Here is a 51,870-nt window from a genome sequence, read left to right on the forward strand (position 1 = left end):
AATCACCAGCATCACGTCCACCGGCGGTTTACCGGGTTCGAGATGGAAGACGAACACCAGGATAACCAGGCCGATGCCGCCCAGAAGGCCTAAGGCGATACCGCCCTTTTTTGCTCCGTATAACAGACAGGCCAGAATAACAGCCAGTTGGATAAAAAAGTCCATACATTCCTCAGAAGAAAGTTAACGATAGGTGTTGACCGCTAATATCGGCCAGTTGATCACACAATTCGTTGCGTCAAATCTAAGATAGGTGCTTTATTGCCATAAAATTGATTAATAAGAGAGGTTAATCACAGGATTTAATACCCTGAGTGATAATTGCATAGTCCTCTAATTGATTGGTATTTATTGTTTTTTTGTTGAATAAGAATAGTCGTTGAGATTATTTGCGTAACATAATATCAACGCTATTCGTAATATTAATCTGATACTCAGGCCGCGCCGAATTGGGCCTGATGCAGCCGGGCATAGGTGCCGTGGCGCAATAACAGCTCCTTGTGGCTGCCCTGTTCAACAATGCCCTGGGTATCCACCACCACGATGCGATCGGCATGCTGGATGGTGGCCAGGCGATGGGCTATGACGAGTGTGGTGCGCCCCATGGACAGCTCGGACAGTGACTGCTGGATGGCCTGCTCGGTGGCGGTATCCAGCGCCGAGGTAGCCTCGTCGAGGATCAGGATGGGCGGATTTTTCAGGAAAATCCGCGCGATGGACAGGCGCTGTTTCTGGCCGCCGGACAGTTTCACCCCACGTTCGCCCACCAGGGTATCCAAGCCATCCGGCAGGGCGGCGATCAGACTGTCCAGGCGCGCGCGCCGGGCCGCCTGCCGGATTTCCTCATCCGTGGCGTCCAGTTTGCCGTAGGCGATATTTTCGCGAATCGATCCGCCGAACAGGAACACGTCCTGCTGCACAATGCCGATATTGCCGCGCAGCGAAGCCTGGGTCAGGTCGCGGATATCGATGCCGTCCACGCTGATTGCGCCGGCGTCCACATCATAAAAACGCGGCAGCAGCGAACACAGCGTGGTTTTACCCGCGCCGGACGGGCCGACGAAGGCCACGGTTTCCCCGGCGCGAATCGTCAGGTTCAGATGGCTGAAAATCGGTTTGTCGGCGCGGTAGCCAAAGGTTACGTCGCGATAGACGATATCGCCGCGCAGGCTGTTCACCACCAGGGCGTCGGGACGGTCGGTGATATCAGCCACGGTATCCATCAGCCCGGTAAAACGCTTAAAGCCGGCAATACCCTTGGGATAACTTTCCAGCACCGCCGAAATCTTGGCCACCGGGCGGAAAAACACTTCCACCAGCAGCAGGAAACCGACAAAACCGCCGTAGCTCAGTTCGCCCTTGATGACATACCAAGTGCCGGCCACCATGACGATCAGCTGCACCAGACGGGTGCTGAGATAACTCAGGGTCAGGCTGGCGGTCATGATGCGGTAGGCGCGCAGCTTGGTGGTGCGGTAGCTGTCGTTATCGCGGGCAAACAGGGCCTCTTCCCGGGGCTCGTTGGCAAATGCCTTGACCACGCGAATGCCGCCGATGCTTTCCTCGATGCGGGCGTTGAAGTTACCCACCTGGCGGAACAGCCTGCGCCAGGTTTCCGTCATTTGCGCGCCCTGGCTGCTGACCAGCCAGGTCATGGCGGGGACGATAATAACCGTCAGCAGCGCCAGCGGCACATGGACGGTGGCCATCAGGATAAACGCGCCGATAAAGGTCATCAGGGCGATAAACAGATCCTCCGGGCCGTGATGGGCGATTTCGCCGACTTCCTCCAGATCCTTGGTGACGTGGGTGATGATATGGCCGGTCTTGGTATTGTCGTAATAACGGAACGACAGCTTTTGCAGGTGATTGAACGCCTCGCGCCGCATATCGGTTTCTATGCCCACGCCCAGGGCGTGGCCCCAATAGTTAACCACCGCCATCAGCCCGGTATTGAGTAAATAGATCAGCAGCAGGCCGACGGCGGAGGCGCCGATCAGCAGCCAGTCCTGGGCGGGCAACAATTTGTCGATAAAGAGTTTGACCGCCATGGGAAAACCCAGTTCCAGCAGGCCGGCGAGGATAGCGCAACCGAAATCGAGCGCAAACAAGCGCTTATAGGGAAGATAGTAGTTAAAAAAACGGCGGAGCATCAATGCGTCCTCTGGCAAAATCGCAAGGCGGGATCACTTTTACGATGATTATCACTATGTTGACCAAATGATAATGCCTCGTAATTATCAATGAGGTCAATGGGCAGGGCGTAGGGATTTACCCGGCGGTGGGGTATTGACACTGGATAGGTACATGGAGTTATTATTTATATATCAACTAATGTGTTGGAATCTATTCCCTATGCCATCGACACCTACCTCCGCTTTAACCGATTCAACGCTACCCGCAGCCTCGCCCAAGCGCCATTTTGCCAACCTGATCGCCCAGACCGCGCGGCAGTGGCGACGGGTCATCGATCGCAAGCTCCAGCCGTACGGCCTGACCGAAGCCACCTGGGTGCCGTTGTTATACCTGGCGCGCGCGGACAAGGCGATGTTGCAAAAGGACCTGGCCGAAGCCATTTACCTGGATGCGTCTTCAGTGGTGCGTCTGCTGGATAACCTGCAAAACCAGGGGTTTATCGAACGGCGCGAAGGCAGCGATCGCCGCGCCAAGGAGATCCACCTGACCGAATCGGGCATGCAGCTTGTGCAGCAGGTGGAGGGAATGGCCCAGCAGGTGCGCGATCGGGCGCTGGCCGGCGTAGACGATAATGATATCGGGCAGATGAACCGTCTGCTGGAACAGGTGCTGGTCAGTCTGGCCGCGGTAGACAAGGAACCGTCATGAACACTGGGGTACGGGAGCGGCGATTTCTGTCGCCCAATCGCTTTGGGCATCTTAACGGCCGACAGAAAACCTGGGTTATCGTCGGCCTGGTGGTGATAATCGCACTGATCGTCTGGTTTATCAGCTGGCTGGACTGGCGCTTTGCCCATGTGGCCGAGAACGATGCCCATATTACCGGCGAGGTGGTGACGCTGGCCAGTCGGGTGGACGGCTGGCTGGTGGCGCGGCCGGTGATGGATGGCGATCGGGTCAAAAAAGGCCAGATCCTGGCGCAGATTGACGATCGCGATGCCCGGCTGCGGCTGGCGGCGGTGCAGGGGGATTTGGCGTCCGCCAACGCGCAGATCCGCTATACCGAGGCTCAGCGCCAGACCGCCGATTCGACCACCCAGGCCGCGCTTGAGCAGGCGCAGGCGCAATTGACCGTGGCGGAGTCGGCGCTTTCCGACGCCGGCCATCAGCTCACCCTGGCGCAGGCCAATTTCCAGCGTGACGACAGTTTGGTTAAAAGCGGTTTGACGCCGCGCAAAACCTGGGATGAAAGCCACACCGCCCTGTTGCAGCGGCAGGATCAGCAACGGGAGGCCGCGGCGCAATTGCTATCGCAACGGGCGGCGTTGGCCAATGCCCTGGCGCAGCGCGGGCAGTTGCAGGTGCTGGATCGGCAAATCGATATGCAACGCCAGCAATTGGTGGCGCTCACGGCGCAGGCGCAGCAGATTACCCAGGAAATCGCCGATCGGACGCTGCGCTCGCCGGTGGACGGCGTGGTGGATCGTACCCTGGGTGATGTGGGGGATTATGTGCAGGCCGGACAGTGGGTGATGATGGTTCACGATCCGAAAAACGTCTGGGTGGAGGCGAATATCAAGGAAACCGCCCTGAATAAAGTGGCGGTGGGCCAGCCGGTGGATATCGGCATCGACGCCTATCCAGACCTGGTTTCCCATGGTCACGTGATCCGGGTCGGCAACACCGCCACCAATCAGTTTGCCCTGCTGCCCAGTCCCAATCCGTCGGGCAACTTTACCAAAATCACCCAACGGGTGCCGGTGCGCATCGCTTTTGACCAGGCCGACGCCCGGCTGAAACCCGGCCTGATGGTCGAGGTGGCCATTAATGTCGCCCATTGAGGCCCAGGCCGAGCGCTTTGGGCCCGCGTACCGCTGGCTGGCTACCGGGACGGTGATGCTCGGCACCATCGCCACCACCGCCACCGCCACCATCGTTAACGTGGCCATGCGCGATATCATGGGGGCGTTCGGGCTGGGGCAGGATCAGGTGCAGTGGCTGTCCACCGCCTTTTTAGCCTCGATGACCGCCACCATGCTAATGACCGCCTGGGTGCTGGACCGGTTCGGCTACCGGCGGGCGTTTGTCGGCGCGCTGGTGGTGTTTATCGTCGGCAGTCTGCTGGGCTTTGCCAGCGCCAGCGGCGCCGAAGTCATTTTGGCGCGGGTGCTCCAGGGCTGCGCGTCGGGCATAATCCAGCCGATGGCGATGGTGGTGCTGTCGCAGGTGTTTCCGCCCGCCCAGCGCGGCCGGGCCATGGGCATCTACGGGGTGGGGGTGGTGCTGGCCCCGGCGCTGGGGCCGACGGTCGGCGGCATGATGGTCGATCAGTACGACTGGCGTTTTGTCTTTCTGGTGGTGGTGCCGTTTTGCATGGCCGGCATGGCGGCGGCGATGGTTATCCTGCCGGGGCTGGATAGCAAAGTCGTCACCGCGCGCCGCAGGTTCGACGCCATCGGGTTTTTGCTGCTGGTCTGCGCGCTGACCACCTTGCTCACCGGTTTATCCAACGGCCAGCGGGAGGGGTGGGATTCATTTTTTACCCTCGGCATGTTCGCCTCAGCCGTGGCCACCGCCGCCGGGTTTATCCTGTGGGAACTGGTGGCGCCGCAGCCGCTGCTCAGCCTGCGGGTGTTTAATAATCTGCGTTTTTCCGCCGGCTGCGTGGTGGCGTTCGCCCTGGGGGCCGGTATTTACGGCTCCACCTATATCGTCCCGCTGTTCGTCCAGACCGTGCAGGGCTATACCCCCACCCGCTCGGGATTGCTGCTGATGCCCTCAGGGCTGGTGCTGGGATTGATATTTCCCATCGCCGGCCAGCTTAGCGACCGTCTGCCGCCGCATCTGCCGGTGATGGCGGGCTTGGCGATTTTCGGCTTTTCCTGCTGGCTGTCCGGCGGCGTCGATGTGGATACCCCGTTCTGGACCATGGCCCTGTGGGTAGTGCTGGGCCGAATAGGGCTGGGCGTAATGCTGCCGGCGCTTAACGCCGGGGCGCTGCGGGCGCTGCCGGCGGATAAGCTGGCCCAGGGATCCGGCAGCCTTAATTTTGTGCGCCAGCTGGGCGGCGCTTTTGGCGTTAATCTGCTGTCGGTGATTATCGACCGGCGCACCATCTTTCACGGCGACGCCCTGGCGCAGGCGCTGACGGCCGCCAACGCCACGGCGGCGGAGTCCATTTCCCGTCTGGCGCTGCTCTATTCCCACTGGGGTAATCCGTTCGGCAGCCGTTTGCCGGAAGGCGTGAACCCAGGCTCGATGGCCTACCTGGAAACCATGCTGGTGCCCAAGGCGCAGCTATACGCCTACCAGGACGGATTTTATATCGTAGCGGTGTTTTTCTTCCTGGCGATTATTCCTGCCTGGTTTATGCGCGGCCGGAACCGGCCGGCGACGCAGCTGCGGGCGGAACCGTCCGCCGCCGCGCCCGCAGCGCATGACTCGTTGGCCAGATAATCTTAAGTCCATCCACGGAGCTTGCCCGGGCAACGCGCCGGATAACCCCCTCTGGCGGACGCTACTGCCTGTCCGCAGTCTAAATATGATCCGGCGCAATATTATGCGCGCCGGATCCTTTTATACTCGCGTTTTATAGACGATCGGTCTATATTTTCCGCATGAATGAAAAAACAGTGACCGCGCGGCGTGGGCGTCCGCCAAAAATCGCCCGGGACCAGCCGGATACCCGCGAAAGCCTGATTCGCTGCGGTACCGCCGTGCTTACCGAACAGGGTTTCAGCGCCTCGGGAATCGACGGTATCCTCAAGCAGGTGGGCGTGCCGAAAGGGTCGTTTTATTATTACTTCCCAAGCAAGGAAGCGTTCGGGCAGGAGATCATTGCGTATTACGGCCGCTATTTTATCCGCAAGCTGGACCGTTGGCTGCTGGACGAAACCTTGCCGCCGCTGGATCGCCTGCGGGCGCTGGTGTCCGACCTGGGCCGGGGCATGGCCAGATATGATTTTAAACGCGGTTGCCTGGTGGGCAATCTGGGGCAGGAAATCAACGTGCTGCCGGTTGGCTATCGCCGTCAGCTCAGCGATATTTTGCAGCAATGGCAACAGCGGGTCGCCTGCTGCCTGCGGCTGGCGCGCGATGCCGGGCAATTGCCGGCCGGGACGGACTGCGAAGGCCTGGCGGAGTTTTTCTGGATTGGCTGGGAAGGGGCGGTAATGCGCGCCCGGCTGGAGGCCAGCGCCCGGCCGTTGCAGCGGTTTGCCGACGGTTTTTTTGCCGGTCTGCCGCGCCTGGCGCCTGCCGGGATATCAAATTCAGTGACCATTTGAGGAAACAGCATGTTTAACGGAATCTTGATTGAGAAAGATGAGCAGGGCTATCGCGCCGGTTATACCCGCCTGGATGAGGCGCAACTGCCCGAGGGCGATGTGTGGGTCGATGTGGCCTACTCGACGCTTAATTATAAAGACGGACTGGCCATTACCGGCAAAGGGCCGGTGGTACGCGCCTTCCCTCTGGTGCCGGGCATTGATTTGGCCGGCATTGTCACCTATAGCAAGCATCCGGCGTTCAACGCCGGCGACAGGGTATTGCTTAACGGCTGGGGAGTGGGCGAAAAATACTGGGGTGGGCTGGCGCAAAAGGCGCGGCTTAACGGCGACTGGCTGATACCGCTGCCCGCGGGGCTTACCGCCCGGCAGGCTATGGCGGTCGGCACCGCCGGTTATACCGCCATGCTGGCGGTGGGGGCGCTTGAGAAAAACGGCGTGACCCCGGCGCGGGGCAAGGTGCTGGTCACCGGCGCCAACGGCGGCGTCGGCAGCTTTGCCGTCGCGCTGTTGGCGCGTTTGGGGTACCAGGTGGTGGCGTCGACCGGGCGCCAGGAAGAGGCGGAGCATCTGCGCCGACTCGGCGCCGCCGAGATTATCGACCGGGCGCAGCTGTCCGCGCCAGGGCGCGCCCTGGGCAAGGAACAGTGGGCCGCCGCCATTGACAGCGTCGGCAGCCATACGCTGGCCAACGTATGCGCCGGTTTGCACTACCAGGGCACCGTGGCCGCCTGCGGCCTGGCCCAGGGCATGGATTTGCCGGCAAGCGTGGCGCCGTTTATCCTGCGCGGCGTGACCCTGGCCGGCGTGGATAGCGTTATGCGCCCGCAGGCCGACCGCGTGGCGGCCTGGGCGCGTATCGCCACACTGGTGGACGGCGAGCTGTTAAACAGCATCAGCCGGGAAATCGGCCTGGGCGAGGTGCTTGAAACCGCGGATGCGCTGATGGACGGCAAAATCCGCGGCCGGGTGATTGTCGACGTTAACCGTTAATCGCCGACGCTAAGTTGTGACGCCGTCACGCCAAAAAGACTGTTTTTCTTTAAGCGTGACAGCGTCACAAGAATATTATCCGACCCGCGGCTGCGCCTGTTACGCAACATCACGATCGTCCAGTCCGTGCCATAGGTTTTTCTTCATTTATATTGACTAATTCCCACGCTATACAGGCCGTTACCTTAACACCTCTTTCGCTCAAACGCCCGTGCCGCCTCGGTTGCTGCCGATAATCGTCCTGATGCATTGTGTAAAAAAATTCATCTTTTATAGCGCCCCGCTGGGTTTTGGTCTATCCGTTAAACAGTCGGATGCAAACCTGTTTGCCCCCATCCACCGGGGCATATACCGGAGGAAATCATGAAAGCAGTCGTATATAACGGCCCACGCGATGTCGTGGTGAAGGATGTGCCGGACGCGAAAATCATCAAACCAACCGATGTACTGGTGCGCATAACCACCACCAATATCTGCGGGTCGGATTTGCACATGTATGAAGGCCGCACCAGTTTTGAAACCGGCCGAATTTTCGGACATGAGAACCTGGGAGAGGTTGTCGAGGTCGGCGCGGCGGTGCAGCGGATCAACGTCGGTGATTATGTTTGCCTGCCGTTTAACGTCGGCTGCGGATTTTGCGAAAACTGCGAGCGCGGTCTTACCGGGTTCTGCCTGACCGCCAATCCCGGCTCGGCGGGGGCCGCGTACGGTTTTGCTGAAATGGGCCCCTATGAGGGCGGCCAGGCGGAACTGTTGCGGGTGCCTTTTGCCGATTTCAACTGCCTGGTGCTGCCGCCGGACGCGCAGGAAAAGGAGGACGATTATGTGATGTTGTCCGATATTTTCCCCACCGGCTGGCATGCCACCGAACTGGCGGGATTGCGCCCCGGCGATAGCGTTGCCATTTACGGCGCCGGTCCCGTGGGGCTGATGGCCGCGCATTCGGCCATTATCAAGGGCGCTTCGCAGGTATTCGTGGTGGATACCCATACAAGCCGTTTGGCGCTGGCGGAGCAGCTTGGCGCCACGGCCATTAACGGCGTCGGCGACGCGGCGGTGGAGGAAATTTTGAACCTGACCGACGGACGCGGCACCGACTGCGGCTGTGAATGCGTAGGTTACCAGTGCTGCGATAAACATGGTCATGAGGATAACTCGGCCACCATGAACAGCCTGGTGGCCTCCACCCGGGCCACCGGCGGCATCGGTGTCGTCGGCGTTTTTGTTCCCCAGGATCCCGGCGCGGCATCGGAGTTGGCCAAAGAGGGCAAAATGCCGTTCGATTTCGGCAGTTTCTGGTTTAAAGGCCAGCAAATCCGCACCGGCCAGGCCAACGTCAAGGCTTATAACCGCCAATTGGCGCGCCTTATACACCAGGGCAAGGCTAAACCGTCACAAATTATTTCCCATCGCCTGCATTTGGCGCAGGCGCCGGAGGCATACCAGCACTTTGACGATCGCGACGCAGGCTGGACCAAGGTCATTCTCAAACCCTAAAGACAATGGCTGTGGGCGCACAGGGAGGTGAGCCATGCCAAAACGGCGGAAGCGCCATGCTTGCGACCCGTGGTTTGATCCCCCATCCCGGCCGCTCTATAGCGGCGCCGCCATCTCACCGTGCTGAAATATTTTTCAACATCTTCCCCTGGGGAAAGCGCTTTTTGCCCAAGCCAAACGTCAAAAACCCGCGTAATGTTATAATGTAGTGCCAAAAATGTTATATCCGGCGCGTTCCAGGCCGCAAAACACGAACAGGAGACGTTCATGGCTCGATCTACACTTTTATCCGCTATGCTGCTGGGTATGCTGACGACGTGCGCCCCGGCGGTCATGGCGGCGGATGCTCCCGCCAAATCGATGGCGGTGCGCGGCACGGTCACGCAATTTCACGGCGACCAACTGCAGTTTACCGATCGCAAAGGCGCGGCGGTTACCGCCACCCTGAACGACAAAACCACCATTTCCGCGGTGGCGCAGGGCAAAATCAGCGATATCAAACCGAACAGCTTTATCGGTACCGCCGCCGCCCCGCAGCCGGACGGCACTTTGAAAGCCCTTGAAGTCCATGTGTTCGATCCGTCCCTGCGCGGTTCGGGGGAAGGGTTCCGACCCTGGCAGGGGTCCGACGGCAAGGTCGGCACCATGACCAACGGCACCGTGGGCACGCTGGTAAATGCCAATGGACGGACCATGACGGTCAAGTATCAGAATGGTGAAAAAAAGGTCGTGGTGCCTGATGACGTGCCAGTTGTGACACTGTCACCTGGCGATCGCTCGTTATTGAAACCCGGCGCGCATATTATCCTGTTCCCGGCGCCGGGCAGCGCGGAACCTGTCGTGGCGGCGCGCATCGTCGCCGGAGTCAACGGCACCGTACCGCCTATGTGATATCAGTTCTGCGTCCCAGGCCGGGCGGCACGGATGCCCGGCTTGTTCCCCCGCCTGATAATGGAGCGCCAGTGAACCCATCCTCCGCGCCTTTAGCCAAGATTCGCCTGCATCGCCTGCCGGTGCGCGTCATGCACTGGCTTAATGTGCCGATACTTTGCGCCATGCTGATGAGCGGCTGGGGCATTTACAACGCCTCGCCCATTTTTCCCGCGTTGACCTTTCCCACCATACTGACCCTGGGCGGCTGGCTGGGCGGCTCCATCGCCTGGCACCTGGCGGTAATGTGGGCGCTGGCGGCAAATGCCCTGCTGTATGTGTGCTGGGGCATCGGCAGCGGTCATTTTCGCCGCGACTTCCTGCCGCTGACGCCGCGCACGCTGGCGCGCGACGTTATGCTGGCGTTGACCTTCCGCCTGAAGCATCGCCTTGGGCGCTATAACGCTATTCAAAAGGCCTTCTACTGGTTTGCTCTGGCCTGCGGGCTGCTGCTGGTCCTTTCCGGCCTGTCCATATGGAAACCCGTACAGCTTTACCGGCTGGTGGCGGTGTTTGGCGGCTTCGACCGGGCGCGGTATGTGCATTTTTTCGCCATGAGCGGCATCGTGCTGTTCGCCGTGGTCCATGTGGCGATGGTCATTACCGTGCCGTCGACGTTCTTGCCCATGATTACCGGATTCCAACGCCGGACACCGCGGGACGCGCAGGATGAATGACAAACCGAGCAACCGCGTTAAACTCGAGCCGGCACAGCAAAAGGCGCTTTTTCGTCTGCAGCGCCGTTTGTTGTTGCGCTCCGGCCTGACGCTCGGCGCGCTGACCCTGCTTACCGGCTGTAATCTGCAGGACGGCGACGAGGTGGATAAGGTGCTGTGGGCCATGTCGCGCTGGAATGACCGGGTACAGGGCTGGCTGTTCAGCGGGCAGCGACTGGCGCAAACCTACCGGGCGGATCAAATAACCAACCCATTTCCGTTCAACGCTTTTTACCCCGAATTCAATGTGCCGGAAATCGATCTTTCCACTTATCAGCTGGAGGTCTCCGGGCGGGTGGCCGATAAGCGCCCCTGGACGCTGGACAAGCTGCAGGCGCTGCCGCGGCAAAGCCAGATTACCCGGCTTATCTGTATCGAGGGATGGAGCGCCATCGGACAGTGGGACGGCGTGCCGTTGCGCACCTTTCTTGAACGGATAGGCGCCGATCTGCGCGCCGGATTTGTCGGTTTCCGCTGCGCCGACCGCTATTACTCCAGCATAGACATGGCCACGGCGCTGCATCCGCAAACCACCCTGGCGTTGGATTTTGCCGGCAAGGCGCTGCCGGACGCCTTTGGTTTTCCGCTCAGGCTGCGGGTGCCGACCAAGCTGGGATTTAAAAATGCCAAGCATATCGTCGCGCTGTCGGTGGGCAACGCCAACCCCGGCGGCTACTGGGAAGATCAGGGTTATAACTGGTTTAGCGGCATTTGACGCGCCTGGCCTCAGGCCAGGCAAATCTGGTTGCGTCCCTGGCGTTTCGCCTGGTAAAGGGCTGAATCCGCCTTGACCACCAGCCGGGTGGGGGTGTCCAGCCCCGCCACCGGCAGTCCGACAAACACGCCCAGGCTTGGCGTCAGGCTACCGGTCGGGCTGCCCTGATGGGGGATGTTCAACGCCACGATCTCCTGCTGAATGCGCCGCGCCACCGCCAGGGTGCCGGCCCGATCGGTGTCGGGCAACAGGACGATGAATTCTTCCCCGCCATAGCGCGCCACCACGTCACGGTGGCGCAGGGGCAGGTTTTTCAGGGTTTGCCCGATGCGCTTCAGACATTCATCACCGGCCACATGACCGTATAAGTCGTTAAATTGCTTGAAATAGTCGACATCCAGCAGGATGATGCCCAGTTCCCGCTGCGCCCGCAGCGCGCGCTGGAATTCATTGTCCAGGGACAGATCGAAATGCCGCCGGTTATAAAGGCCGGTCAGGCCATCCGAACGCGCCAGTTGCTCCAGCGACCGGTTTAACTTACGCAGTTCCTGCTGGGCGTGGATCAACTGCTGCTCGGCGCGCATGCGCGCGCGCGCCTGGCGCATCAAGACCAGGCAGACGGCTGTTATCATTACGACAAAAACCAGCGTCATCACCGCATGGTTAACGGCGTCCTGGCGCCAGTCCGCCATGTTCTGGTCCAGCGACAAGCCGGTGGTGACGATAACCGGATACTGTTTAAGATGGGTGTAGCTATAGAGTTTTTGCCCCGGATCGGCCGACAGGGCGCCGTTGACGATGCCGGAGGTATGTTGGCGGATGTTATCGCGGTACAGCGGCGAACCGGCGATGGTGGTACCGATGATTTTTTCATCATAAGGTTGGCGGTACAGCACGGTGCCGTTGTCGAGCAGCATCATTAGCGTTGAATCATCGCTTATCATAAACCGGGTATAAAAATTGCGGAAATGGTCGAGCATAATGCTTTCCAGCAGCACGCCGGCGAAACTGCCGTCGGCATGATTAAGCCTGCGCGAGATGGGCACGATAAGCGAGTTGGTCATGCGGCTGCGGATAACCTTGCCGATGCGCAACGTCAATTCGGGATGGTCGCGATGGTAGATAAAATAATCGCGATCGCTATAGCTGTTTACGCTGGGCAGCCGCTCAGACGCCGTTACGATCATCCTGCCCGCGGCGTCAAACAGCGATAGCGCGCTGATTTGCTTTAATCCGGCCGTTTTTTGCTGGAAAAGCTGATGCAGCAGGGGTAACTGCGCCGCGCCGGTGCCCTGGGCATTGATCTGCTGCGCCAGTTCCTCAAGGGTGGCCTGCGCCTGGGCAAAGGTATCGCTGGCATGTTGCGACAGGGCCTGGGTCAGGTTCAAGGTGGTGGTTTGTGATTTGGCCAGCGCGGATTGATAGGTCTGCCAGAGGTGCCAGACGTTAATGGCTACCAGGGCGACGATCAGCAGCAAGGCGGACGCCCCCAATTCAAAAAGCAGGCTAAAGCGGTGGGGGCCATGCAAGATGGCTTCCGGGTTATCTTGCCGGGGGGAATCGAAACGTCTGCGTTTTCTCATAAGGTCTATTCAATGACATCCCTGAGCTTTCGGTATCTGGATAGGGCACTCGGCCAGCGCCGCCTATGGCGCGGTAACACGACCTGGATGCATTAGAGTATTTATCCTGTGGGCCGGTTAGTCAAAGAAGCGGCGGGTTTAATTTAACGGCGCAAAGCCGGCGCGGGCGGCGTCGGGACACTGCATCCGGCTGCCCGGTGGTGTCAAGAGCCGCGGGTAAATCAGTAATGGCGTCTAATCACTCGCGCAAATAAAAAAGGGTGAATACAGCAGACTGACCACAATGGATTTAGTATCAATGCGTTTAAAGCTTGGCAGCAGCGACTGTCCCACCGGCAAGAGTACCGGGCTGGCGATACCGGGGGGAGTATTATCAAGCGTTGAGACGATCTCGCGGGTCATGGTGATTTCATATAAACCCTGCGGATTTTGCCGCCGAAAGGTAAAGAACCGCGTCCGGTGCAGATTATACCGGTTCTCGTCATGGACCAGGGTGCCGTTAAGGGCGTAAAAGCCTTCGCGCGGGCCGGTGAAAAACATCTTGGCTTCCACGGTGTAGGTAAAGGATCCGGAGGGAAGCGCGGACCGGTAGACCATTTGGGCGGAACATTGATAACCGGAAAATCCACCGCGATAATTTCTGCTGAAAAACAGCGTAAGCGATAACAAAAGCAGCGCCATGATAATCCAGAATCTTTTCATTATACGTCCCAGTTATAGAAGTAAAAATTCAGGCATTCGGTGAGCTTTCCGCGGCCGTCCTGTTCACATTTCGCCAGGAAAGTACGACGGTTGATGCCGTCTTGTACCGTGGCGCTGGTGCGCGAGAAAAGCACTTTGTCATGGATATCGCATTGTTCAATATTACCCGCCATGGCGCGCTGGATATGCGCCGTCAGATCCGGCCGCTCGCGTTCATTTATCGGTCGCAGGGTATAGACGTTGCATGAAGCAATATTTTTGAAGAAATACAGGGGCTGGCTGTCGTTTTGCCTGAAATACATAAAGGCTGTCGCCGCGGTGATAACGATCGACAGCGCCAGGAAAAAATTCATCATCACGTCTTTAAGAAAACGGCTTGAATTCACGCCATCCGCCTTGACGCCATCCTCTGCCTCCACATCCCGCGCCGCGCGCGGGGCGGGATCCGCCGAGGTCCCATAGACCACGATATTGAGACGATCGTTGAGCTTCAGTCCGCGCTTGGGCAAGGTAACGATGGCCGAGGCGTCCAGCCCGAGCGCGAGCAGCGCTTTGCGCAGCAGGCTTATTTGCTGATTTAAATTTCCGTTGGAGGAGGACAAACCGTGTTTTTCCCAGACATTGGCAAATAAATGTTCCCGGCTGACGGCGTCCCCATTACCATGGGAAATAATAAGTTCTTCTAATACACGACCCGCGGTATTTGACAAATTGACAGAGGTTTCTTCATCCGTCGATAATGATAATCGGTATTCCAGCGTATTAAAAATAATGCGATCATCGATAAGATACCTCATTGTGGTCTCCCTATTTTCCAGCAGGTGCGCCAATGCTCATGCCTTTATTAATACATGGTTAAAATGGATAAAATAAAACACGCGGCCTGGGAATGAATAGGCCGATAAAAAAATCTTATGTATTTCCCCGTTGCCGATAAATAACCGAGGTTGTTTTTCCGGAATTATAGCCACTGGGTTGGATTGAAAGGTTAATACCGTTGGAAAATAGCGCAAACAGCGTGAACCGCTAAAAATGGCGCAGTAACACGCAGAAAATACTGTCGGTAGCGCGGCGAGGCGCGCTGACATGCGTCCCGCACTGATCGGACTTGTTCAGCGTACACTTGTACGCTAAAGTGACTGCCCTTAAAGCTACAATAAATGTAGTCACCTGCTTAACACAGGCCGGCTACGGGGGTCAGGAGCTTTTTAGCCATGCGGAAAACCAATATCGGCGCGATGGATTGCCCCATAGCACAATCACTGGAACTGGTGGGGGAGTGGTGGAGCATTCTGATTTTACGCGACGCCTTCCAGGGGCTGAGCAAGTTTGATGAATTCCAGCGTAGCCTGGGGCTGTCGCCGACCATGCTCACCCGCAGGCTGAAGACCCTGGTGCGAAACGGCATTCTTTATAAACAAGCCTACTGCACGCGTCCGGCGCGTTTTGAATATTTACTCACCGAACGCGGCCAGGCGTTTTTTCCGGTACTGCTTACCCTGCTGCAATGGGGCAATCAGGCTCTGGCGCACGAGGATATCGCCGTCGTGCCGGTAAACCGCCGCCACGCCGCGAAGGTGGCGCCGGTGCTGGTCGATCGGGATACCGGTGAGCCTCTTACCCATCTTAATGTCACTATTGCCGCCGGACCGCGTGCCGGTAAAGGGATAAAGCGGCGGCTGGAAACGAGACAGGAAAAGCTAAAACATCATGATGCATACCCGCACAAGGAATTTTTATGAGTAACCGTCGAATTGTCATTACCGGAATGGGCGCGGTATCGCCTTTAGGCTGCGGTACCGAAATCGTATGGCGGCGCCTGCTGGCGGGCCAGTCGGGCATCCGCCCCTTGCCGGAGGCGATGGTTGCTCAACTGCCGGTGAAAATCGGCGGCCAGGTGCCCGACCGGGAACAAGACCCGGAGGGCGGCCTGTACCCGGACCGGTCCGTCCCGCCCAAAGACCAGAAAAAAATGGACAGGTTTATCCTGTTTGCCATGGCGGCGGCGGACGAAGCGCTGAGCCAGGCGGGCTGGACGGCCACCACCGATGAACAGAAAGAACGCACCGCGACCATTATCGCCACCGGTATCGGCGGTTTCCCGGCTATCGCCAACGCCGTGCGCACCTCGGATAATCGCGGTCCGGGCCGGCTGTCGCCCTTTACGGTGCCGTCGTTTCTCGCCAACCTGGCTGCCGGCCATGTCTCCATCAAACATCAGTTCAAAGGGCCGATAGGCGCGCCGGTGACCGCCTGCGCGGCGGGTGTGCAGGCTATCGGCGACGCGGTGCGCCTGATCCGTAATGATGAAGCGGATATTGCCTTATGCGGCGGAACCGAAGCCGCTATCGATACCGTCAGCCTGGGAGGTTTTGCCGCCGCCAGGGCCATCTCCACGCATTTTAACGCCGACCCGGCGCGCGCATCGCGTCCGTTCGACCGCGACCGGGATGGTTTTGTGATGGGGGAAGGCGCGGGGCTGCTGGTGATTGAGGAACTGGAGCATGCGCTGGCGCGCGGCGCCACGCCGCTGGCGGAAATTGTCGGTTACGGCACCAGCGCCGATGCCTACCATATGACCTCGGGAGCGGAAGACGGCGACGGCGCTTACCGGGCGATGAAAATCGCCCTGCGCCAGGGTAATATCGCTCCCGCGCAGGTGCAGCATCTTAATGCTCATGCCACCTCCACGCCGGTCGGGGATTTAGGCGAGATTAATGCCGTAAAACATCTGTTCGGCGACAATAGCCCACTGGCCGTGACCTCGACCAAATCAGCCACCGGGCATTTGCTTGGCGCCGCCGGCGGCCTGGAAGCCATCTTTACCGTGCTGGCGCTGCGCGATCAGCGGGTGCCCGCCACCCTTAACCTGGACCATATCGATCCTGCGGCGGCGGGTTTACATCTGGTGCGCGGCGAACCGGAGGCGGTGGCCATGACCTATGCCCTGTCCAATGGCTTCGGCTTCGGCGGCGTTAACGCCAGTATCCTGTTAAAACGCTGGGAGTGATTGCGTCCGCTATCCCGTCCGGCAGGATGGGATAGCCTGCGATCAAATAGCGTCCGGCCCGCTGTTATAGGTGCTCGTCATGGCCTTCTGGCAAATATACGAAAATAGAGCCATAGCTATTTTTTCTTCTTGGGTCGACTCCTTCGACCGTTTATTTCTTGGGTTTATATAGTCATGATTAAAAGCCTTTTTCTTGGCTATATCAGATATAAATGTGGCTAAAAAATCGGCATTGTCCATGATGGCATTTGCTTTCAGCATCGGATCCCGTAGAAACAGTTGAGCAATGTCCTCCTTGCTCAGGACCGCGCCGCCGCTATTAAAATTGACGGCCCTGGCAAAGTCGTCACTGATGGCAACGATATCGTCGCCTTGGCGAGTGAGCGCTTCATTAAAACTTTCCAAAAACTCACTGGCATCGCCCAATCGGCTGGTGGAAGGGGAGATCAGGAAATCCAGTGAACCTGAATGGTGTGAAATCTCATGCAATACGGTGAGATGGGGGTGCGTGCTTAAGATCGGCGCGGTTAAAAAATTGTCCACCAGAATGATTACCCTATTATCCACATCGTCCGGGTAGGTAAATCCCATAGGGCATTCGCGGCGATAGACGTAAGGATGCGCCGGGGTGGAGCCGGTGGCGAAAATGATGCTATGTTTTGACTTTTCAAAATACCTGACAATCTGGTCGGTTCGATATTTAAGCCTGGTCATGGCTTGCGTAAGGATATTTTTATCTTTGGTCCCCAACACATTGGCTAGGTACGTTTTTATTTCATTATTTATCGGATATTGCAAAATACCAGAATCGGACAACATCGTCGTCCTGTCGAATTTATGCTTTACAATAGCGGCATACGCATTGGCTTTATCCACTCCCTGAATAAATGTCGAGATATGGTTTCTAAGAAAATGAAATTCCGCGGGAATTTTTATAATATCTTCCCCATAGCGAAATTGATAAACGGTCGGCAAAGCATAATGTTGCCTGAGTGAATTGGCAATATCATTGCCATGGTCGAATTTATTCGGATACCACATGGCATAATAATGATCCATCGGCTTTATGAACTCTGAACGTTTCGGTATGCTGTCCAGGTCAACCGGCGAATCGGCGATGCCCATCGCCTGAGCCGCGTGAGCCGCGCGCCCGTGATGATGATTAAACATATATTGGATTTTTTGCGGTTCGTGCCGCCGGCCGGCCAGGGTAGCCGGTATAGTTTGAGAGATAGGGTCTTTTACCGGCGACAATAGCCGGTTTCCGTCCTCGGCGTGGTGAATTTTTTGGCCTGGATTTCCCCCGGTATCCGTTGCGGCACCGGCAATACCATCCGTTCTGGCGGGGGGGCCGATTTTCTTGGCGCCGGGGGGTATTCCATCGCGCGCAAACTTCAGGTTTTCATCGAGCGGGGCAGGTGAACGCGTTCTATTTTTCAGTGCCGCGGATTTCAATTTAGCAATGATATTATCAAATTGCTTTCCACTGTTATAGTGTTCAAAATGTTTAATCATTTTGCTGATGGAATTTCTGCTTATAGCCGAGATGAGCTGAACGCCCGGATCGGCGGCCCTGAGGACGTCTGTCATTAAAGACGTCATTTCTTTACCGGATGGCAGGCTGACGTGATGGATAAGCTGAGTGCCCGCCGCCTTCACGGTGTTTTTGGTCAGGGGATTGCCGGCAAAGACAATCTGGCTTCTACTCAATCCCTTGAGAATACTGGCGCCAAACCGCTGGCTGAGATCGGTTATTTTCGCGGCCACGCTTAAAAACGCCACCGCGTCCAGCAAACAGGCGGGGACCGCCTGCGCAACGTCGTGATTCACCGCACCTTCAATGCAGTCATAGAGGGGGATCAGATGTTTTGCCACGGCCCATATTTTTTGTAAGTCGGAAGGCGTATATCCCGATTGATAAAGGGCGTTATAGAAAGTCTCCCGGTGGCTGTTTGTCAGAAAGATGACTAAACTGTCGTTTTTTTGATCCTCGTTTTTGATTAGACTCTTTCCAGGTAGCCCGCCAAAAAAGGCGATCAGCGGATGTAAGTTACTGTATTGCGCGCTATCATCATGAGGAAGATATTGATCAAACCGGAAAATGTCATAGCCATGGCCGGCTTTCCCCTTCAGGGCGTAATATCGCTTATCACCGCTCAGGTTTACTGAAAAGACGTCCGCATCGTTGATGTTGTCAAAATCATAGTGGCCGGCGCCATTATCCCGCAGGGCGGGAATCATGCCATTAGCTTTGATAAAAGGTATTATTCTTAGCCGGTGGATAATGGCATGTTCCGATAAAATAAAATCACGCTCTTTTTTTTCTACCGAGCCGAGCGCGCTGGTGATCAGGATTTTTTCCAACTCGGCAAAACGGTCCGCGACGGTATTGGCGTGTTTTTTATACTCATCATCAAGGCTTTCCGGCGCCGTTTTACAAGGGATAAGCACGTTGTTCAAATAGGCTTCTTTTGCCTGTTTTTTGCCTTCACTCTTTCTCTGTTCTCTCGTCATGGCCGGATTGACAATGCTTGTCAGGGGAAAAACAGTGTCGCCGGGACAACGTTCGATGATGCTGTCGGCAAGCTGGCTACGCGTTAGCCATTGTTTTACCGCATCCTGATAGCGGTTGAACTTGATGCCGAGATCCTCGATCGCTTTTCGCACCTGTACCCGGTACGCCAGGTAATCGTCCAGCGCCGTTGTCCGCAGGAGAAAAAGATGCGACCCCTGTTCGGCATTTAGTTTTTCCGGATGGTTAATGGCCTGGAAGAACAGGGCGGGCAGCGAGTAGTATCTCAGCATATCCGCGGTGACGCCGTCGCGCAGCGCGATATCCCATAATAGCCCGCCGGTTTTCACCACCTCACGCCAATGGATGTCACCCAGGTTTATGCCGTTCTCATACAAAAATAATGAACCGGAGAACAGCGACGCGAAGTCAACGTCATCCAGGGATAAACATTTCACCTGTGGGTCCCTGCCATAATAGGCAAGCAGCGGGATTTCTTTTTGCACCTCGCTGTCCCATTGGCTCTTTAACATCGCCTGGTCCGGTTCAGCCAAGGTATTGAAATTTACTTTACCTGACGCCTGTAATCCCGCCGATGAAAGCAAATACACCACGCTGTCGACGGTAAACATAAAAGGGTAACTGTCGTTGGAAACCCTTATCGCCAAGGCTATTTCCGGTGATGTTCCGAGCATATTATCGAATAGCCAATGCCTGACCGCGATGTCTACTTGCGCCGATGATAAAGTTTCATGCTGATAACCGCCATGGATATCCGTGGCGGCAAGGATCAGTTCGGCGATGTTTCTTTTACCTTTGCGCCCTGTTGAAGCCAGGTATTTGGCCACCGCGGCGGTTATCTCCTCCATACTGAATGGAATAAATCGGCCGTCATCGGGCAAAATATTATTTTTCTGTAAAAACCGGGTGATCTCCCCGTTTTTTTCATTTAATCCGGCGGCGAACGTCCCGTCCCCAGGCGTTGGTACATGGCCGCGATAAGGGTCAAGCCCGCTGGATGCCGGCGCTGGCGCGATGGTTATCGTTTCTTTCGCCGGCGGCATAGTGAATTCGCCGCCGTTAGCCGCATGCAACGGCAAATGGAGGGGCGGGTCGTTATGCTGCACAGCGGCGGTGATGGCGTCGCGGTCGGCGTTTCCCGCGCGCAAGCGGGTGACACCGGCCATGCCGCCCAGCAGGGTAACGCCAAGCAGGGAGGCTTGCCAGAACGGCCAACCGCGACCGGCAGGTCGATCGGTCCCCGATGGCGGGTTAAGGGTGACGCGTACAGATGAAGATGAGGCAAAACCAAGATGGCGTGAAATTGCCGGCGTAGCGGGTGGCGGCCTTTTTGTTGACGTTTCAGCGGAGGAAAGAAGGGGTTGATAATGACCGGTGATGCGTGGCGCCGTGAGCGGCGGTGGTGTATGCATAAGTGAATTCCCTATTGGCGAAACACGAATAGGCATAGTAGTTCGCCCCGTTAAAACGGCGCGGCAACTGGCGTGATCCTATCGGCGCCCGGCAAAAACAAATCCACCGAACGCCTGGCAAGCGAAGCCCCCGCCGGGGCGGCAATACCTGACGCGCCAGGAAATATATAATGAAAAACTGTTTTATTTCCCGAACGTGACGCCCGTACCATAATGTTATGCAGACTATGCCCTGCTTCATAGTTTGACTGTGCGCTCGCTTTATACTGGTTAGGATTTAACGTCGCAACATTCCTTTACGAGTCTTAATAAAGCCACAAGGGATCCTACAATGGACGAACAGCTAAAACAAAGCGCTTTGGATTTTCATCAGTTCCCGCAGCCGGGCAAAATCCAGGTTTCCCCTACCAAACCTTTGGCCACTCAGCACGATTTGGCGCTGGCCTATTCTCCGGGCGTTGCCGCGCCCTGCCTGGAAATCGCCAAGGACCCGCTGGCCGCGTATAAATATACCGCGCGCGGCAATCTGGTGGCGGTGATTTCCAACGGTACCGCCGTGCTGGGGTTGGGCAATATCGGCGCGCTGGCGGGCAAGCCGGTGATGGAAGGCAAGGGCGTTTTGTTTAAGAAGTTTTCCGGCATCGATGTGTTTGATATCGAAGTGGACGAGCTGGACCCTGATAAGCTCATCGAGGTGATTGCCGCCCTGGAACCGACCTTCGGCGGCATCAACCTGGAGGATATCAAGGCGCCGGAGTGTTTTTATATCGAGAAAAAACTGCGCGAGCGCATGAACATCCCGGTATTCCATGACGATCAGCACGGTACCGCCATAATTTGCACCGCCGCGGTATTAAACGGCCTGCGGGTGGTGGAAAAAAACATGAGCGACGTCAAGCTGGTGGTCTCCGGCGCCGGCGCCGCTTCCATCGCCTGCCTCAACCTGCTGGTGGCGTTGGGATTGCAGCGCCATAATATCATCGTGTGCGATTCGCGCGGCGTAATCTTCAAGGGCCGTGAAGAGAACATGGCGGAAACCAAGGCCGCCTACGCCATTGAGGATAACGGCATGCGCAGCCTGGCGGACGCCATCCCCGGCGCCGATATTTTCCTTGGCTGTTCCGGCCCCGGCGTACTGAGCCAGGACATGGTAAAAACCATGGGGCCGCGGCCGCTTATCCTGGCGCTGGCCAATCCCGAGCCGGAAATCCTGCCGCCGCTGGTGAAAGCGGTGCGTCCCGATGCGATTATCTGTACCGGTCGCTCTGATTATCCTAACCAGGTCAATAATGTCCTGTGCTTTCCGTTTATCTTCCGTGGCGCGCTGGACGTGGGCGCCACCACCATTAATGAAGAAATGAAGCTGGCCTGCGTGCGCGCCATCGCCGATCTGGCGCTGGCCGAGCAAAGCGACGTGGTCGCCTCCGCCTATGGCGATCAGGATGTGTCGTTTGGGCCGGAGTATATTATTCCCAAACCCTTTGATCCCCGGCTGATTGTCAAGATTGCCCCGGCGGTGGCGCGCGCGGCGATGGACTCCGGCGTGGCCACCCGGCCTATCAAGGATTTTGACGCCTATACCGAAAAACTGACCGAATTTGTCTATAAAACCAATTTGTTTATGCGGCCGATTTTCGCCCAGGCGCGCAAACAGCTGAAACGGGTAGTGCTGGCGGAAGGAGAAGAGGAACGCGTGCTGCGCGCCACCCAGGAAATGGTTACCCTGAAATTGGCCCGACCGATCCTGGTGGGCCGTCCGAGCGTTATCGATATGCGCCTGCAAAAGCTTGGCCTGCAAATAATTGCCGGTAAAGATTTTGACGTGGTGAACAATGAGTCCGATCCGCGCTTTAAGGCGTACTGGGGCGAATACTATCAGATCATGAAGCGCCAGGGAGTCTCGCCGGAGCAGGCCCAGCGGACGCTTATCGGCAGTCCGTCGCTGATCGCCGCCATTATGGTGCGCCGCGGCGAGGCCGACGCCATGATTTGCGGCACCGTCGGCAGTTACCAGGAGCATTTCAAAGTGGTGGAATCGGTATTCGGCTATCGCGAGGGGGTGCATGTGGCCGGCGCGATGAACGCGTTGCTGCTGCCCAGCGGCAATACCTTTATCGCCGATACCTATGTCAACGACGACCCGTCGCCGGAGCAGTTGGCGGAAATTACCCTGATGGCCGCCGAGACGGTGCGACGCTTTGGCATTGAACCCAAGGTGGCGCTGCTGTCGCACTCGAGTTTCGGCAGTTCGGATTGCCCGGCGGCGCGCAAGATGCGCAAGACCTTGCAATTGGTCAATCAGATGGCGCCCGACCTGGAAATAGACGGGGAAATGCACGGCGACGCGGCGTTGGTGGAAAGCATTCGCCGCGAGCTGATGCCGGACAGCCCGCTCAAGGGCGCGGCCAATATCCTTATCATGCCCAATATGGAAGCCGCGCGCATCAGCTATAACCTGCTGCGCGTATCATCGTCCGAAGGCGTGACCGTCGGGCCGGTGCTGATGGGCGTGGCTAAACCGGTGCATATCCTGACGCCGGTGGCCTCGGTGCGGCGTATCGTCAATATGGTGGCGCTGGCGGTGGTGGAGGCGCAGACGGAACTGCTGTAAGCCTGTTGCCGGCGTTGGTAACACCGGGTGTGGTATGTTCAGTGTTGACGGGCATAGCGGGCCATGGGATTACGCTTACCGGCCTGTGAGCGCGTAATAAAAGCCGGCTGCCCGTCCAGGCAGCCGGCTTTTTTAAGCGTTCAGACAGAGGATGGCGCGCGACGATACAAACGCCGGGGATGACCGATATTGCCATAGCGCATTTCCACCACCAGGAACCCGCTTTCAACGCAATACTCCAGATAGCGGCGGGCGGTGGTTTTGCTCAACCCGGTACAGCCGACGATATCATCAACCGAGTGCTGGACGTCATCATCGGCGCCGAATATCTGCTTGACCAGACCGAGGGTATTTTCTTCAATCCCTTTGCTGCCGGCTTCCTGGCTGAAGGTTTTGGATTGAAGTTGATACAGAATATCGACATTTTGCTGATCCACCACCTTAAACGCCCGCTGGGTCAGGGCAAATTGGATAAAACGCTCCAGGGAGTGGCGCAGGCGCTTCCAGGATACCGGCTTTAGAATATAATCGAACGCGCCGCAGCGGATGGCCTGGCTACAGGTGTTCATGTCGCTGGCGGCGGTGATGAAAATCACCGAGCATTCAAGCCCGCGCAGCAGCTCGCTGTCAATTAACGAGATACCCTGTCCGTCGGGTAAAAAATTGTCCAGCAGCACCAGTCGCGGACGTTTTTGCAACAGCTGTTCGCGCGCCTCTTTCAAGGTACCGGCGACGCCTACCAGCCGAAGCTTTTCGTGGTTATCGATAAAGTCGGCGTGCAGCTGCGCCAGCGAGCTTTCATCTTCAACAATAAGCACGTCAAAAATTTCAGGTTGCATAATAAGGTTCATCCGGGGTGATGGGGCCCTTCGTGGTCGCAAGGCCGGTTACAGGGATAAATACGGAAAAGACCGTCCCGTAGGGTTGGTTCGCGGAAACTTCTATCGCGCCGCCGGCGTGTAGAACATAGCTGGAAACCAGATGCAGGCCCAGTCCATGATCGCCTTGCTGCTTGGAGGTGACGCCAAAGGTAAAGATCCGTTCGACGTTATCCGCTGCGATGCCGATGCCCTGATCGGCGATTTCGATAACCAGCTCCCGGTCGCCGCCGGCGATATAGACTTCGATGGGATAATGCTCACCCTCGCGTCGCAGGGTCGCCTCGATGGCGTTATCGAGAATATTGCCGACCACCGACATCAGCTCGGTGTCGCGCAGCCGGGGAGGGATATGAGTTAAATGACAGGCCGGGTCGAACAGTAACTGCACGCCTTTTTCCCGAGCGCTGGCGTATTTCCCCAGCAACAGGCCGCACAGCGTGGGGGAGCAAAAGCGCGCGGAGACAAAATCGAGAATTTCCTGGGCGCTTTCCGATTGCGCTTCAATATAATGAATCGCTTCGTCGTAGCGTTTCATATGCAGCAGGCCGGCAAGCGTGGCGGTCCAGTTCAGTTGTTCATGGCGCAGGATGCGCAGATTGTCCGCATAGCGTTTCACCTGGCTTAACTGGATATTCAGGCTGTCGATATCCCTTTGATCGCGAAAACTGATGACCCATCCCTGTAATTTATCTTCCAGCATGATTCGTACCCGGCTGGCAATAACCGTGACGTCGTTGAACAGGCATATTTCGTCATGGGTATCGCCGGCCAGCATGGTCTGTTCATCGAGGAAGGCGATAGGTTTGAACAACGCGGACAGCGGGCAGCCGCGCAGCTCGCGCGAGGAGACGGACAGCGATAATAATAATTTTGCCGCCCGGTTAATCTCTGCGATGCGGTATTCTTTATCAATGGCAATCACTCCCTCGAAAATTGATTCCAACAGGGCTTTTTGCTGACGGACTAATAGACCAATTTCCCGCGGCTCCAGGTGAAACATTTGTTTTTTCATGGTGTTTGAAAACCACCATGAAAATATAAAAAGCGCCAGCAACAGCAGTAGGGCTACCATCAGAATATTAAATAATTTGCCGGCGCTGAGGTTGTCAATATGTGTTTTCAAATAGCCAATGGACACAATGCCTATAATATTATTCTGCTTGTCAAAAATAGGGGATTTACTGCGCAGGGATATGCCTAATCCGCCTTTACGGATGGAGATGATATTTTTACCCGCCAGTACTTCGCTATTATCCCCGCCGATCATCGACTTGCCGACCTGCTCCGGATAACGCGAATGGTACAAATGCATTCCCTGCTGGTCACCGATGACGATATAACTGGCATCGCTGCGTTGGGCTAATGAATCCATCAAGGTGGCGATGGCGGTTATATCCTTGATTTTCACAGCGTCTATCAGCGAGGGGATCATGGCGATTTCCCTTGCCTGCACCTGGGCGCGCGCGCCGATTTCCGTATACAGCTGCTTATCCAGATCGTAATAATAATAAAGGCCAATCAGGGTTAACAGCAGCGAGAAGAATACGATAAGGCTTATAAAAAGCTTTATGTGAAATGAGATTCTCGCGTGCATGATATACACCGGCCATAGGGGGAATGAATGCTTGATTATCAAGCCTATCATGAATGGTACGCCCTGTAAGGCCGCGGGCGATAAAGTGTGATCACTAACACAACCTGGCCGGTGAATTGCCTTGCGCCCAAAGACCGCGGGCTAATATTGCCGAAAAAATAAAATACATTTCCATCACCTTCCGTTAACATATTACCCTTTGGAGAATAAAAACCATAAAAACCATAGAAAATTAAAAATCCATCACAGAGTGAGAATAACGGTTTTTCTTCAGTAAAATAATAAAAACCATTAACGTCATAGAAACCTTTAAAACTTCCTGGTCGCAAATTGAATCCGTCGAAGGCGCGTGAAATAATAAAAACCATTAAAAACTTAAATGCCTTTAAAATAGCGGTTTTAATTTGAATGCAATCACATAAATCATGTTGTCTGGTCTTTATTATTCCTGCACACATTGACAAAGGGGCAGATGATGAGCACGACAGATGATTCCTATATTGTTGTCGAGAACACAGCAAACACAAAACGTATTTCCGTAAAGGAAAAATGGTGGCATATTCTCGACAACTGGAAAGTGGGCATTATACCCTTGCCGCTTTTCTTATTAGCCGGGGCGCTGATCGGGATTGATTGCCTGGGCGGCAAATTACCCAGCGATATCGTGGTGATGGTCGCCACGCTGGCTTTTTTTGGCTTTGCCTGCGGTGAATTCGGCAAGCGGCTGCCGATTATCGGCAAAATGGGGGCGGCCGCTATCTGCGCCACCTTTATTCCCTCGGCGCTGGTGCATTACGGTTTACTACCCGATGTGGTGGTGGCCTCCACCACCACGTTCTTTAAGAGCACCAATATTCTTTATCTTTACATCTGCTGCATTATCGTCGGCAGCATTATGAGCATGAACCGGCGCACGCTGATCCAGGGTTTCCTGCGCATTTTTTTCCCGATGCTGTGCGGCGAAGTGGCCGGCATGCTGGTCGGCATGGGTGTGGGACTGATGCTGGGCATGCCGCCGTTTCAGATTTTCTTTTTCCTGATCCTGCCCATCATGGCCGGCGGCGTCGGCGAAGGGGCCATACCGCTGTCCATCGGCTACGCCGCGCTGTTGCACATGGAGCAGGGCGTGGCGTTGGGCCGCATTCTGCCGGTCGTGATGCTCGGTGGCCTGACGGCTATCGTTATTGCCGGCTGTCTTAACCGTCTGGGCAAGCGTTACCCTCACCTTACCGGCGAAGGCAACCTGATGCCGGCCAAACCCGGCGTGCAGGAGGGATCCGACGAGGAACCGCTCCAGGCCGCCAGCGGCAAGACCGACGTCACCACCATTGCCGCCGGCGCGCTGCTGGCCGTGCTGCTGTATATGGTGGGCATGCTGGGATACAAGCTTATCGGCCTGCCGGCGCCGGTGGGGATGTTGTTTATCGCGGTGCTTATCAAACTGGCCCACGGCGTATCCCCGCGCATGCTGGAAGGTTCGCAGGTGGTGTATAAATTTTTCCAGACCTCGGTGACCTATCCGATCCTGTTTGCCGTAGGCGTGGCCATTACCCCTTGGCAAGAGCTGGTCAATGCCTTCACCCTGAACAATCTGCTGGTCATCGTCAGCACCGTCGGCACGCTGGTCGCCACGGGTTTCCTGGTGGGTAAAAAAATCGGCATGTATCCCATCGACGTGGCCATCGTTTCCTGTTGCCAGAGCGGACAGGGCGGAACCGGCGATGTGGCCATCCTCACCGCCGGTAACCGCATGGCGCTGATGCCGTTTGCCCAGATTGCCACCCGGATCGGCGGCGCCATCAACGTTTCGGTCGCCTTGATGGTATTGGGCAATTTTATTCTCTGACCCGTTACCTGCGCGGGTCGAGGCCCGTGCCGGTGATGGCCGTTGACGCAGGAATGTTTATGAAACTCGCAAGTTATCTTTACCAGGATGTCAAAAGCTACGGCATCGCGACACCTAAAGGCATTGTTGACCTGGGGCGCCGCCTCGGGCAGCGCTATCCGGATCTGAAGGCATTACTGGCCGGCGACGCGCTGGGCCTGGCGCGCGAACTGGCCGGGCAGCCGGCGGATTTTGCCGCCGATGGAGTGACGTTTTTACCGGTTATCGAACATCCGGGCAAAATTTTATGCGTCGGCATGAACTATGCCGCTAAACGCCGGGAGTTCAATGAAATAAATCCGGCGCCCACGCTGTTTGTCCGTTTCGCCGATTCACAAACCGGTCACGCTACCCCGGTCGTGAAGCCTAGCCATTCGGCGGAGTTCGATTACGAGGGCGAACTGGCGGTGATTATCGGCCGGGGCGGCGAGGATATCCCCGCCGATCGCGCCTTATCCCATGTCGCCGGGTACAGCTGTTATATGGACGGTTCCGCACGCGACTGGCAGCACACCTGGTATACCGCCGGCAAAAACTGGCGGCAGACCGGCGCGTTCGGGCCGTACCTGACCACCACCGACGAAATTCCCGACCCCCACGCGCTTAGCATTCGCACCTGGCTTAACGGTCTGATGGTGCAGGACGACAATACCCGCAGCATGATCCATAGCGTCGCCGAGCTGATCGAATACATCAGTACCTTTACCCGACTGAACGCCGGGGACGTGATTATCACCGGCTCACCGGGCGGGGTCGGTAAAAAGCGCACGCCGCCGCTGTTTATGCAGGCCGGCGACTGCATCGAGGTGGAAATCGAAAACATCGGTCATTTGCGCAATATGATTATCGACGCGGCTCCGCCCCTGGCGGTCGCCGCATCACATAGCGTCGCCTAGCCGACGCCCGGGTCCGGCGTCGGTGCCGGCCGTTTAACATTTGGATAGGAAAACCCTATGTACGATCGGGATCCGCTGGATTTTTCCGTGCTCACCGTCACCCCCGCGCGCGATAACCTGGCGGACGTGCGCGCGTTGCTTGAGGCCAGCCTCCTGGGCATGGACGCGGATATCGCCAGGTTCGTGGTGGCGCGCAGCGGCGGACGGTTGGTGGGATGCGCCGGTATGGCGGACAACGTGATCAAATGCGTCGCGGTGGCGGCCGATTACCGGGGCGAAAATCTTAGCGCCCGGCTGGTGGGCGAGGTGGAGCAACTGGCGGCGCAGCAAGGCCATTTCCATCTGTTTCTCTACACCCGACCGGCGAATATCGCCGTGTTTCGCGGTTGTGGGTTTTACCCGATTGCGCAGATGGGCCAGGTGGCGGTGCTGATGGAAAATACCCCGGTGGGCATCAGGCGCTACAGCCGTTCGCTTGAGCAATATTACCGGCCGGGAACGTCCATCGGTGCGGTGGTGATGAACGCCAACCCCTTCACCCTTGGCCACCGCTATTTGGCGGAACAGGCCGCCGCCGCCTGCGACTGGGTGCATATTTTTGTGGTGCGCGAGGACCTGTCGCTGTTTCCGTATGCCGCGCGCCTGGAAATGGTACGCCAGGGCGTGGCCCATCTGGCCAACGTCCTGGTGCATGACGGGTCGGATTACCTGATCTCGCGCGCGACCTTTCCCGGCTATTTTCTACGTGACGCCGGCCTGGTGAGCAAGACCTACAGCGCCATTGATTTACTGATTTTCCGCAATTTTATCGCGCCGCCGCTGGGTATTACCCACCGGTATGTCGGCACCGAGCCCTATTGCCCGGTGACCCATCAATATAACCGCGATATGCGCGAGTGGCTCGAAGACCCGAGCCGTTCCGGGCAGAAGCCGCTGCGGGTGGTGGAGATCGCGCGCAAATGCCATGCCGTTGGTCACGCGATCTCCGCCTCGGAGGTGCGGGCGTTGCTTGTGCAACGGCAAATGTCGCGCGTGCGCGACATCGTGCCGCCGAGTACCTTCGCCTACCTTTGCCGGCGCGAGGCGCCGGAGCGAGCCGGGATATGCGCAACAGGCGCGTAATCCGGCCCGTCACCGTTATGTCAGCCATTTATTAATCAGGAATGCATTATGAAAATCATACAAGAGGCCCTGGCGGGCACCTTCGAATCCAGCGACCTGCTGGTCAAGGTGGCGCCCAACGGCGGCGAGTTAAACGTGGTGGTCAACAGCGAGGTGATAAAGCAGTTCGGCGCGCAAATCCGCCGGGTGATCGACGAGACGCTGGACGCGATGGGCATCAGCGAAGGGCTGATCATTATTGACGATAAAGGGGCGCTGGACTGCGTGATCCGCGCCCGCGTGCAGACGGCGGTATTACGCGCCGCCGGCGCCGACGGCATCCAATGGGAGCATTTGTCATGAAAAAGCTTCGCCGCAGCATGCTGTTTATCCCCGGTGCCAACGCCGCCATGTTGTCCACCGCCTTTATCTATCGTCCCGATTCCATCATGTTCGACCTGGAGGACGCGGTTTCCCTGCGCGAGAAGGACAGCGCGCGCATTCTGGTATTCCATGCCCTGCAGCACCCGATGTACCGGGATATCGAAACCGTGGTGCGCATCAACCCGCTCAACACGCCCTTTGGCCTTAAGGATCTTGAGGCGGTGGTGCGTGCCGGGGCCGATGTGGTGCGGCTGCCGAAAACCGACAGTCCGGACGATATCCATGAACTGGAAACCCATATCGAGCGTATCGAGCGCGAATGCGGACGGGAGGTTGGTTCCACCCGCACCATGGCGGCCATCGAATCCGCCATCGGGGTGATTAACGCGGTGGCTATCGCCCGCTGTTCCCCCAGGCTTATCGGCATTGCGCTGGCGGCGTTCGATTATGTGATGGATATGCAAACCGAGCGCGGCGACGGCACCGAGCTGTTTTATGCCCGCTGTGCGGTGCTGCATGCCGCCCGCGCCGCCGGCATTGACGCCTTTGACGTGGTGTATTCGGATATCAACGACGATGACGGTTTCCTGCGTGAGGTCGATCTGGTGCGCAAAATGGGCTTTAACGGCAAATCATTGATCAACCCGCGCCAGATTGAGCTGCTGCATAACGCCTACGCGCCGACCCAGGAAGCGGTGGATTACGCCGAGCGCGTCATTCTGGCGGCGCAAGAAGGCGAACGCAACGGGCTGGGCGTGATTTCACTGAACGGCAAAATGATTGACGGCCCGATTATCAATCATGCCCAAGTGGTATTGGAGCGCGCCCGGGCGTCCGGTGTGCGTCGGTAAGGGTTTTTCACGTCGACAGAATGACAGGAATACGTAATGAGTAACGCAACAGACGATTTACAGGCGCAGTACCGCCATTTACCGCCGCTGGCGCCGTTCAGCCATGCCAACCGCCTTACGCCTTGGCTGGCGGAAGGCCAAGCCAAATACCAGCGTAAGATTTGCGACAGTCTGGAGCAGGCCATAGTGCGCAGCGGCCTGCAAGACGGCATGACTCTCTCGTTTCATCATGCCTTCCGTGAGGGCGATATGGTGATCAATCTCGTGGTGCTTACGCTTGCCAGGATGGGCTTTAAAAACCTGACGCTGGCCTCCAGCTCGCTGATGACCTGCAACGACGCGCTGATAGAGCCGATCCGCGCCGGCGTCATCAGCAAAATCTATACGTCGGGTATGCGCGGTAAGCTGGCGGACGCCATTTCACACGGCCTGATGGAAGAGCCGGTACACATTCATTCCCACGGCGGGCGGGTTAAACTGCTGCAGGACGGCGAGCTGAAGATAGACGTGGCGTTTCTCGGCGTGCCTTGCAGCGACGAGTTCGGCAACGCCAACGGCATCCATGGCAAATCCCGCTGCGGTTCGTTGGGATACGCCATGGTGGATGCGCAGTATGCCCGCCAGGTAGTGCTGCTGACCGAGGCGCTGGTGCCGTTTCCCAATATGCCGGCAAGCCTGGGACAGGATCAGGTTGATTTTATCGTGCAGGTGGATCAGGTGGGCGATCCGGCCAAGATAAGCGTGGGCGCGGCGCGCGTGACCAGTAATCCGCGCGAGCTGATGATTGCCCGCAGCGCCGCTGATGTCATTGAGCACTCAGGCTATTTTGTCGAGGGGTTCTCCCTCCAGACCGGTTCGGGCGCGTCCTCCACCGCCTGTACCCGTTTCCTGGCGCAGAAGATGCAGCGTCACGGCATCGCGGCGCGTTTCGCCTTGGGCGGCATTACCGGCAGCATCGTCGACCTGTTTGAGCAAGGCCTGATAGCCAGGCTGCTGGATACGCAATCCTTCGACGGCCAGGCGGCGGCATCCCTGGAGCACAACGCCAATCATATCGAAATTTCCACCAGCGTCTATGCCAATCCCGGCGTCAGGGCCGCTTGCTGCGACCAGTTGGATATCGTTATCCTGAGCGCGCTGGAAATCGACCTGGCGTTTAATGTCAACGTGATAACCGGTTCCGACGGGGTGATGCGCGGCGCGTCCGGCGGCCATTGCGATGTGGCCGCCGCCGCCAACCTGACCATCGTGGTGGCGCCGCTGACGCGTAGCCGCATTCCCACCGTGGTGTGCCGGGTCACCACCCTGGTTACCCCCGGCGAGAGCATTGACGTTCTGGTGACCGATCAGGGCATTGCCGTTAACCCGGCGCGGCCGGAGGTACGCCAGCGTCTGGTGGACGCCGGTCTGGAGGTGGTGGACATCGAACAGCTTTATCAACGGGCGGTCGCGCTCACCGGCGAGCCGAAGGCTATCGACTTTACCCAACGTATCGTCGGCGTGATCCGCTATCGCGACGGCAGCGTCATCGGCGTGGTGCGCCAGGTAAAAGAGGACAGCTAAATGACGAACGCCGATTCACTGCAGTTTGCCGTTTCGCTGGAAGAGCTGCTGGCGGCCCGGGATCTGCGCGCCGCGCGCCAGAGGGAATGGCTGACGCGCCACGATCGCACGCTGATTTCATTGACGCTGGTGACGCCGGGTTCAGTGAAGGATTCGGCCCGCTACCGCCGCTCGATGCGCGCCGCGCTGGCGGCCTGCGACGCGCTGCTGGCGCAGCGCGGCTGGGCGGTGCTTGACCGGGCGGTGTTCTGGCCCGACACCGGGCCCGAGGCGTTGTGGGCGGTCGATCATCCCGCCGTGGAGGTGAAGGCCGCCACGGTGGCGCTGGAGCAGGAACATACCCTCGGGCGCCTGTGGGATATCGATGTATTTTCCCCGACGGCCGGCGTTATCGGCCGCCGCTCCCTTGACCAGGCGGGACGCCCATGTTTGCTGTGCGACCAGCCCGCTCATGCCTGCGCGCGGTCGCGCCGGCATCCGCCGGAGCAGCTTATCAATAAAATCGAGGGTCTGCTGGATGCCTACTTTGTCCGCTGATAACCGCGCCCGCGCGCCGGAGAATGTTGACATCGCGGGCGGCGACGGGGCGGGCGCGATTCCCGCCATCGGTTTGCTGGCGGCCGCCGCGCTGCGCGAGGAAGTTATGCTGACGCCGAAACCGGGCCTGGTGGACCGCCGGAATAACGGCGCGCACCGGGATATGGATTTGCCCTTGTTTATGGCCAGCATAACGGCCATCGCGCCTTGGTTCGGGCGGTTTGCCGCCTGTGGCGAGCGCCATGCCGATATGCCGGCCGAACAGGCGCTGACCGTGATTCGTCCCGTCGGGCATGCCTGCGAACAGGCCATGTTTGCCGCCACCGGCGGCGTCAACACCCATAAAGGAGGGATTTTTTCCCTGGGATTATTGTGCGCCGCCGCCGGACGCCTGACCGGCCGTGGGCGTAAGCTGACCCGCGGCGCCTTATGCGCTGAAGTGGCGGCGATGTGCGCCCGGCTGGTGGCGACGGAACTGGCCGGCTGCCGCCGGCCGGCGACCGTGGGCGAACATCTTTACCTGCGCCATGGCCTGACCGGCGCCAGGGGCGAGGCCGCCGGCGGGTTTGCCACCGTGCGCGACCATGCCTTGCCGGCCTGGGATCGGTTGCAGGCGGCCGGAGGGGATCGGGACACCGCACTGCTGCACGGTCTGCTGGTATTGATGGCCCATAATCGCGATACCAATCTGGTTTCGCGCGGCGGTCTCGCCGGCCTGGGTTTTGTCCAGGGCCATGCCCGGCGACTGCTGGCGAAAGGCTGGCGCACGCAAGACCTGGAGATCATGGACCGGGCGCTTACGCGGCGTAATCTCAGCCCCGGCGGCAGCGCCGATCTGCTGGCGGTGATGGCGGTGCTGGCGCGGTTTCCGGCATGAAACGCTATCGGCCGGCACACGAAAGGCCGGAGGCCGAACCTGTCCGGCCTGAACGCAGCGCGCGCGATCGTCCCATGATTGAGCGCCCGGCGCGCGCCGGGCCGCGGGGCAGCCTGCCGCCGGCGCCGGACACCGACCCGCACGGCGGCGATGCCGGCCACGCATCGCTGCGCGTGGTGCTGGTGCCGGGCATTAACGACAGCGGCCCGGAACATTGGCAAACCCACTGGCAGGCGAAATTGCCCGCCTGGCGGCGTATTGCCCAGCGCAACTGGCAGCAACCGGATCTCGACGGCTGGCAAACGGCCATCAGGCGCGCGCTGGACGCGCCGTCGACGCCGTCGTTGCTGATAGGCCATAGCTTTGGCGCCTTGTCATCCTGGTATTATGCCATCCGGTGTCCCGACCGGGTCGCCGGGGTAGTGCTGGTTGCCCCGGCCGAGCCGGTGCGGTTTGAAATCGAGGATCGCATCCTGCCCGTGCGCCTGCCGGTGCCAAGCCTGATGTTTGCCAGCCATAACGATCCGCTGCTGACGTTCGCGCGCGCGCAGTACTGGGCCGACGCCTGGGGCAGCGAACTGGTGGACGTGGGGGAGGCGGGTCATATCAACGCCCAGTCCGGCTTCGGCGCATGGCCGCACGGCCTGCAATGCGTCCAAGAGTTTGCCCGCCGGCTAACGCCGATGAACGCGGGATAATGCCGCCTCCATCGCCGGTTTAACGCGTAAAAATCAACGCCCGAAAATTGTCGTCGCCCAATAAGCATTCCTTTAAGATGACCGTTATGTTGGGTTAAAGGGTGACGACCGCTATGTTTTTTGAGCTGCCTGATGTTGATACGCTATACGCCGCACTGCTGGCGCGCGATCCGGTATACGACGGTTTTGCGTTTGTGGGGGTTAAAAGCACCGGCGTATTTTGCCGTCTGACCTGCCCGGCGCGCAAACCCAAAAAAGAGAATGCCGTTTTTTACCCCACCGTGGTCGAGGCGCTGGAGGCCGGATTCAGACCGTGCAAAAGGTGCCAGCCGCTGTCTTTGTTCGGCGCGCGGGATAAAACCCTCGGCACGCTGCTGGCCAGCCTGGAAAACGACCCGGAAAAAAAATGGTCGGAAGACGACCTTACCGCGGCGGGTTTGGATCCTTCCACCGTAAGGCGGGCGTTTAAACGCCAGTTCGGCGTTACGTTTCTTGAAATGGCGCGGCTGCGCCGATTGGGGAAAGGCGTCAACCAGCTCACCACCGGGGCGGAGGTGATAGACGCCCAGCTCGAAGCCAGTTTTGAATCGGGCAGCGGGTTTCGCGCCGCCATCACCCGTCATCTGGGCATGAATCCCAGCCAGGCCCGTCGGCACCGGTTTTTAAAAAGCCACTGGCTGGAAACCCCGCTCGGCTCCATGCTGGCGGTGGCGGACCACCAGGCGCTGCATCTGCTGGAGTTCGTCGATCGCCAGGCGTTGCCCGCGGAGCTGACCCGGCTGCGCAACCTTACCGGCTCGGAGATCATCATGGACCGCACGCCGGTCACCGACCGGCTGGAGAAAGAGCTGAATGACTATTTCGCCGGCACATCCTGCCGTTTCGCCACGCCGCTGGCAGAGCACGGATCGGTATTCACCCGCCAGGTCTGGGATGCCCTGCGGTCGATTCCCGCGGGCCAGGTAAGAAGCTATTCCGCGGTGGCCGCCGCCATCGATCGCCCCAGCGCCACCAGGGCGGTGGCGCGGGCCAACGGCGCCAACCAGATTGCCATTTTGATACCCTGTCATCGGGTGATCGGCGCCGACGGCGCCCTGACCGGCTACGGCGGCGGACTATGGCGCAAGCAATGGTTAATCGAACATGAAAAACGGCGGTTTTCAGGCGAAGAACAGGGACGGGCTACCGTAACGCGTTTATAACGCCAAGACCAATCATTCCCGCGCAACGGCCGATTGAATGCCATACTGAGGGCTTATTGTCAGGAATCTCAGGCCACCGGGAGTTACAATGAGTAAAAAAAAGCAGCATAACATTGATGAAGAATCAACCTGCGCGCCGATCCCCTCCGGCAAGGAGTACGATCGGGTCCTGCATGAACTGCAAGTCGAGCTGGTTAAGCTACAGCGCGAAATAATCAGCGCCAACGACAAAATCCTGGTTATTTTCGAGGGCCGCGACGCGGCGGGCAAAGACGGCATCATCAAAACCATTTCAGAACACCTGAGCGCGCGTGAAATCAGGGTCGTCGCCCTGGGCAAACCCTCGGAGCGCGATCGCGCCGAATGGTATTTCCAACGCTACGTGGCGCAGCTGCCGGCGGCGCAGGAAATGGTGCTGTTTAACCGCAGTTGGTATAACCGCGCCGGCGTCGAGCGGGTGATGAAGTTTTGCACCGACGAACAGTACGAAGAATTTATGAACACGGTGACCGATTTTGAACAACTGCTGGTGCGTTCGGGCATCAAGCTGATTAAATATTATCTGGATATCAGCAAACATGAACAAAAGGAACGGCTGGAATCCCGGCTCACCGATCCCCTGAAGCAGTGGAAAATCAGCCCCATCGACCAGCAGGCCACCAAATTGTGGAAACCGTACAGCGAGGCCCGCAACGCCATGCTGACCCGCACCCATACCCCGACCACGCCGTGGATCGTGGTGCACAGCGACGACAAGCATGCGGCGCGTATCAATATCCTGCGCGACCTGCTGGGACGCCTGCCGTATCAGGGAAAGGATAAAAACCTGGCGCTGCCCGATCCGCAGGTGCTGTATGCCTTCGATACCGTCTTTATCGAAAACGGCCGGCTGGCGCCCTGACGGCCCGCGCGGGGCGCGTTTTCGCCGCGCGCCCCCCACGCCTTGCCTTGCGCAGCCGGTCGGGGCGCGCTATTGTCATGATTCATTTGCGCGGCATACCCGGCATCGGCCGGCGTTTGCGTCGCCGGCGGCGCGTCGGGGATGGCCGATGACATCCGGCCCCTCTCTCGTTTGAAAAGGATAAAACATGACCGAGTCTCTCTACGACATACCGCTTAAGCAAATTGACGGTACTACCAGCAGCCTGGCGGCGTATCGCGGCAAGGTGCTGCTGGTGGTCAACGTGGCGTCCAAGTGTGGGTTGACGCCGCAGTATGAAGGACTGGAAAAGCTCTATCAGGAGCGCGGCGCTAAAGGGCTGGAAGTGCTGGGTTTCCCCGCCAATAACTTCAAGGGCCAGGAGCCGGGCAGCGACGCGGAAATCAGCGATTTCTGCGCCGTCAACTATGACGTGCATTTCCCGTTGTTTTCCAAAATATCGGTGCTGGGCGACGATCAGCATCCTTTATACGCCCAGCTCACCGCGGCGCAGCCGGCGGCTACCGGCGACGGTCCGTTTCGCGAGCGGCTGAAGGGTTACGGCGTCGATCCCACCAATCGCCAGGACGTATTGTGGAATTTTGAAAAATTCCTGATTAACCGGCAGGGCAAGGTCATCGCGCGTTTCGCGCCGGATGTCACCGCCGAGGACCCGCGGCTGCTGCGCGCCATTGACGCCGCGCTTGGCTAGCAATACTTTCCCGCGACCCGCCCTGGATCGCCATGGGTTGGGTTGCTTTTGTTTTTTACTTAAGAACGCTGCCTTATTTAATATTAAATTAAAGTCAGGCTAAATAATAAGTCATGGCTCCGCAGCGATATAAGCTATTTAATCTCTTTCACCGCTTATCCCGACGGCCACACCAGGCTGTATAATCATTTTCAGCGCCATATCAAAAGTACAACGTTGGCAGAAGCCAGACGTAAAGCTTCCGTCAAATGACGGCGGCTGGCCAGACCTCGCTGGCCGGCGGGCAACGGCGCGGCGCTTCGCCGCCGGCGTGGAAAGCCGCCGCTGGCAACGCGGAAATCTTATCCCGGCAAGGCCGGTATGCTAAAATCAGCGCCATGAGGTTTTCTCCCCAGAAATGGGACGAATAGGGTTTTGCAATGATTACCATGCAGGATGTTGCAATCAAGGCGGGCGTCTCCAAATCCACGGTGTCCCGTGTCCTGGCAGGCAATAGCTATGTCAAGGAAACGACGCGCCTGCGGGTATTCCAGGCTATCGAGGAATCCGGTTATCGTCCCAACCTGCTGGCCAGAAGCCTGGCGACTAAAAACTCGCAAAGCATAGGCCTGATAGTCACCAACACGCTGTTTAACGGCCCCTATTTCAGCGAACTGTTATACCAGACCGCCAAAATGACTGAAAACTACGGTCGGCAGCTCATCCTGGTGGACGGCAAACACAGCGCCGACAGCGAGCTGGAGTCGATACAGTTCCTGCTGGACCGCCGCTGTGACGCTATTATCATCTATCCGAGTTTCCTGGGCGAAAAGGACTTGATGGGCCTGATCGCCCGGCACGATATCCCGTTCCTGGTGATCAACCGCGATTTGCCGCATGCCCGCGAGCACTGCGTCTTTGCCGATCATCAGCGTGACGCCCGCGAGGCGGTGGGTTATCTGATCGCGCAGGGACATCGTGACATCGCCTTTATCACCGGTGCCGAGGGGTCGCCCACCGCCGCCGCGCGCGCCAAAGGATACCGTCAGGCCCTGGCCGCCGCCGGCATCCCGATCGACGAGGCGCTGACAGCCGCCGGACACTGGTCATTAGACAGCGGTTTTAACGCCTGCATGGCGCTGCTGGACGGCGCGGCGACCTTCAGCGCGCTGGTGTGCGGCAACGACGATATGGCCATCGGCGCCGCCAGGGCGCTGCGCGAGCGGGGCAGGGCGGTGCCCGGCGAGGTCTCGTTGCTCAGTTTTGACGATATTCCGGTGGCGTCTTATTTTAATCCGCCGCTGACCACCGTGCATGTGCCGGTGGCGCAGATGATTAAAAGCGCGCTGGAGCAGGTGGTCAGCGTCCTGGACGGCGACAGGGTGTCACCGCTCAAACCCTTTCGCGGTCAACTGATGGTGCGCGATTCGGTTATTCCCGGCCCGTTCGCCGGCTGATAACCCCCCGCCCAGGCCCGCCGGCGCATGCTGGCCTCAATACTCGATATCCGTCTCAAGACGCTGTCCATTAGCCTTAATCAAGCGCTGGTACCAGAAAAAACTTTTTTTCCTGTGGCGGGCCAGATCCTTAAGGTCGTGCTCATCGCGATTGACATAGACAAAGCCGTAACGTTTGCTGATGCCCTGGTGCGTGCTGACCAAATCAATCGCCGACCAGGGGCAATAACCGAACAGCGCCACGCCGTCGGTAATGGCCAACTGCAGTTGGCGTATATGGTCGCTGAGATAGCGGATACGGTCATCATCGTGGATCTTGTTGCCCGCCGTCAGCTTATCAAAGGCGCCCAGGCCGTTTTCGGTCACGATCAACGGCAGATGATAGCGCTCATAGATTTCCCGACAGGTCACGCGCAATCCCACCGGATCGATATACCAGCCGAACTGGTTATGCTCCAGATGCGGATTGTCGGCGCCGATATACACCGCGCTATCCATGCCCGGCAACTGCTGGTCCTCGATTTCGCGCGCGCGTTGCGCGGCGGCGTTTTCCCGCGGCGCATCGGCCGCCACCGTGGTTGAGGCATAATAGTTAAAAGCGATAAAATCGGGACGTCCTTGCGCCAGCAGGTCCAAATCCTGCGCGGTTATACTTGGCAGATAGCCTTTTTCCGCCATAAACCGCCAGGCCAGCGCGTTATAGCGGCCATGGCAGGCCAGATCCAGATAAAGCCAGTTGCGGATGGATGAATAATTATTGGCGGCGATCACATCCTCTGGCCGCGAACTGGCCGGGTAGACGCAGGAAATATTCGGCGCCGGGCCGATCTTGGCGGACGGCAACAGCTCATGGCAGGCGATCATCGCCCTGGCCTGCGCCAGCATCATATGATGGTTTTGCTGATAGAGGGTCTTTTGCGGATCGGGGGTGCCGGGAGGCAGGGTGCCGATCACATCGCCTTTCAGGATCATCATATTCTGTTCGTTTATCGTCAGCCAGAAGTTAACCCGATCGCCGAACAGCTCGAAGGCGGTGCGGGCAAAGCGTTCAAAGGCTGCTATGGTGCGCGGATTGGACCAGCCGCCCTGCAACTGCAACGCCCAGGGCAGATCAAAATGATACAGCGTCACCAGCGGCTCGATGCCGTGGCGGCGGATTTCATCAATCAGCCGCTGGTAAAAGGCCACCCCCTGGGGGTTGAGCTCGCCGTCGCCGTCGGGATACAGGCGGCTCCAGGCGATGGAAAAGCGATAGGTCTTAAGCCCCAGTTCGGCAAACAGGGCAATGTCACCGGCAAAACGATGATAATGATCGCTGGTGACGGTAAAATCGCTCAGCTCCGGCGCAAATTGCGCCCGATCGATTACCGACGGGCCTTTGCCGTCCTCGTTCCAGGCGCCTTCCACCTGGTAGGCCGAGGTGGACGCGCCCCAAAGAAATCCCGGTGGAAAAGGTGCCAACGTCTGATAATGCATAATTATCTCCCTTCATGTGTATCGTGGTGAATTTCCCGCTGTTGCAGCGCGTCGATGGCGCGATGCAGGATAATGAGCTCTTCCACCAGTTCGCGGGCCAGCATGGCGTTCATCAGATGGTCCTGGGCATGGACCATTATCAGGCTGACCGGGACCTTGCCCTGTCCCTCATCGTCGCCGATAAAGCGCGTCTGGATCCGGTGCGCCCGGCGGGCGGCGGCGGCGGCATCGGCCAACAGCGCCTCGGCCTGCGGCCATTGCCGAAGGCGCGCGGCGCGCAGGGCTTCCATCGCATCCGAGCGCGCTTCGCCCGCATGGATAATCAATTCCATTATTTGGGTTTCCATATCTGAACTTTCGTCCATGGTCATGCCTCCTGTGGCCGGGTCTGCGGCAGCGGGACATCCTGCGCCAGCAGCTGGCGTTCATAGATTTTGAAAAAGGGGTAATACACCAGCGTCGATACGGCCAGCAGCACCACCACCAGCAGCGCCGCGCGGATATCCCAGCCGGTGGACCAGGCCGCGCCGATGGGGGCCGGGGTGGTCCAGGGCGCCATGGAAATCACCCGGCCGACCATATCGGTGCGGGTGGCGATATACGCAAGCGTGGCGTTGATCAACGGCGCGGTGATAAACGGAATAAACAGCGTTGGATTCATCACCACCGGGGAACCAAAAATCACCGGCTCGTTAATATTGAACAGACAGGGCACCAGACTGAGTTTGCCGATGGACCGCAGGTGGGCGGACCGGCTGCGCAGATAAAGCAGCACCAGGCCCATGGTGGATCCGGAGCCGCCGATGACGATAAAAAATTGCCAGAAGGGTTCGATAAAAATATGGGTCAGCGGTTGCCCGGCGGTCAGTTCCTGCTGGTTTATGCCCAGATTGGTCAGCCAGAAGGCCTGCAGCATGCCGCCAACGATCACCGCGCCGTGGATGCCGGCAAACCACAACAAATGACAGATCAGTACCGCGATTAAAATTGCCGGCAGCGTATCGGCGGCGGAAATAATCGGGCCGAACAGTGCCATAATGGCCTGGGGCAGTAACATGCCGAATTGCGATTGAATAAGCAGGCTCAGGGGATATAGCGTGAAAAATATAGCCAGTACGGGTATTAATAAATCAAAGGATTGCTGTATTTTTGGCGGCACCTGTTCCGGCAGATGGAAACCAATATTTCTCACCTGCAAAAAATGCATTAATTCGGTTGCGAAAATAGCCACCAACAGGGCGGTAAATATCCCGGTGCCGCCAAGCGAGGAAACCGGCAGCATTTTATCGGTTTGCGGGGCGGCCACCACCATAAATGCCATTAACGACAACATGGCGGCCATAAAACCATTCATTTTATAACTGAGGGCCAGATTATAGGCGATGGCGGCGGCAATAAATAACGACATAATGCCCATGGTCATATTGTACGGCATAAGGATTACCGACTCATACTGTGCCGCCATGCGCAGCCACCACTGCGCAAATGCCCAATCGCTGGTGGCGGAAAAGGGCGGGTGCGCGAACACCAGCATAAAGGAACCGACGATCAGGAACGGCATGGCGGAAATAAAACCATCCCTTATCGCCATGACATGACGCTGGCTGGATAGCCTGCCCGCGATGGGACTGATGGTGTTTTCAATAACGCTAAAGACCGACTCGCTAATTCCGGACATGATTTCTCCTAGGCGTTAAGCAGCGCCAGCGTTTCGTTTAATATTTTTTCGCCGTTCATCATGCCGTAATCCATGCTGTTGATGACCGCGATGGGTTTATGCTGCTCATCGGCGAGGATTTTGAAATCCCTGAGTTTATATTTAATCTGTGGCCCCAGCAGGCAGCAATCGTAATGGGGCAGTTGCGCGGCAAACTCTTCCAGCCCCACCGCTTTTATTTCTACATCCAATCCTTTTATTTCAGCGGCTTTTTGCATTTTTTTAACCACCATGCTGGTGGACATTCCGGCGGCGCAACACAACAGGATCTTTGGCATACAGCGGCCCTCTTAAGATGTGGTTTAGTGAGTAATACCTTATGGGTTTTTTTTCTGCAACCGGTTTCAGAAACCGGTTGCAGTTTTGTGATGGCGGTCAATGGCCGGCCCGCGGCAGGTTTTGATAACAAGCGAGGCGACGCGGGTTATGTCGACAACTGTCGACGGCTTCACGGCATAACTCACACAAAATAGCGGAAAATAGCCGGACGCCGACCAACCTGCCCAGCAGCTTAACGCGTGCGTCAGGTTTGGCAATACATTCACATTGCGCCAGCAAATATCGCCGAGGGGTTTAGCCGTGCCACGTACCATTATGTTGATCCCAACCGACCTGAGCGTCGGGTTGACCAGCGTCACCTTGGGCATTATCCGGGCCATCGAGCGCAAGGGGATGCGCCTGAGTCTCTACAAGCCGGTTGCCCAGCCGCGCGACGGCAGCAGTCGGCCGGACCAGACCAGCGCCATTATCCGCGCCAACTCGGCGATTCCGGTCCCGCCGCCGCTGGAAATAGGCTATGTCGAAATGCTGTTGGGATCCAACCGGCGCGACGTCCTGATGGAGGAAATCGTCGCGCGTTATCAAGGCGCTCTGGGCCAGGCGGACGTGGTATTGATCGAGGGACTGATGCTGACGCGGCGCCATCAGTTCGCCAACGCGCTGAATCACGACATCGCCAAGGCGCTGAACGCGGAAATCGTGCTGGTCACCGCCTTGGGGACAGGTTCACCGGCGCAGATGAAAGAACGGCTGGAGCTGGCGCGTACCGGCATAGGCCGGCATATCAGCGTGGCGGGCGTCATCATCAATAAAATTAACGCGCCGCTGGATGAACAGGGCCGCACCCGGCCCGACCTGTCGGAAATTTTTGACCAGGCCCATCAGGACGGGGCCGCCGACGCGGCGTTGCCGCCGTTCGGCAATCTGCCCATGCCGGTATTGGGGGCAATCCCCTGGAGCATGGAACTTATCGCCACGCGGGTTATCGATATGGCCCATCATCTGAACGCCCGCATCGTTAACGCCGGCGATATCCATACGCGGCGGGTGCGGTCGGTGACCTTTTGCGCACGCGGGCTTACCGGCATGGTCGACCTGTTTCGCCCCGGTTCGCTGCTGGTGACCTGCGCGGATCGTCCGGAAGTGCTGGTGTCCGCCTGTCTGGCGGCGATGAACGGGGTGGATATCGGCGCCATTTTGCTTACCGGCGGCTATGATATCGCGCCTTCCATCGGCAGGTTATGCGAGCGTGCCTTCCAGACCGGGCTGCCGGTACTGATGGTCGACACCAATACCTGGCAAACCTCGCTTAACCTGCAGAACTTTAACCTGGAAGTGCCGGCCGAAGATCATCAGCGTGTCGAAAAATTACAGGATTATATCGCCGGCTTTATCGACGACGGCTGGATAACCTCCCTGGCCGCCGTCTCTGAACGTCCGCGCCGCCAGTCGCCGCCCGCCTTCCGTTACCAACTTACCGAAATGGCCCGCAGGGCGGCAAAACGCATCGTCTTGCCGGAAGGGGATGAACCGCGCACCATCAAGGCCGCGGCAATTTGCGCCGAGCGGGGCATCGCGCGCTGCGTATTGCTGGGCTGTCCCGATGAGATACGCCGGGTCGCCGCGGCGCAGGGCGTGACGCTGGGCGCGGGCATTGATTTGGTCGATCCGGCGGTCGCGCGGGAGCGCTATCTGGCGCGACTGGTGGCGCTGCGCCAGGCCAAAGGCGTAACCGAACTGATTGCGCGCGCGCAGCTGGAGGATAACGTGGTGCTGGGCACGCTGATGCTTGAACAGGGACACGTGGACGGCCTGGTCTCCGGCGCGGTGCACACCACCGCCAATACCATCCGCCCGGCGCTGCAGTTGATCAAGACAGCCGCGGGCAGTTCGCTGGTTTCCTCGGTGTTCTTTATGCTGTTGCCTGAACAGGTATTGGTCTACGGCGACTGCGCCATCAATCCCGACCCCGACGCCGGACAATTGGCGGATATCGCCATCCAGTCCGCCGACTCGGCCGCCGCGTTCGGTATTGAACCGCGCGTGGCGATGATTTCATACTCCACCGGCACGTCCGGTACCGGCAGCGACGTGGATAAAGTACGCGAAGCCACCCGGTTGGCGCGCGCAAAACGGCCCGATCTGATGATCGACGGTCCGCTGCAGTACGATGCCGCGATTATGGCCGACGTGGCCAAAACCAAAGCGCCCGATTCGCCGGTGGCGGGCCACGCCACGGTCTTTATTTTCCCGGATCTCAATACCGGCAACACGACCTACAAAGCGGTGCAGCGCTCGGCGGCGCTGGTCTCCATAGGGCCGATGCTGCAAGGCCTGCGCAAACCGGTCAATGACCTTTCGCGCGGGGCGCTGGTGGACGATATTGTCTACACTATCGCCCTGACGGCCATTCAGTCGATGCAGCAATCCCCCGCATGCTGAATTTAGCCGTGGTAAATGCGAAAAGATGTCTATACTCATTAGGTTATCCCAAACTGAGCTCATATCTGTCTTTAGACGTAAACTCTGTTCAGAACATGCTAATGCGCTGGCAACAGCGCGCCAAGAAACATAGGAGTTTTCCATGGGCATCGGAACCATTGTCTTAATCGTATTAATACTTCTGCTTATTGGTGTTTTCCCGAGCTGGCCGCACAGCCGCGGCTGGGGTTATTATCCCAGCGGCACGCTGGGCGTGGTGGTGGTTATCCTGCTGATCCTGGTGTTGATGGGACGGATTTAACCCCGGCCAAGCGCCTTTAACGCGCAGGTATCAATCGGGGGCTTGCTTAGCGGCAAGCCCCTTTTTACTGGCCGGTGATGGTATGGCGCGCGAACGGCGTCAAGATAAGCGCGGTTCGTCGGGACAATCCGCGCCCCACTGTCTACGCTTATCTAGGATGGCCGACATTGCGCTTCCGCTGTCGGCAGGTACTGTTACAGGAGTTTATTATGCGGCGTATTGTGTTTTTAATAGCCACGGCGTTAACCGCCAATATGGCATTGGCGCAGCCCCAGCCGGCGGTGCATACCGCCGGCCTTATCGGCGCCGACGGCAAGGATATGGGAAAAATTACCCTGCTTGACGCGCCTAAAGGCGTGATTTTGCGCGTGGAGGCGTCGGGGCTGACTCCCGGCTGGCACGGTATCCATTTCCATGAAAAAGGCGTCTGCGACGCCAAGGATAAATTCAAGGAAGCCGGCGGCCATGTCCATTCAGCCATGCCGGTGGTGCATGGTTTGTTGAACAGCAACGCCAACGATCAGGGCGACTTGACCAATATTTACGCCGGCGCCGACGGCAAGGCCGCCGCGGAAATCTATTCGACCCTGGTGTCGGTCACGCCCGGCACTCCGCGTCCCGCGCTGCTGGACGGCGACGGATCGTCGGTGGTGATCCACGCCAACCCCGACGATTATCAAAGCCAGCCCATCGGGGGCGCCGGCGACCGTGTGGCCTGCGCGGTGATAAAATAACCGGTAAACCGGCCGGCGCATGCCGGCCGTTCCACAGCCATCCCCATTCGCCCGCCGGCGCTATTTTTTCACATCCACCTGATAAAAAATGTGCTTGCCGAAGGGATCGATTTCATAGCCGGTGACGTCGTTGCGCACCGGTTCAAAAATGGTTGAATGGGCAATCATCACCGCCGGCATTTGCTCGTGCATCATATCCTGCGCCTGCTGGTAGAGCGCTATGCGCCGGTCATGATCGCCGCTGGCGCGCGCTTCGGTAATCAGCTTATCAAACGGCGGGTAACACCATCGGGCCGAATTGGAGCCGCCATTGGCCGAGGTGCAGGAAAACAGCGGGCCGAAAAAGTTATCCGGATCGCCGGTGGCGGTGGTCCAGCCCATTAGCGCCGCCTGATGTTCGCCGTTCCTCACCCGTTTGAGATATTCGCCCCATTCATAGGTAACGATATTGGCCTTCACGCCGATTTTTGCCCAATCGGCTTGGATCATCTCCGCCATGCGGCGGGCGTTGGGGTTGTAGGGCCGCTGAACCGGCATCGCCCACAGATCGATGGTCAGGCCGTCGGGGTAACCCGCCTCCTTCAGTAGGGCGCGGGCCTTGTCCGGATCTAAGTCATAATCGCGCAAATCTTGTTTGGCGCTCCAGACGCCGGGCGGCAGAATATTTTTCGCCGCGGTGCCGGTGCCCTGGAATATGGCCTCGATAATCGCCGGTTTGTTAATCGCCATGGCCAGCGCCTGGCGTACTTTTAGGTTGTCGAGCGGCGGTTTTTGCGTATTAAAGGCCAGGAAACCGGTGTTAAGCCCGGCTTTCTGCAAAAGCGTAATATCTTTATCCGCCCGCATGCGCGGCAGGTCGGCCGGATTGGGGAACGGCATCACCTGGCATTCGCCTTTTTCCAGCTTGGCGAAGCGCACCGAGGCGTCCGGGGTAATGGCGTACACCAGCCGGTCAAGCTTGGCTTTACCCTGCCAGTAATCAGGGAAGGCGCTGAACAGAATACGCGAGTCTTTTTGATACTGGGTCAGTTGGAACGGCCCGGTGCCGACGGGATCCATATCCACCCGTTCCGGCGTGCCGGCTTTCAGCATGGCGTCGGCATATTCGCTTGACAGTATCGAGGCGAAGTACCAGGCCAGATCGGCCAGGAACGGCGCCTCGGCATGGGCAAGGGTGAAGCGCACGGTATGATCGTCCACCTTGTCGATGGCGGCCAGCAGCGTACCGAATTCCAGGCTGTCGAAGTTGGCGTAGGTGCCGTGGGACACGTTGTGATAAGGATTTTGCTGATCTTTTTGCCGCATAAATGAAAAAATCACGTCGTCGGCGTTAAAATCACGGGTGGGTTGGAAATATTTATTGCCCTGGAATTTTACCCCCTGGCGCAGATGGAAGGTATAGACCTTGCCGTCCGCGCTGATGTCCCAGCTTTCCGCCAGGCTGGGCTGCAGTTCGGTGGTGCCGGTCTTGAAATCCACCAGCCGGTTATAAATCGGCACCGCGCTGGCATCCACGCTGGTACCGGAGGTGTACAGCTGCGGGTTGAAATTTTCCGGCGAGCCTTCAGAGCAGAACACCAGCGTTTTGGCCGCGGCCGCGCCGCTGGCCATAAGCATAAGCGTAAGCGTTAATGTCGAAAGCGTTGATTTCAACACCGCGCCGCGCCTTGGTTTTTTCCCGATGCCGTTATTCGACAGGCTATTCTTACCCGGCTGCATAGTTTATCCCCAGTTAAAATGACTCCATAAAATTTAAGCCCCATTCTTATCAGTATGGGGTTAATAAATAAAGCCATTTTAGTACTAAAATCCTACCGCCTGGCCATCGCGCCGGCTGTCGCTGGCGGCAACGTAGCCGTGATCGCGATCCTGCGATAGGCGCCAGATAAACTGACCGGATCCGAAATCCATGTAGGGGTCGTTGATTGATTTCAGCCGGTGGCCCATGGCGCGCAATTGCTCGACCACCGTCGGGTCAAGGGTGGCTTCAAGGTCCAGGGTAAAATCCCGGTTGACCTTCCAGCGCGGCGCGTCGCAGGCGGCCTGGGGCTGCTGATGGAAATCCAGCATGCGCACCAGGGTCTGCACATGGCCCTGCGGCTGCATATCGCCGCCCATGACGCCAAAGCTCATTTGCGCCTGGCCGTCCCTGGTCAAAAACGCCGGGATAATGGTCTGGAACGGGCGCTTGCCGGGCGCGACCACGTTAACCGAACGCGGGTCGCTTGAGAAGCCGGCGCCGCGGTTTTGCAGGCTGATGCCGTAGTCCGGCACCACCACACCTGAGCCGAAACCCATATAATTGGATTGGATAAAGGACACCATCATGCCGCTTTCATCGGCGGTGGACAGGTAAACGGTACCGCCGCTGGCGGGCATGCCGGGCTGTGGATCCGCCGCACGCTTGCGGTTAATCAGGCGCGCCCGTCCGGCCAGATAGGCTTTATCCAGCATTTGTGACGGCGTCACTTCCATGCTGGCGGGATCGGCCACATAACGATAGACGTCGGCAAAGGCCAGCTTCATCGCCTCGATTTGCAGGTGCTGGGCGTCGGCGCCGTCGAGCGCGAGCGCCGACAGATCAAAGTGTTCCAGGATGCCCAGAGCGATAAGCGCGGCGATGCCCTGGCCGTTGGGCGGCAGTTCATGCACGGTATAACCGCGGTAGTCCTGGCTGATGGGCGTCACCCATTGCGGTTGATACGCGGCTAAATCCTCGCGCGTCAGACTGCCGCCGCTGGCCTGCGACCAGGCGACGATTTTTTCGGCGATTTCGCCTTCATAAAAGGCCCGTCCACCCTGCCGCGCCAGCAGCCGCAACGTGCGCGCGGCGGACGGGAAGACAAATTTTTCGCCAATGTCGGGCGCGCGACCGCCCGGCATAAAGGCTTCGGCAAAACCAGGCTGTCCGTTAAGGATTGACACCGCCGCCCGCCATTTTGCCGCGACAATCGGCGCGACGGTCACGCCGCGTTCGGCCACCTCGATGGCGGTCTGCATCAAACGCTCAAACGGCAGCCGGCCGAAGCGCTGGTGCAGCGCCGTCCAGCCGGCGACGGCGCCCGGAACGGTGACCGAGTCCCAGCCACGTTCCGGGCGGTTGACCAGGCCATTGCCGTCCTCGCCATGACGCCGGCGAAAATGGGCCAGATCCCAGCTGGCCGGCGCCGGACCGGAGGCGTTCAGACCGTGCAGCCGATCGCCGTCCCAGACCATGGCGAAGGCGTCGCTGCCCAGGCCGTTGGAGCAGGGTTCCACCACCGTTAACGTCGCGGCGGCGGCAATGGCCGCATCCACCGCGTTGCCGCCCTCCAGCAGGACGCTATTGCCGGCCTGGGCGGCAATGGGATGGGACGTCGCCACCACATTGCGGGCAAACAGCGGCGCGCGTACGGTGGGATAGGGGTTATGCCAGTTAAATGCCATGCTGTGCTCCCGAATTGGCCTGGGGTAAGGCGCCATCCTGATGAATTCGCCGCTCGGCTTCGAGCAGCAGCGCGCGCCGGTCGATTTTATTGGTGCCGGCCAGGGGAAAGGCGTCCACCAGCCAGATATGGCGCGGATGCAGGTAGGCCGCGCCCCGGCTTAAGGTAAAGGCCTTCAGCTCATCGGCCCCGGCCCGCTGGCCGGGGCGCAGGATCACGAAGGCCACCGGCTTGGTGCCCTTGATCTCATCGGCTATCGGCACCACGCAGGCCTGCTGGACCGCGGGATGGCGTTCGATAAGGTGCTCAACTTCGCTTGGGTAGATATTCTCGGCGCCGCTGACAAACATATCATCCAGCCGGCCGATAAAGGTATAAAAACCCTGCTCGTCGCGCGCGAACACATCGCCGGTAATATAATAGCCGTCGTCGGTAAACGGCGGGCGCAGATCGGGGCGCTGGTGATAGCCCTGCATCAGGCCCGGGCTTTTCAGCTCCAGGATGCCGCGCGCGGCCTCACGGCCCTGCGGATCGCGCAACCGCAGGCTGACCTGGGGATGGGCGACGCCGGCGGCCTGACGTGGCGTGGGAATTCCGTCGGGGTGGGGGGCGAACACCACCGGTCCGCCTTCCGTGGTGCCGTAGGCGTTAATGATGCGCGCCTTCGGCAGCAGTTGGCCGATTTGCTGGAACAGGCTGTCGGTTACCGGCGCCGATCCCATGCGCACCACGCGCACGCAGCTTAAATCACTGCGCGCCAGTAAATCCTTTTCCTGCAGCATCATGGCGATCATCGGCGGCACCGCCGTCAGCCAACTGCAGCGGTAGCGGGTGATGGCATTGATATAGTCGCGGGCGTTGAACTGCGGCAGCAGCACGGTGGCGACATGGCTGGCAAGCGTCAGCAGCACCAGCGCCAGCGCATTCATATGGTACAGCGGGGCGGCGATCAGCACCCGCTCGCCTTCCAGCTCATGGGTGGCAAGACGGGTGCGCACCACCCAGGCATGGCTGGCATGGGTTAAACGCACGCCTTTCGGCATGCCGGTGGAACCGGAGGTGTACAGCAGCAGCGCCAGATCTTCCGGCCCCGCGGGGAAGGGCGCCAGCACGCCGGGGTCGATAAAGGCCGCCAGCCCGTCATCGCCGGTGCTGTTGAACACCACGCGCGGCAGGTCGTTCGCCGTGGCGCGGGACAGCTGATCGGCATCCCCCAGCAGCAAACGCGCGCCGCTATCGCGCAGGATATTCTCCAGCGTGTCGGAGGGAAATTTAAAATTAATTGGTACCGCCACCAGCCCGGCGCGCAGTATGCCCAACAGGCTGGCGATATAATCGATGGAATTGCGTCCCAGAATAGCGACGCGCTCTCCGGTGCGGTGGCCGCGCGCCAGCAAGGCGCGGCCAATGCCGTCGGCGCGCGCATTGAGTTCGGCAAACGTGATTTCCTGCGCCGTGCCGTCCGCCAGCGGGGCGATAAAAGCGGTCTGCTCTCCCCCGTGGCGGGTATCGATCATGGCGCCTAAATTGGTGGTCTTCATCATGGTAAAAACTCGAGTAAGGTGGTTAATTCGGGCAGCGCCACCTGTAGCCGTCCCTCGCGCCAGCACAGCGGCAGTTTTTGCTCCCCGGCGCCGCGGGCGATGCGCGCCAGGTCGCCGCCCTGGAAATGCACGGCGGCAAACATCTCCCGTCCCGCCGCCGGCAGCGGCAGCCCATCGAACTGTCGGGCGAACGCCGGGTAATCGACGATCCGCAGGGCAAAATCAGGGCCGGGGTCGCCCAGGCGCTGATATTGACGCTCGCAGGCCTCCACGTCGTCGCTGATAACCGTCAGGCCGGTCATGCTCCGGACCTGGTTTTCATGGCCGAGCCATTCGGGCCGCCAAACCCATTCAGGGGTATGGTGCTGGCAAAAATAGACCCGCCCGGCCGGGAAAGACCCGGCGGCCAGGCGCACCGTGGTGAAGCGGGCCAGTCCGCGCTGGTCGCCGCTGACCACCTCGCGGGAAAAATCCTGTACCGGCTGTAGGGCAAAGCCGGCGTCCGCCAGTGCGCGCGCGGTGGCCTTGGCATCACCGGTGGCGAACACCAGGCCGTCAATTCCCTGCGGGCTATCCAGCAGCTCCTGGCGCACGCGCCCGCCGTCGGTGGGCAGGCCGACGATTTCGAGATAGCGATCGGCAAACATCATCAGATGGTTTATCGAGCCCAGCGAGTGGTGGCCGCGCGGCGTCAGGGTAAAACCCAGCGCCCGGAACCACTGCGCCGCCCGGTCGGTGGCGAAATGGGCATTGATAACCAGATGGTCCAACGGGATGGCCATGATGTCCCCTAGGCGGTTGCCGTGGCGTAGAGTCCCCGCCCGCTGGCCACCAGCCGGCCCTCGCTGTCGAACACCCGCGCCTCGGCGCTGGAAAATTGTTTGCCGACCTTGATCACGGTGCCGACGGCGGTTAAATCCCCTTTCGCCGGGCGGTGGTAATCGACGCGCAAATCCAGGGTGGGCACGCCTTTGCCGGTGAACGCCACCAGCGCCCAATCGGCGGTTAAATCCACCAGGGCGGCCAGGATGCCGCCATGGGTATAGCCGCCGGCGGGGTTAACCACCCACTCCTCGCGCCAGCGCGCCTTGAGGGTGATTTCGCCTTCGCCGACGGTCAGCACTTCAAGCCCCAGCCATTGATGATAAGGGCCTTTCAGTAAACGTTCCTGGACCTCGGCTGCGGTGGGGACGGTAATATCGGTCATAATATGTTCCTTATAGTGGACAGGCTGACAAAAGAACTCAGGGGGCGACTATTACCTTGCCCAGCACTTCGCGATCGCGAATCAG

The 51,870-nt window shown here is 58.6% G+C and carries 45 protein-coding genes; 28 read left to right on the forward strand and 17 right to left on the reverse strand.

Annotated features, from left to right (window positions below):
* Both VGC33_RS19910 and VGC33_RS19915 read right to left on the reverse strand, forming a co-directional pair.
* On the reverse strand, positions 1–165 hold a 165-nt coding region (locus VGC33_RS19910), incomplete at its 3' end, for an anaerobic C4-dicarboxylate transporter family protein (protein WP_331122549.1).
* Positions 166–434: 269 nt separating this feature from the next.
* Complete coding sequence (locus VGC33_RS19915; RefSeq protein ID WP_331122509.1) at positions 435–2,153, reverse strand: ABC transporter ATP-binding protein; 1,719 nt, start codon at positions 2,151–2,153, stop codon at positions 435–437.
* A 202-nt stretch (positions 2,154–2,355) separates the two neighbouring features.
* Here VGC33_RS19915 and VGC33_RS19920 point away from each other — a divergent pair, with 202 nt between their 5' ends.
* The 9 genes from VGC33_RS19920 (at position 2,356) to VGC33_RS19960 (ending at position 11,273) form a co-directional block, all read left to right on the forward strand.
* Entirely contained in the window at positions 2,356–2,844 is a 489-nt protein-coding gene (locus VGC33_RS19920) for a MarR family winged helix-turn-helix transcriptional regulator (RefSeq protein WP_331122510.1), read from the forward strand.
* A complete protein-coding gene (locus tag VGC33_RS19925; protein ID WP_331122511.1) occupies positions 2,841–3,977 on the forward strand; it encodes an HlyD family secretion protein in 1,137 nt (378 codons plus the stop codon). The genes VGC33_RS19920 and VGC33_RS19925 overlap by 4 nt, the downstream gene beginning before the upstream one ends.
* Positions 3,964–5,592 carry a DHA2 family efflux MFS transporter permease subunit gene (locus VGC33_RS19930; RefSeq protein WP_331122512.1) on the forward strand — a complete coding sequence of 543 codons (1,629 nt, stop codon included), beginning with the start codon at positions 3,964–3,966 and terminating at the stop codon, positions 5,590–5,592. Before VGC33_RS19925 ends, VGC33_RS19930 begins: the two co-directional genes overlap by 14 nt.
* A 161-nt stretch (positions 5,593–5,753) precedes the next feature.
* Positions 5,754–6,422, forward strand: coding sequence for an acrylate utilization transcriptional regulator AcuR (acuR, locus tag VGC33_RS19935; RefSeq protein ID WP_331122513.1), 669 nt, complete (start codon positions 5,754–5,756; stop codon positions 6,420–6,422).
* Positions 6,423–6,431: 9 nt separating this feature from the next.
* Positions 6,432–7,415, forward strand: coding sequence for an acrylyl-CoA reductase (NADPH) (gene acuI, locus VGC33_RS19940; protein ID WP_331122514.1), 984 nt, complete (start codon positions 6,432–6,434; stop codon positions 7,413–7,415).
* A 363-nt stretch (positions 7,416–7,778) separates the two neighbouring features.
* Complete coding sequence (locus VGC33_RS19945) at positions 7,779–8,912, forward strand: glutathione-independent formaldehyde dehydrogenase (protein ID WP_331122515.1); 1,134 nt, start codon at positions 7,779–7,781, stop codon at positions 8,910–8,912.
* Positions 8,913–9,179: 267 nt separating this feature from the next.
* Complete coding sequence (locus VGC33_RS19950) at positions 9,180–9,803, forward strand: hypothetical protein (RefSeq protein WP_414636966.1); 624 nt, start codon at positions 9,180–9,182, stop codon at positions 9,801–9,803.
* Between the two features lie 71 nt (positions 9,804–9,874).
* The gene (locus tag VGC33_RS19955) at positions 9,875–10,519 is read left to right on the forward strand and encodes a cytochrome b/b6 domain-containing protein (RefSeq protein WP_331122516.1); all 645 of its coding nucleotides are present in this window, start codon (positions 9,875–9,877) and stop codon (positions 10,517–10,519) included.
* Positions 10,512–11,273, forward strand: a complete 762-nt coding sequence (locus VGC33_RS19960; RefSeq protein ID WP_331122517.1) for a molybdopterin-dependent oxidoreductase — start codon at positions 10,512–10,514, stop codon at positions 11,271–11,273. Before VGC33_RS19955 ends, VGC33_RS19960 begins: the two co-directional genes overlap by 8 nt.
* Positions 11,274–11,284: 11 nt before the next feature.
* Here the strand turns inward: VGC33_RS19960 and VGC33_RS19965 are convergent, their stop codons facing one another.
* From VGC33_RS19965 to VGC33_RS19975, 3 genes are all read right to left on the reverse strand, one after another.
* The gene (locus VGC33_RS19965; protein ID WP_331122518.1) at positions 11,285–12,856 is read right to left on the reverse strand and encodes a sensor domain-containing diguanylate cyclase; all 1,572 of its coding nucleotides are present in this window, start codon (positions 12,854–12,856) and stop codon (positions 11,285–11,287) included.
* A 234-nt stretch (positions 12,857–13,090) separates the two neighbouring features.
* Entirely contained in the window at positions 13,091–13,558 is a 468-nt protein-coding gene (locus VGC33_RS19970; RefSeq protein ID WP_331122519.1) for a FidL-like protein, read from the reverse strand.
* The gene (locus VGC33_RS19975) at positions 13,558–14,355 is read right to left on the reverse strand and encodes a winged helix-turn-helix domain-containing protein (protein WP_331122520.1); all 798 of its coding nucleotides are present in this window, start codon (positions 14,353–14,355) and stop codon (positions 13,558–13,560) included. Before VGC33_RS19975 ends, VGC33_RS19970 begins: the two co-directional genes overlap by 1 nt.
* Before the next feature lie 417 nt (positions 14,356–14,772).
* Here VGC33_RS19975 and VGC33_RS19980 point away from each other — a divergent pair, with 417 nt between their 5' ends.
* Positions 14,773–15,300, forward strand: coding sequence for a winged helix-turn-helix transcriptional regulator (locus tag VGC33_RS19980; RefSeq protein ID WP_331122521.1), 528 nt, complete (start codon positions 14,773–14,775; stop codon positions 15,298–15,300).
* Positions 15,297–16,568 carry a beta-ketoacyl-ACP synthase II gene (fabF, locus tag VGC33_RS19985; protein ID WP_331122522.1) on the forward strand — a complete coding sequence of 424 codons (1,272 nt, stop codon included), beginning with the start codon at positions 15,297–15,299 and terminating at the stop codon, positions 16,566–16,568. The genes VGC33_RS19980 and fabF overlap by 4 nt, the downstream gene beginning before the upstream one ends.
* A 42-nt stretch (positions 16,569–16,610) precedes the next feature.
* Here fabF and VGC33_RS19990 read toward each other — a convergent pair whose 3' ends face one another.
* Complete coding sequence (locus VGC33_RS19990; protein ID WP_331122523.1) at positions 16,611–20,513, reverse strand: hypothetical protein; 3,903 nt, start codon at positions 20,511–20,513, stop codon at positions 16,611–16,613.
* 331 nt (positions 20,514–20,844) lie between these two features.
* Between VGC33_RS19990 and maeB the strand changes: the two genes are divergently transcribed.
* Positions 20,845–23,124 carry an NADP-dependent oxaloacetate-decarboxylating malate dehydrogenase gene (maeB, locus tag VGC33_RS19995; protein ID WP_331122524.1) on the forward strand — a complete coding sequence of 760 codons (2,280 nt, stop codon included), beginning with the start codon at positions 20,845–20,847 and terminating at the stop codon, positions 23,122–23,124.
* 140 nt (positions 23,125–23,264) lie between these two features.
* Here maeB and VGC33_RS20000 read toward each other — a convergent pair whose 3' ends face one another.
* Both VGC33_RS20000 and VGC33_RS20005 read right to left on the reverse strand, forming a co-directional pair.
* Positions 23,265–23,966 (reverse strand): response regulator, encoded by a 702-nt coding sequence (locus VGC33_RS20000; RefSeq protein ID WP_331122551.1) that lies wholly within the window; start codon positions 23,964–23,966, stop codon positions 23,265–23,267.
* The gene (locus VGC33_RS20005) at positions 23,953–25,599 is read right to left on the reverse strand and encodes an ATP-binding protein (protein WP_331122525.1); all 1,647 of its coding nucleotides are present in this window, start codon (positions 25,597–25,599) and stop codon (positions 23,953–23,955) included. The genes VGC33_RS20000 and VGC33_RS20005 overlap by 14 nt, the downstream gene beginning before the upstream one ends.
* A 475-nt stretch (positions 25,600–26,074) precedes the next feature.
* On the opposite strand from VGC33_RS20005, the gene VGC33_RS20010 reads away from it, so the two are divergent.
* The 13 genes from VGC33_RS20010 to VGC33_RS20070 all read left to right on the forward strand — a co-directional run bounded on the left by VGC33_RS20010 (position 26,075) and on the right by VGC33_RS20070 (position 38,660).
* On the forward strand, positions 26,075–27,445 hold the full coding sequence (locus VGC33_RS20010) for a 2-hydroxycarboxylate transporter family protein (protein ID WP_331122526.1): 1,371 nt from the start codon (positions 26,075–26,077) through the stop codon (positions 27,443–27,445).
* 59 nt (positions 27,446–27,504) lie between these two features.
* Entirely contained in the window at positions 27,505–28,380 is an 876-nt protein-coding gene (locus tag VGC33_RS20015; protein WP_331122527.1) for a fumarylacetoacetate hydrolase family protein, read from the forward strand.
* 57 nt (positions 28,381–28,437) lie between these two features.
* Positions 28,438–29,502 carry a [citrate (pro-3S)-lyase] ligase gene (gene citC / locus VGC33_RS20020; RefSeq protein ID WP_331122528.1) on the forward strand — a complete coding sequence of 355 codons (1,065 nt, stop codon included), beginning with the start codon at positions 28,438–28,440 and terminating at the stop codon, positions 29,500–29,502.
* A gap of 48 nt (positions 29,503–29,550) precedes the next feature.
* Complete coding sequence (gene citD, locus VGC33_RS20025) at positions 29,551–29,844, forward strand: citrate lyase acyl carrier protein (RefSeq protein ID WP_331122529.1); 294 nt, start codon at positions 29,551–29,553, stop codon at positions 29,842–29,844.
* The gene (gene citE, locus VGC33_RS20030) at positions 29,841–30,716 is read left to right on the forward strand and encodes a citrate (pro-3S)-lyase subunit beta (protein WP_331122530.1); all 876 of its coding nucleotides are present in this window, start codon (positions 29,841–29,843) and stop codon (positions 30,714–30,716) included. The genes citD and citE overlap by 4 nt, the downstream gene beginning before the upstream one ends.
* Before the next feature lie 36 nt (positions 30,717–30,752).
* Positions 30,753–32,279, forward strand: a complete 1,527-nt coding sequence (citF, locus tag VGC33_RS20035; protein ID WP_331122531.1) for a citrate lyase subunit alpha — start codon at positions 30,753–30,755, stop codon at positions 32,277–32,279.
* A complete protein-coding gene (gene citX, locus VGC33_RS20040; protein WP_331122532.1) occupies positions 32,280–32,816 on the forward strand; it encodes a citrate lyase holo-[acyl-carrier protein] synthase in 537 nt (178 codons plus the stop codon).
* The gene (gene citG, locus VGC33_RS20045; RefSeq protein ID WP_331122533.1) at positions 32,797–33,693 is read left to right on the forward strand and encodes a triphosphoribosyl-dephospho-CoA synthase CitG; all 897 of its coding nucleotides are present in this window, start codon (positions 32,797–32,799) and stop codon (positions 33,691–33,693) included. Before citX ends, citG begins: the two co-directional genes overlap by 20 nt.
* Entirely contained in the window at positions 33,690–34,391 is a 702-nt protein-coding gene (locus VGC33_RS20050) for an RBBP9/YdeN family alpha/beta hydrolase (RefSeq protein WP_331122534.1), read from the forward strand. Before citG ends, VGC33_RS20050 begins: the two co-directional genes overlap by 4 nt.
* A 113-nt stretch (positions 34,392–34,504) precedes the next feature.
* Positions 34,505–35,593, forward strand: a complete 1,089-nt coding sequence (locus tag VGC33_RS20055) for a bifunctional transcriptional activator/DNA repair enzyme AdaA (protein ID WP_331122535.1) — start codon at positions 34,505–34,507, stop codon at positions 35,591–35,593.
* Between the two features lie 88 nt (positions 35,594–35,681).
* On the forward strand, positions 35,682–36,494 hold the full coding sequence (ppk2, locus tag VGC33_RS20060) for a polyphosphate kinase 2 (RefSeq protein ID WP_331122536.1): 813 nt from the start codon (positions 35,682–35,684) through the stop codon (positions 36,492–36,494).
* Between the two features lie 187 nt (positions 36,495–36,681).
* Positions 36,682–37,224 carry a glutathione peroxidase gene (locus VGC33_RS20065; protein WP_331122537.1) on the forward strand — a complete coding sequence of 181 codons (543 nt, stop codon included), beginning with the start codon at positions 36,682–36,684 and terminating at the stop codon, positions 37,222–37,224.
* Between the two features lie 419 nt (positions 37,225–37,643).
* Positions 37,644–38,660: a LacI family DNA-binding transcriptional regulator gene (locus VGC33_RS20070; protein ID WP_331122538.1), complete on the forward strand. Its 1,017-nt coding sequence runs from the start codon at positions 37,644–37,646 to the stop codon at positions 38,658–38,660.
* Positions 38,661–38,696: 36 nt separating this feature from the next.
* Here the strand turns inward: VGC33_RS20070 and VGC33_RS20075 are convergent, their stop codons facing one another.
* The 4 genes from VGC33_RS20075 to VGC33_RS20090 are packed head-to-tail and all read right to left on the reverse strand — an operon-like array spanning position 38,697 to position 42,131.
* On the reverse strand, positions 38,697–40,136 hold the full coding sequence (locus VGC33_RS20075; RefSeq protein ID WP_331122539.1) for a glycoside hydrolase family 1 protein: 1,440 nt from the start codon (positions 40,134–40,136) through the stop codon (positions 38,697–38,699).
* Positions 40,137–40,138: 2 nt separating this feature from the next.
* Positions 40,139–40,501, reverse strand: a complete 363-nt coding sequence (locus tag VGC33_RS20080; protein ID WP_331122540.1) for a PTS lactose/cellobiose transporter subunit IIA — start codon at positions 40,499–40,501, stop codon at positions 40,139–40,141.
* A gap of 2 nt (positions 40,502–40,503) precedes the next feature.
* A complete protein-coding gene (locus VGC33_RS20085; protein ID WP_331122541.1) occupies positions 40,504–41,814 on the reverse strand; it encodes a PTS sugar transporter subunit IIC in 1,311 nt (436 codons plus the stop codon).
* A gap of 8 nt (positions 41,815–41,822) precedes the next feature.
* A complete protein-coding gene (locus tag VGC33_RS20090) occupies positions 41,823–42,131 on the reverse strand; it encodes a PTS sugar transporter subunit IIB (RefSeq protein WP_331122542.1) in 309 nt (102 codons plus the stop codon).
* A 301-nt stretch (positions 42,132–42,432) separates the two neighbouring features.
* Between VGC33_RS20090 and pta the strand changes: the two genes are divergently transcribed.
* The 3 genes from pta to sodC all read left to right on the forward strand — a co-directional run bounded on the left by pta (position 42,433) and on the right by sodC (position 45,609).
* Positions 42,433–44,574 carry a phosphate acetyltransferase gene (gene pta, locus VGC33_RS20095; RefSeq protein WP_331122543.1) on the forward strand — a complete coding sequence of 714 codons (2,142 nt, stop codon included), beginning with the start codon at positions 42,433–42,435 and terminating at the stop codon, positions 44,572–44,574.
* 142 nt (positions 44,575–44,716) lie between these two features.
* The gene (locus tag VGC33_RS20100) at positions 44,717–44,875 is read left to right on the forward strand and encodes a DUF3309 family protein (RefSeq protein ID WP_414636967.1); all 159 of its coding nucleotides are present in this window, start codon (positions 44,717–44,719) and stop codon (positions 44,873–44,875) included.
* 209 nt (positions 44,876–45,084) lie between these two features.
* Entirely contained in the window at positions 45,085–45,609 is a 525-nt protein-coding gene (sodC, locus tag VGC33_RS20105) for a superoxide dismutase[Cu-Zn] (RefSeq protein WP_331122544.1), read from the forward strand.
* A 60-nt stretch (positions 45,610–45,669) separates the two neighbouring features.
* Here the strand turns inward: sodC and VGC33_RS20110 are convergent, their stop codons facing one another.
* From VGC33_RS20110 to VGC33_RS20130, 5 genes are all read right to left on the reverse strand, one after another.
* On the reverse strand, positions 45,670–47,226 hold the full coding sequence (locus tag VGC33_RS20110) for an ABC transporter substrate-binding protein (RefSeq protein WP_331122553.1): 1,557 nt from the start codon (positions 47,224–47,226) through the stop codon (positions 45,670–45,672).
* 186 nt (positions 47,227–47,412) lie between these two features.
* Positions 47,413–49,035 carry a gamma-glutamyltransferase family protein gene (locus VGC33_RS20115; protein ID WP_331122545.1) on the reverse strand — a complete coding sequence of 541 codons (1,623 nt, stop codon included), beginning with the start codon at positions 49,033–49,035 and terminating at the stop codon, positions 47,413–47,415.
* Positions 49,025–50,578, reverse strand: a complete 1,554-nt coding sequence (locus VGC33_RS20120) for a class I adenylate-forming enzyme family protein (protein WP_331122546.1) — start codon at positions 50,576–50,578, stop codon at positions 49,025–49,027. Before VGC33_RS20120 ends, VGC33_RS20115 begins: the two co-directional genes overlap by 11 nt.
* Complete coding sequence (locus VGC33_RS20125; protein WP_331122547.1) at positions 50,575–51,360, reverse strand: VOC family protein; 786 nt, start codon at positions 51,358–51,360, stop codon at positions 50,575–50,577. The genes VGC33_RS20120 and VGC33_RS20125 overlap by 4 nt, the downstream gene beginning before the upstream one ends.
* A gap of 8 nt (positions 51,361–51,368) precedes the next feature.
* Complete coding sequence (locus VGC33_RS20130) at positions 51,369–51,785, reverse strand: PaaI family thioesterase (RefSeq protein WP_331122548.1); 417 nt, start codon at positions 51,783–51,785, stop codon at positions 51,369–51,371.
* Positions 51,786–51,870 lie beyond the last annotated feature (85 nt).

The organism is Acerihabitans sp., assembly GCF_036398755.1.
In the GTDB taxonomy this organism is placed as follows: Bacteria; Pseudomonadota; Gammaproteobacteria; order Enterobacterales; family Enterobacteriaceae; genus Acerihabitans.

Coding starts and splice junctions, on each gene's coding strand:
- VGC33_RS19915 (WP_331122509.1), bottom strand. CDS start 2,153: ATGCTCCGCCGTTTTTTTAACTACTATCTTCCCTATAAGCGCTTGTTT.
- VGC33_RS19920 (WP_331122510.1), top strand. CDS start 2,356: ATGCCATCGACACCTACCTCCGCTTTAACCGATTCAACGCTACCCGCA.
- VGC33_RS19925 (WP_331122511.1), top strand. CDS start 2,841: ATGAACACTGGGGTACGGGAGCGGCGATTTCTGTCGCCCAATCGCTTT.
- VGC33_RS19930 (WP_331122512.1), top strand. CDS start 3,964: ATGTCGCCCATTGAGGCCCAGGCCGAGCGCTTTGGGCCCGCGTACCGC.
- acuR (WP_331122513.1), top strand. CDS start 5,754: ATGAATGAAAAAACAGTGACCGCGCGGCGTGGGCGTCCGCCAAAAATC.
- acuI (WP_331122514.1), top strand. CDS start 6,432: ATGTTTAACGGAATCTTGATTGAGAAAGATGAGCAGGGCTATCGCGCC.
- VGC33_RS19945 (WP_331122515.1), top strand. CDS start 7,779: ATGAAAGCAGTCGTATATAACGGCCCACGCGATGTCGTGGTGAAGGAT.
- VGC33_RS19950 (WP_414636966.1), top strand. CDS start 9,180: ATGGCTCGATCTACACTTTTATCCGCTATGCTGCTGGGTATGCTGACG.
- VGC33_RS19960 (WP_331122517.1), top strand. CDS start 10,512: ATGAATGACAAACCGAGCAACCGCGTTAAACTCGAGCCGGCACAGCAA.
- VGC33_RS19965 (WP_331122518.1), bottom strand. CDS start 12,856: ATGAGAAAACGCAGACGTTTCGATTCCCCCCGGCAAGATAACCCGGAA.
- VGC33_RS19970 (WP_331122519.1), bottom strand. CDS start 13,558: ATGAAAAGATTCTGGATTATCATGGCGCTGCTTTTGTTATCGCTTACG.
- VGC33_RS19975 (WP_331122520.1), bottom strand. CDS start 14,355: ATGAGGTATCTTATCGATGATCGCATTATTTTTAATACGCTGGAATAC.
- VGC33_RS19980 (WP_331122521.1), top strand. CDS start 14,773: ATGCGGAAAACCAATATCGGCGCGATGGATTGCCCCATAGCACAATCA.
- fabF (WP_331122522.1), top strand. CDS start 15,297: ATGAGTAACCGTCGAATTGTCATTACCGGAATGGGCGCGGTATCGCCT.
- VGC33_RS19990 (WP_331122523.1), bottom strand. CDS start 20,513: ATGCATACACCACCGCCGCTCACGGCGCCACGCATCACCGGTCATTAT.
- maeB (WP_331122524.1), top strand. CDS start 20,845: ATGGACGAACAGCTAAAACAAAGCGCTTTGGATTTTCATCAGTTCCCG.
- VGC33_RS20005 (WP_331122525.1), bottom strand. CDS start 25,599: ATGCACGCGAGAATCTCATTTCACATAAAGCTTTTTATAAGCCTTATC.
- VGC33_RS20010 (WP_331122526.1), top strand. CDS start 26,075: ATGAGCACGACAGATGATTCCTATATTGTTGTCGAGAACACAGCAAAC.
- VGC33_RS20015 (WP_331122527.1), top strand. CDS start 27,505: ATGAAACTCGCAAGTTATCTTTACCAGGATGTCAAAAGCTACGGCATC.
- citC (WP_331122528.1), top strand. CDS start 28,438: ATGTACGATCGGGATCCGCTGGATTTTTCCGTGCTCACCGTCACCCCC.
- citD (WP_331122529.1), top strand. CDS start 29,551: ATGAAAATCATACAAGAGGCCCTGGCGGGCACCTTCGAATCCAGCGAC.
- citE (WP_331122530.1), top strand. CDS start 29,841: ATGAAAAAGCTTCGCCGCAGCATGCTGTTTATCCCCGGTGCCAACGCC.
- citF (WP_331122531.1), top strand. CDS start 30,753: ATGAGTAACGCAACAGACGATTTACAGGCGCAGTACCGCCATTTACCG.
- citX (WP_331122532.1), top strand. CDS start 32,280: ATGACGAACGCCGATTCACTGCAGTTTGCCGTTTCGCTGGAAGAGCTG.
- citG (WP_331122533.1), top strand. CDS start 32,797: ATGCCTACTTTGTCCGCTGATAACCGCGCCCGCGCGCCGGAGAATGTT.
- VGC33_RS20050 (WP_331122534.1), top strand. CDS start 33,690: ATGAAACGCTATCGGCCGGCACACGAAAGGCCGGAGGCCGAACCTGTC.
- VGC33_RS20055 (WP_331122535.1), top strand. CDS start 34,505: ATGTTTTTTGAGCTGCCTGATGTTGATACGCTATACGCCGCACTGCTG.
- ppk2 (WP_331122536.1), top strand. CDS start 35,682: ATGAGTAAAAAAAAGCAGCATAACATTGATGAAGAATCAACCTGCGCG.
- VGC33_RS20065 (WP_331122537.1), top strand. CDS start 36,682: ATGACCGAGTCTCTCTACGACATACCGCTTAAGCAAATTGACGGTACT.
- VGC33_RS20070 (WP_331122538.1), top strand. CDS start 37,644: ATGATTACCATGCAGGATGTTGCAATCAAGGCGGGCGTCTCCAAATCC.
- VGC33_RS20075 (WP_331122539.1), bottom strand. CDS start 40,136: ATGCATTATCAGACGTTGGCACCTTTTCCACCGGGATTTCTTTGGGGC.
- VGC33_RS20080 (WP_331122540.1), bottom strand. CDS start 40,501: ATGGACGAAAGTTCAGATATGGAAACCCAAATAATGGAATTGATTATC.
- VGC33_RS20085 (WP_331122541.1), bottom strand. CDS start 41,814: ATGTCCGGAATTAGCGAGTCGGTCTTTAGCGTTATTGAAAACACCATC.
- VGC33_RS20090 (WP_331122542.1), bottom strand. CDS start 42,131: ATGCCAAAGATCCTGTTGTGTTGCGCCGCCGGAATGTCCACCAGCATG.
- VGC33_RS20100 (WP_414636967.1), top strand. CDS start 44,717: ATGGGCATCGGAACCATTGTCTTAATCGTATTAATACTTCTGCTTATT.
- sodC (WP_331122544.1), top strand. CDS start 45,085: ATGCGGCGTATTGTGTTTTTAATAGCCACGGCGTTAACCGCCAATATG.
- VGC33_RS20110 (WP_331122553.1), bottom strand. CDS start 47,226: ATGCTTATGGCCAGCGGCGCGGCCGCGGCCAAAACGCTGGTGTTCTGC.
- VGC33_RS20115 (WP_331122545.1), bottom strand. CDS start 49,035: ATGGCATTTAACTGGCATAACCCCTATCCCACCGTACGCGCGCCGCTG.
- VGC33_RS20120 (WP_331122546.1), bottom strand. CDS start 50,578: ATGATGAAGACCACCAATTTAGGCGCCATGATCGATACCCGCCACGGG.
- VGC33_RS20125 (WP_331122547.1), bottom strand. CDS start 51,360: ATGGCCATCCCGTTGGACCATCTGGTTATCAATGCCCATTTCGCCACC.
- VGC33_RS20130 (WP_331122548.1), bottom strand. CDS start 51,785: ATGACCGATATTACCGTCCCCACCGCAGCCGAGGTCCAGGAACGTTTA.